Source organism: Pseudomonas sp. UBA5706 (assembly GCF_002419965.1).
Lineage (GTDB): Bacteria > Pseudomonadota > Gammaproteobacteria > Pseudomonadales > Pseudomonadaceae > Aquipseudomonas.
Genome location: NZ_DIHC01000016.1, coordinates 1 through 43,366 on the forward strand (window position 1 = coordinate 1; position 43,366 = coordinate 43,366).

General features: G+C 62.0%; 34 protein-coding genes. 24 read left to right on the forward strand and 10 right to left on the reverse strand.

Features of this window, described 5'->3' with window-relative positions; genetic code table 11:
* The first annotated feature begins 396 nt into the window (after positions 1-396).
* The 3 genes from B3I26_RS08090 to B3I26_RS08100 all read left to right on the forward strand — a co-directional run bounded on the left by B3I26_RS08090 (position 397) and on the right by B3I26_RS08100 (position 4,758).
* A complete protein-coding gene (locus tag B3I26_RS08090) occupies positions 397-2,523 on the forward strand; it encodes a TonB-dependent siderophore receptor (RefSeq protein ID WP_296257458.1) in 2,127 nt (708 codons plus the stop codon).
* 175 nt (positions 2,524-2,698) lie between these two features.
* Positions 2,699-3,748 carry a PstS family phosphate ABC transporter substrate-binding protein gene (locus B3I26_RS08095; protein ID WP_409522096.1) on the forward strand — a complete coding sequence of 350 codons (1,050 nt, stop codon included), beginning with the start codon at positions 2,699-2,701 and terminating at the stop codon, positions 3,746-3,748.
* On the forward strand, positions 3,745-4,758 hold the full coding sequence (locus B3I26_RS08100; protein ID WP_296256834.1) for a PstS family phosphate ABC transporter substrate-binding protein: 1,014 nt from the start codon (positions 3,745-3,747) through the stop codon (positions 4,756-4,758). The genes B3I26_RS08095 and B3I26_RS08100 overlap by 4 nt, the downstream gene beginning before the upstream one ends.
* Before the next feature lie 713 nt (positions 4,759-5,471).
* Here the strand turns inward: B3I26_RS08100 and qhpR are convergent.
* Positions 5,472-6,539, reverse strand: coding sequence for an AraC-like transcriptional regulator QhpR (gene qhpR, locus B3I26_RS08105; protein WP_296256836.1), 1,068 nt, complete (start codon positions 6,537-6,539; stop codon positions 5,472-5,474).
* A 491-nt stretch (positions 6,540-7,030) separates the two neighbouring features.
* Here qhpR and eat point away from each other — a divergent pair, with 491 nt between their 5' ends.
* From eat to eutC, 3 genes are read left to right on the forward strand one after another with little or no spacing between them, the layout of a single operon-like run.
* The gene (gene eat / locus B3I26_RS08110; RefSeq protein WP_296256837.1) at positions 7,031-8,383 is read left to right on the forward strand and encodes an ethanolamine permease; all 1,353 of its coding nucleotides are present in this window, start codon (positions 7,031-7,033) and stop codon (positions 8,381-8,383) included.
* 30 nt (positions 8,384-8,413) lie between these two features.
* On the forward strand, positions 8,414-9,805 hold the full coding sequence (locus B3I26_RS08115) for an ethanolamine ammonia-lyase subunit EutB (RefSeq protein ID WP_296256839.1): 1,392 nt from the start codon (positions 8,414-8,416) through the stop codon (positions 9,803-9,805).
* Positions 9,806-9,814: 9 nt separating this feature from the next.
* Positions 9,815-10,636: an ethanolamine ammonia-lyase subunit EutC gene (gene eutC, locus B3I26_RS08120; protein WP_296256841.1), complete on the forward strand. Its 822-nt coding sequence runs from the start codon at positions 9,815-9,817 to the stop codon at positions 10,634-10,636.
* A 45-nt stretch (positions 10,637-10,681) separates the two neighbouring features.
* Here the strand turns inward: eutC and B3I26_RS08125 are convergent, their stop codons facing one another.
* Positions 10,682-11,932 carry an MFS transporter gene (locus tag B3I26_RS08125; protein ID WP_296256842.1) on the reverse strand — a complete coding sequence of 417 codons (1,251 nt, stop codon included), beginning with the start codon at positions 11,930-11,932 and terminating at the stop codon, positions 10,682-10,684.
* A gap of 73 nt (positions 11,933-12,005) precedes the next feature.
* Here B3I26_RS08125 and B3I26_RS08130 point away from each other — a divergent pair, with 73 nt between their 5' ends.
* From B3I26_RS08130 to B3I26_RS08175, 10 genes are all read left to right on the forward strand, one after another.
* The gene (locus B3I26_RS08130) at positions 12,006-12,716 is read left to right on the forward strand and encodes an ArsR/SmtB family transcription factor (protein WP_296256844.1); all 711 of its coding nucleotides are present in this window, start codon (positions 12,006-12,008) and stop codon (positions 12,714-12,716) included.
* Between the two features lie 168 nt (positions 12,717-12,884).
* Positions 12,885-13,835 (forward strand): LysR family transcriptional regulator, encoded by a 951-nt coding sequence (locus tag B3I26_RS08135; RefSeq protein WP_296256845.1) that lies wholly within the window; start codon positions 12,885-12,887, stop codon positions 13,833-13,835.
* A gap of 204 nt (positions 13,836-14,039) precedes the next feature.
* Positions 14,040-15,500: an FAD-dependent oxidoreductase gene (locus tag B3I26_RS08140; RefSeq protein WP_296256847.1), complete on the forward strand. Its 1,461-nt coding sequence runs from the start codon at positions 14,040-14,042 to the stop codon at positions 15,498-15,500.
* Positions 15,497-16,471: an ABC transporter permease gene (locus B3I26_RS08145; RefSeq protein WP_296256849.1), complete on the forward strand. Its 975-nt coding sequence runs from the start codon at positions 15,497-15,499 to the stop codon at positions 16,469-16,471. The genes B3I26_RS08140 and B3I26_RS08145 overlap by 4 nt, the downstream gene beginning before the upstream one ends.
* The gene (locus B3I26_RS08150; RefSeq protein ID WP_296256851.1) at positions 16,468-17,388 is read left to right on the forward strand and encodes an ABC transporter permease; all 921 of its coding nucleotides are present in this window, start codon (positions 16,468-16,470) and stop codon (positions 17,386-17,388) included. The genes B3I26_RS08145 and B3I26_RS08150 overlap by 4 nt, the downstream gene beginning before the upstream one ends.
* Positions 17,385-18,386: an ABC transporter ATP-binding protein gene (locus B3I26_RS08155; RefSeq protein ID WP_296256853.1), complete on the forward strand. Its 1,002-nt coding sequence runs from the start codon at positions 17,385-17,387 to the stop codon at positions 18,384-18,386. Before B3I26_RS08150 ends, B3I26_RS08155 begins: the two co-directional genes overlap by 4 nt.
* Entirely contained in the window at positions 18,376-19,389 is a 1,014-nt protein-coding gene (locus B3I26_RS08160; protein WP_296256855.1) for an ABC transporter ATP-binding protein, read from the forward strand. Before B3I26_RS08155 ends, B3I26_RS08160 begins: the two co-directional genes overlap by 11 nt.
* Before the next feature lie 54 nt (positions 19,390-19,443).
* Positions 19,444-21,009, forward strand: a complete 1,566-nt coding sequence (locus tag B3I26_RS08165; protein WP_296256857.1) for an ABC transporter substrate-binding protein — start codon at positions 19,444-19,446, stop codon at positions 21,007-21,009.
* A 67-nt stretch (positions 21,010-21,076) separates the two neighbouring features.
* Positions 21,077-21,607, forward strand: a complete 531-nt coding sequence (locus tag B3I26_RS08170) for a CMD domain protein (protein ID WP_296256858.1) — start codon at positions 21,077-21,079, stop codon at positions 21,605-21,607.
* Positions 21,604-22,191: a peroxidase-related enzyme gene (locus tag B3I26_RS08175; RefSeq protein ID WP_296256860.1), complete on the forward strand. Its 588-nt coding sequence runs from the start codon at positions 21,604-21,606 to the stop codon at positions 22,189-22,191. Before B3I26_RS08170 ends, B3I26_RS08175 begins: the two co-directional genes overlap by 4 nt.
* 47 nt (positions 22,192-22,238) lie before the next feature.
* On the opposite strand, the gene B3I26_RS08180 is transcribed toward B3I26_RS08175, so the two are convergent.
* Positions 22,239-23,210 carry a DMT family transporter gene (locus B3I26_RS08180; RefSeq protein WP_296256861.1) on the reverse strand — a complete coding sequence of 324 codons (972 nt, stop codon included), beginning with the start codon at positions 23,208-23,210 and terminating at the stop codon, positions 22,239-22,241.
* Positions 23,211-23,430: 220 nt separating this feature from the next.
* Between B3I26_RS08180 and B3I26_RS08185 the strand changes: the two genes are divergently transcribed.
* Entirely contained in the window at positions 23,431-24,348 is a 918-nt protein-coding gene (locus B3I26_RS08185) for a LysR family transcriptional regulator (protein WP_296256862.1), read from the forward strand.
* Positions 24,349-24,355: 7 nt separating this feature from the next.
* On the opposite strand, the gene argC is transcribed toward B3I26_RS08185, so the two are convergent.
* Entirely contained in the window at positions 24,356-25,279 is a 924-nt protein-coding gene (gene argC / locus B3I26_RS08190) for an N-acetyl-gamma-glutamyl-phosphate reductase (RefSeq protein ID WP_296257459.1), read from the reverse strand.
* A gap of 113 nt (positions 25,280-25,392) precedes the next feature.
* On the opposite strand from argC, the gene B3I26_RS08195 reads away from it, so the two are divergent.
* Positions 25,393-26,277, forward strand: coding sequence for a LysR family transcriptional regulator (locus tag B3I26_RS08195; protein ID WP_296256864.1), 885 nt, complete (start codon positions 25,393-25,395; stop codon positions 26,275-26,277).
* Between the two features lie 116 nt (positions 26,278-26,393).
* Here B3I26_RS08195 and B3I26_RS08200 read toward each other — a convergent pair whose 3' ends face one another.
* Complete coding sequence (locus tag B3I26_RS08200) at positions 26,394-26,705, reverse strand: hypothetical protein (RefSeq protein ID WP_296256866.1); 312 nt, start codon at positions 26,703-26,705, stop codon at positions 26,394-26,396.
* A 1,031-nt stretch (positions 26,706-27,736) separates the two neighbouring features.
* Here B3I26_RS08200 and wecB point away from each other — a divergent pair.
* The 5 genes from wecB (at position 27,737) to B3I26_RS08225 (ending at position 36,367) form a co-directional block, all read left to right on the forward strand.
* The gene (wecB, locus tag B3I26_RS08205) at positions 27,737-28,969 is read left to right on the forward strand and encodes a non-hydrolyzing UDP-N-acetylglucosamine 2-epimerase (RefSeq protein WP_296256867.1); all 1,233 of its coding nucleotides are present in this window, start codon (positions 27,737-27,739) and stop codon (positions 28,967-28,969) included.
* Between the two features lie 186 nt (positions 28,970-29,155).
* A complete protein-coding gene (locus B3I26_RS08210; RefSeq protein WP_296256868.1) occupies positions 29,156-31,372 on the forward strand; it encodes a cellulose biosynthesis cyclic di-GMP-binding regulatory protein BcsB in 2,217 nt (738 codons plus the stop codon).
* Positions 31,373-31,383: 11 nt separating this feature from the next.
* Positions 31,384-33,504, forward strand: a complete 2,121-nt coding sequence (locus tag B3I26_RS08215) for a glycosyl transferase family protein (protein ID WP_296256869.1) — start codon at positions 31,384-31,386, stop codon at positions 33,502-33,504.
* Positions 33,501-35,498, forward strand: a complete 1,998-nt coding sequence (locus B3I26_RS08220) for an NfrA family protein (protein ID WP_313484268.1) — start codon at positions 33,501-33,503, stop codon at positions 35,496-35,498. The genes B3I26_RS08215 and B3I26_RS08220 overlap by 4 nt, the downstream gene beginning before the upstream one ends.
* A 113-nt stretch (positions 35,499-35,611) precedes the next feature.
* Complete coding sequence (locus B3I26_RS08225) at positions 35,612-36,367, forward strand: hypothetical protein (RefSeq protein WP_296256871.1); 756 nt, start codon at positions 35,612-35,614, stop codon at positions 36,365-36,367.
* Between the two features lie 574 nt (positions 36,368-36,941).
* On the opposite strand, the gene B3I26_RS08230 is transcribed toward B3I26_RS08225, so the two are convergent.
* Positions 36,942-38,069 (reverse strand): alkene reductase, encoded by a 1,128-nt coding sequence (locus B3I26_RS08230; protein ID WP_296256873.1) that lies wholly within the window; start codon positions 38,067-38,069, stop codon positions 36,942-36,944.
* 165 nt (positions 38,070-38,234) lie between these two features.
* On the opposite strand from B3I26_RS08230, the gene B3I26_RS08235 reads away from it, so the two are divergent.
* Entirely contained in the window at positions 38,235-39,164 is a 930-nt protein-coding gene (locus B3I26_RS08235; RefSeq protein WP_296256874.1) for a LysR family transcriptional regulator, read from the forward strand.
* Between the two features lie 104 nt (positions 39,165-39,268).
* Here B3I26_RS08235 and B3I26_RS08240 read toward each other — a convergent pair whose 3' ends face one another.
* From B3I26_RS08240 to B3I26_RS08255, 4 genes are all read right to left on the reverse strand, one after another.
* Positions 39,269-40,141, reverse strand: a complete 873-nt coding sequence (locus B3I26_RS08240) for an NAD(P)-dependent oxidoreductase (protein WP_349681489.1) — start codon at positions 40,139-40,141, stop codon at positions 39,269-39,271.
* Between the two features lie 87 nt (positions 40,142-40,228).
* Positions 40,229-41,080 (reverse strand): ABC transporter ATP-binding protein, encoded by an 852-nt coding sequence (locus B3I26_RS08245; protein WP_296256876.1) that lies wholly within the window; start codon positions 41,078-41,080, stop codon positions 40,229-40,231.
* Complete coding sequence (locus B3I26_RS08250) at positions 41,068-41,871, reverse strand: ABC transporter permease (RefSeq protein WP_296256879.1); 804 nt, start codon at positions 41,869-41,871, stop codon at positions 41,068-41,070. Before B3I26_RS08250 ends, B3I26_RS08245 begins: the two co-directional genes overlap by 13 nt.
* A 14-nt stretch (positions 41,872-41,885) precedes the next feature.
* Positions 41,886-42,872: an ABC transporter substrate-binding protein gene (locus B3I26_RS08255; protein ID WP_296256881.1), complete on the reverse strand. Its 987-nt coding sequence runs from the start codon at positions 42,870-42,872 to the stop codon at positions 41,886-41,888.
* Positions 42,873-43,366: the final 494 nt, after the last annotated feature.

The following is a 43,366-nucleotide window of genomic DNA, read 5'->3' on the forward strand; positions in this document are numbered from 1 at the left end:
AAGGCCGCCAACAGCAAGGTGGAGCAATCTCCCCCTTCGGTTTTTACCGGACACTAGTGACGGAGGGCGTGGTAACGATCAGCTAGAGACACAAGCTGCTGGGGCTGTGCGACAGCCGCAAAGGCGGTGGGTCAGACCGTACCTCCATCAATGGCCCAACGCCTTCGCTGCCGTCGTAACTCCTACAGGTTTCGCGGCGCTTGCCAGGTGCGCGGCAGCCTTGGGCTCAAATATTTTTAAAAATCATGTGAGGTAAATCCCGCTGACATCCGTGTAGTGAGAATCAGATTCGTTTCGCAACGAGCCCCTCACTACTCGACACCTCAGGTTTACCCGTTCATGACAGTTCAATCCGGTTTTCGTGTGTCTGCTTTTCCCGCTCTTCGACCCGCCGCCCTGCTGGGGATGTGCTCGGTGACGGCAGTGCTGTGTTCGCTTGGCATGAGTGCACTGGCTAGCGCCGAAGAGGTGCAACTGGACGCCGTCAATATCGATGCCGATGCCCAGGGCGAAATCAGCGAAACCGAGCACAGCCGCACCCGCTATCAGGCGCGTAAGGCTTCGGTCGCCACCCGCACCGAGACCCCGCTGGTGGAGGTGCCGCAGACCGTGAACGTGGTCACCAATCGGGTCATCGAAGATCGTCAGCCCAATAGCCTGGACGAGGCGATCAACGCGGTCAGCGGGGTCAAGCAGGGCAACACCCTGGGCGGCACCCAGGACGCGATCCAGAAGCGCGGTTTTGGCACCAACCGCGACAACTCGATCATGCGCGACGGCATGCAGTCGGTGCAGGCGCGCAACTTCACGCCCACCACCGAGCGCATAGAGGTGCTCAAGGGCCCTTCGTCGATGCTCTACGGCGTTCAGGACCCGGGCGGAGTGATCAACGTCGTCACCAAGAAGCCGCAACTGGTCGACGCCCATTCCATCTCCGCGTTCGGCACCAGCTTCGGCGGCGGTGGCGAGCAGATTGACCTGACCGGCCCGATCGGCACTAACGGCTTGGCCTATCGCCTCATCGCCGACAAGCAGAACTACGATTACTGGCGCAACTTCGGCAGCATCGACCAATCGGTGATCGCGCCGTCGCTGGCCTGGTATGGCGATGACACCACGGTTTCCGTGGCCTACGAGCACATGGAGTACTCGGTGCCGTTCGACCGTGGCACGCAGATCAACACCAAGACCGGCAAGGTGCTGGACATCCCGCGCACCCGTCGTCTGGACGAGCCGTTCAACGTCACCACCGGGCGCTCAGATTCCCTCGATCTGCGCATGGATCACCGCCTGAACGACACCTGGACCCTGCGCACCGGTTACGCCTATAGCCGCAATTATTACAACGACTACCAATCGCGTTTCATCTCGGCCAACTACACCACCGGCGCGGTGACCCGCCGTGGCGATGCCACCCGCGATGCAGTGCAGTTCGCTCACACCGCCACGGTCAACATGCTCGGTGACCTGTACTGGGGCGAGGTGCGGCATGAAGTGCTGTTCGGTGCCGACTACATGAAAAACGATCGTGAGTTGGGCGACCTGTACCGCAGCGCCAACAAGGTGGATTTCAACTACAACACGCCGGTCTATGGCGCCACGGCCCAGCCGAGTACGGTGAGTGCGGCAAACAGCGACCAGACCGATCACCTGCGCACCCACGCGTTCTTTGTGCAGGATGCGATTCACCTGAACGACCAGTGGATTTTCCAGGCGGGCCTGCGTTACGACGCGTTCGATGAATTGACGGGCAAAGGACGACCCTTCGTGGTCGGCGCCGATGTCAAGGACAGCAAAGTAGTGCCCCGCGTCGGCCTGGTTTACCTGATTCAGCCGGACTGGTCGGTGTACGGCAGCTACACCGAGTCGTTCCGCCCAAACACCTCGATTGCCTCACCGATTGGCGATTTGCCACCGGAAGAAGGCAAATCCTACGAGATCGGCACCAAGTTCCAGAATGATGCGATCACCGCCACGGTGGCGCTGTTCAACATCGACAAGAAAAACGTTCAGACCAGCGAGCCCTGCGGCACCGAGACCTGCACCCGGGTCTCCGGGGAAGTGCGCTCGCGAGGGCTGGAAGCTGACATCACCGGTCAGCTCGACGAGTTCTGGAGCATCACCGGCAGCTATGCCTACACCGACACCAAGGTGCTGCAAGACCCGATTCTCAAAGGCCAGCCGCTCGATGGCGTGTCCAAGCACACCGGCGCCGTGTACCTGACCCGCGATTTCGGCCAGGTCGGCGTGGGTGATCTGCGCGCCGGTGCCGGTGCGCGTTTCGCCAGCCGTTGGGGGGTCAACAATGGTACCGGGACCGAGTATTACCTGCCGTCCTCGAAGGTCGCCGATGCCTTTGTCTCCTACAAGATGAGGCTGGATGAGCGCGACCTGACGTTGCAACTGAACCTGAAAAACATGTTTGACGAGAAGTATTACACCTCGTCCAGCGGCCTGGGTTCGCCAGCCATAGCCATTGGTGAACCACGCCAACTGGTGGCGCGGGCGAAGCTGGAGTTTTGATGTGTGCGTTTTCAGGCGTAGGAGGCGGTGGGGTTCAGGCCGCAGGCCCTGGCTGTCGCTTGCCGAAGGTGGCATTGCCGAGCGTGCAGCCGCCGACGAGCCGGGCTGCTACAGGGTTTGCGCATGCCGCAGACCTGCCGTTCGCCACCGATTTTCACTAGGAAAAGGATTCGCTATGACTGGTCGCACCTTCACCCTTCGCGCAATGGCGTTGATAACCGGGCTGTCGCTGGGTTCGGTCGCACTCGCCGGGCCCTTCATTGACCCGGCGCTGGCGGATTACACCGCGCAACCGGCACGCCCGTTCGCTGACGCCCGTTTCGTCGACAAGGACGGCGCATTTCGCATCGCGGGCGCCGATCATGTGGACTTCATCGTCAAGCGTTTCAACGCCGCGCTGGTAGACCTGCACCCTGACTGGCGCTTTCGAATCGAGTCCAAAGGCACCACCAGCGCCGTACCGTTGCTGACCCATGGCGTCACGATGTTCGGTGCCATGGGCCGGGCGATCAACCCGCTTGAAACCAGCGCCTACAGCAAGATCGTCGGCAGCGCCCCGCTGGAAATCCGCATCGCCTACGCCAGTGACGACACCTCGCAGCATCTGGCAACGTCCTTGGCGGCCTACGTCAACCGCGCCAATCCCATCGACACCCTGAGCATCGAGCAAATCAACCGTACCCTGACCATTGGCCATCCCAAGGGCGATTTTTCCCGCTGGGGGCAGTTGGGCCTCAAGGGCGAGTGGGCCGAGCGGGCGATCCACCCCTACGGCACGCCTGAGTTCACCGGATTCGGCACCTACATGCAGAAGGATCAATTGAACGGTCTGCCGCTTGCGCCCAACTACGAAGCTTATGGCAAGACCGAGCTGATCCTCGAACGCCTGGCGGCTGACCCGGCGGGCATCGGCATTGCCGCCATCGGCCTGGAGAATGCGCGAATCAAGCAGCTCGGCATCCTCGATCCGCACACCGGCCGGATCACCACCGGCACTCCCGCGCAAGTCGCCGACGGCAGCTACCCCTATGGCCGCTATCTGTACTTCTACGTGCGTCGCGAGCCAGGCAAGACCATCGACCCGCTGGTGCGCGAATACCTGCGGTTCGTGCTATCGCGTCAGGGGCAAACGCTGATCGCCAGCCAGCCAAAGGGCTATCTGCCATTGACGGCCAAAGACGCCCGTACGGAACTGGCCAAACTCGACGAGGTGGCGCCGCAATGAAAACTTCCAGCATCAAATACGCCTTCGGTGCGCTGACCGTGTTGGCCGTCAGTCTGTCGGTCAACGCGCAAACCCTCACGCCACCGACCGACGCGCCGTACCTGACCTCAGATGGCGCCATCGCCGTCATTGGCAACGACGGCATGGGCGACCTGATGAACACGCTCAACGCGCTGTTCACTGAGCAGCACCCGGGGTTCAAGTTTGCGCTGACAGCCAAAGGTTCGTCGGTGGGCATCCCGGCCCTCACGGCCGACGCCACGGCCATCGCACCGCTGTCCCGCGAAGCGTGGCTGGGCGATGTGCATGGCTTCGAGCAGGTCAAGGGCTACGCGCCGCTGGACATCCGTATCGGTTATTCGGGTTTCGGCCCGCGCCCGCCGCACAAAACGCCGCCTGCGGCCTACGTCAATGCGGCCAACCCGTTACCCGGCCTGACCCTGCAGGATCTGGCGCGGATTGTCACCACCGGCCAGCCTGAGGGCGACCTCAATACCTGGGGGCAACTCGGCGTCGGGGCACGGTCGGCACGGCGTATTCACGTTTACGGCCTGCGCGACGATGGCGGATTTGCCACCAATCTGCGCATGGACAAGCTCGGCGGCAAGCCCTTCAGCGCCAAGTACGAAGCGCTGAACAGTCGTGAAGAAGTGATCGAGGCCGTGGCCAACGACCCTTACGGCATCGGCCTGACGGGATGGGTCGACGCCAGCAGGACCGCCCGAAACGTACGCGTGCTGCCGCTGGCGAGCAAGGCAGGCGAGCCGTTCAGATCACCGGACTACAAGACCGTGGCAGCGGGAGCTTATCCGTTGTCGGCCTTTTTGCATCTGTACATCGACAACCCGCCAGGCCGAAAACTGCCGCCGTTCCTCAAGGAGTACCTGCGCCTGGCGCTGTCCGACGAAGGCCAGAAAACGCTGCGTGAACAGCGCGACAGCGCGCAAGGCTATGTGCCGCTCAGCGCAACGGATTTGCAGGCCGAGCGCCGGAAGGTCGAGGGGTTGTAGCCCGGCCAATGGTTTGACTCTGCCGAAGGCTCCTACGCCCTTCGGGCAGAATCAAAAGCGTTGATTGCGCAGGCGACGGCATTAACGAGTGCGGCAGCGTCGTTTGATGAGTCAGCGGTCGCGCTTTTTCACTCGCCGTTTATCAAGGATTACCTGCACTGGGCGCTGTGCAGCGAAGGCCAGAAAGCGTTGCGTGAACAGCGTGACATCAAGGAAGGCCGGGTGCCGCGTAGTGCAACGGATTTGCAGGTCCAACGGCGAAACGGCGAAAGGGCGAAGGGTAGAAGGGTAGAAGGGTAAAAGGGTTACAGGCCGGCGATTGCTTTTGATTCTGCCGAAGGCGTAGGAGCCCTGCTTGCAGGCGATCTGCCGGGGACCGGCAGCAAATTCAGGCACCTCGGGCATCCCTGACACACCGCGTTCTGAGGTTCTACTGCCGGTTCCCGGCAGATCGCCTGCAAGCAAGGCTCCTACGCCCTCCGGGCAGAAGCAGATTGCGAGCAAGCAAGGCGCCCTTCGGTCAGAGGCAGATCAGAGATGCATTGGTGCGTTTTTGATTCTGGCCGCAGGCCGTAGCAGATGCCGGGTTGGCGCTCTACTTCAACGGTCTGCCGGCGGTCAGCCCGGTGGGCGCGGCACATTGGGCAGCACCGGGTCGCCGATTTTGCTGACGCTTCATGCCGAATCGTGGCCCGCGTGCCCTCCCGACCACATCAAAGGCAGCCTTTTGCGCTGCGCCACTGCTTCGGGCTGACGCCAAACCAGCGTTTGAACGCGCGGGAGAAAGCGCTGGTTTCCGAGTAGCCGAGCATCGAGGCCAGTTGGGTGATGCTCAATCTCTGTTGCTTTAAGTGGGCAAGGGCCGATTGCTGACGAATCTGGTCGACCAGTTGCGTGAAGCTCAAACCATGGTCGCGCAGCTTGCGTTGCAGGGCCCACTCGGACAGGCCCAGATGATGAGCAATCTGCTCCAGCACCGGTTCGCCCAGATGGAGGCTGGCGACGATGATCTGACGGGCGCGGTCGAGCAGGCCGGTTTCACTGTCAAGGCCGCTGCCGTTCTCACCCAACTGGCGGATCGCGTCCTTGATCAGCATCAGCAGGATCGGGTCGCTGCCGGGCATGACCTTGTCGACCACATCGCATTTGGGGATCAGCAGGGAATTGCAGCCTTGCGCGAATTGCACCTCTGCCTGGAACACGTCGTGGTGTTCGTGCCAGTCCTGCGGCTTGGCATGTTCGAAGGCAACCTGCCGCGGTGCCCAGTCGGGGCCGAGTACGTGACGTACAAGGTTTAGCGCCATGCCCATGGTCAGCTCGGCATCCTGACGGCGTTCGTTGATCGCGCCGTGGCGTACCTGATAGTCGAAGCGGTAACACTCGCCCACATCCATCAGCTCGATCAGCGTGCTGTGCTGGTGGAAGGGGAATGCGGCGCAGAAGTTGATCAGCGCGTCTTCCAGCGTCGGCGAGCACAGGCCGATATAGCCCAGTAAACCCAGGGCCTGGGGTTGAAACTGTTGACCGTAGCGCAGGCCGAAATTGTCGCAACCGGTCTGCCGCGCTGCTTCTTCCAGCACTTGGCAGTAACTTGTCAGGGGCAGGCTCAGGGTTGGGTGCAGCAACTGCTCGGGATCGATGCCGGAGCGGCCGAAGACTCGATCCAGGTCGCCGCCGTGCTGCAGGATGAAGCCGTCCAGACCGTTGGCAGCAGCCGACAATACACCGCGGTTGCTGGCGGCATTGCTGGGAACCGCGCTGGGGAGGAGGGTCTGAAGCATCGGGGTAAACGGCCTTAACGGTCTGTATGAATTTCATTCAAGCAAATGTCATACCTTTTTCCGGCGAAGACTCCTCGGTGATCGGCCGTGGCGCCACTCGCTGCTAGAACCTGTGGGCGCGAGCTTGCGCGCGAATGCTCTAGCACAGGCCCTGATGAAGTGTCAGATGGACGAACCTCTTGCTGAGCAGATTCACTCCCCCAGATGATGCGTCGTCAAAAAGGGGCCAGGGCGCGCAACGCATTTGCTACTCAATGACTCACTCGGCCAGCGCAGCATTTGATGCCGGGATGCCAAGCGGCCTCATTCATGACCCGTAATAACGCATGTTTTCCGATCCGTGCGCCAGCATCGCGCACCACGTGCCGACATGCGCAAAACTTGACCGCACAGGACAAACCACGCTTTGCACAGTCAAGCCTTAACCGCAATGCGGTGGCTATGCTCGACCTCAGGCAAATACCGTCGCTTGGCTACCGGGGTGCACACACATGACCGTTTCACAACTCAAACCGACATTGGGAACCCTGCACTTGTGGGGGCTGGCCGTGGGCCTGGTGATTTCCGGCGAGTACTTCGGCTGGAGTTATGGCTGGGGCACCGCAGGGACGCTGGGCTTTCTGGTGACCACGCTGATGGTGGCGGTGATGTACACCTGCTTCATCTTCAGCTTCACCGAACTGACCACTGCCATCCCCAACGCGGGGGGGCCGTTTGCCTATAGCCTGCGTGCTTTCGGTGTGAGGGGCGGGATGATCGCCGGTCTTGCGACGTTGATCGAATTCGTCTTCGCGCCACCGGCGATCGCCATGGCCATTGGCGCCTACCTCAACGTGCAATTCCCCTCACTTGACCCGCGCGTCGCGGCCATCGGCGCGTACATCGTGTTCATGACCCTGAACATCCTCGGCGTCAGCATTGCCGCGACATTCGAGCTGGTGGTCACGGTGCTGGCCGTCGCCGAACTGCTGGTGTTCATGGGTGTGGTGGCACCGGGCTTTAGCTTCAGCAACTTCGTGCTGGGCGGCTGGGCCGGTTCCGACACCTTCAGCCTGCCTGCGATCAGCGGCATCTTCGCGGCGATTCCGTTCGCCATCTGGTTTTTCCTCGCCATCGAAGGCGCCGCCATGGCCGCTGAAGAAGCCAAGGACCCGAAACGCACCATTCCCCGCGCTTACGTGGCGGGCATTCTGACCCTTGTGGTGCTGGCGATTGGCGTGATGATCTTCGCCGGTGGCGTTGGCGACTGGCGTGCGCTGGCCAACATCAACGACCCGTTGCCACAGGCAATGAAAGCCGTCGTGGGTAACAATTCCAATTGGATGCACATGCTGGTGTGGATCGGCCTGTTCGGGCTGGTAGCAAGTTTTCACGGCATCATCCTTGGCTACTCCCGTCAGTTCTTCGCCTTGGCGCGGGCAGGTTTCCTGCCGCCGAGCCTGGCCAAACTGTCGCGCTTCCAGACCCCGCACCGCGCGATCATTGCCGGTGGCGTCATAGGCATCGCGGCGATCCTCAGTGATGGCCTGATCAACCTGCAGGGCATGACCCTGACCGCCGCGATGATCACCATGTCGGTATTCGGGGCTATCGTGATGTACATCGTCAGCATGCTCAGTCTGTTCAAACTGCGCCGCAGCGAGCCGAACCTTGAGCGCAGCTTCCGCGCCCCGGGCTATCCGATCGTGCCGGGCATCGCTCTGGTGCTGGCGGTGGTCTGCCTGATAGCGATGGTCTGGTTCAATCTGCTGATCTGCGGCATCTTTGTTTGCCTGATGGCGGTGGGTGCGCTGTTCTGCAAGGTGGTACGCAGTCGCGGTCCGGTGGTCGCAGTCGCCGGTTAATCAACGGGATCGAGAGAAGGAAGGTTGTCCATGAGTTTCGCCCACAGCATCGGTGGCATGGTCTGGCGGTTCGACAGCCTGCGGGAGCTCATGGCCAAGGCCAGTCCCGCTCGCTCCGGCGATTTCCTGGCCGAGGTCGCCGCCAGCAGTGATGCCGAGCGCGCGGCGGCGCAAATGGCCTTGGCCAACGTGCCGCTCAAGCGTTTTCTCGACGAGGTATTGATTCCCTACGAAGAGGATGAGGTCACGCGGCTGATCGTCGATAGCCATGATCGTGCCGCCTTCAGCACGGTCAGCCATCTGACCGTCGGCGGTTTCCGTGACTGGCTTCTGGGCGACGACGCCACCGAGGCCAGCCTCAAGGCCCTGGCGCCGGGGCTGACCCCGGAAATGGCCGCCGCAGTGTCGAAAATCATGCGCGTGCAGGATCTGGTACTGGTGTCGCAGAAGATCCGCGTGGTGACGCGCTTTCGCAACACCGTGGGCCTGCGCGGACGCATGTCGACGCGCCTGCAACCCAACCACCCCACCGATGATCCCGCGGGCATTGCCGCCAGCGTCCTCGACGGTCTGCTCTACGGTAACGGCGACGCCATGATCGGTATCAACCCGGCCACCGACAGCATCAGCGCCATCAGCGAATTGCTGAAGATGCTCGACGGCGTCATCCGTCATTACGACATTCCCACCCAGGCCTGCGTGCTGACCCATGTCACCTCGTCGGTGGCGGCCATTGAAAAAGGCGTGCCGGTTGACCTGGTGTTTCAGTCCATCACCGGCACTGAGCAGGCCAACAGCAGCTTCGGCATCAGCCTGGAGGTTCTGCGCGAAGGCTATGAAGCGGGCCTGAGCCTGAATCGCGGGCCGCTGGGCCGCAACCTGATGTACTTCGAAACCGGTCAGGGCAGTGCGCTGTCGGCCAACGCCCATCACGGCGTCGATCAGCAGACCTGTGAAGCCCGCGCCTACGCCGTAGCGCGGCATTTCAATCCGTTTCTGGTCAACACCGTGGTCGGCTTCATCGGCCCGGAATACCTGTACAACGGCAAGCAGATCATCCGCGCGGGCCTGGAAGACCATTTCTGCGGCAAGCTGCTGGGCGTGCCCATGGGCTGCGACATCTGCTACACCAACCACGCCGAAGCCGATCAGGACGATATGGACGTGCTGCTGACCCTGCTCGGGGTGGCGGGAATCAATTTCATCATGGGCATTCCCGGTTCTGACGACGTGATGCTCAACTACCAGACCACTTCGTTTCACGACGCCCTGTACGCGCGCAAGACCCTTGGGCTGCGTCCGGCCCCGGAGTTCGACGCGTGGCTGACGCGCATGGACATTCTGCGTCAGGACGACGGCGGCGTGCGGTTGGGGCAGGGGGTGCCGCCGCTCTTCCGCCAGGCACTGGCGCAGTTGAAATGAGGACGGGCGATGAGTGATGACCACAGCAAAACACCGGCCCAGGTCGATGCCTGGCGCCAGTTGCGTTCGCTGACCTCGGCGCGCATCGCGTTGGGTCATGCCGGGACCAGCCTGCCGACCACTGCGCAACTGGATTTCCAGTATGCCCATGCGCAGGCCCGGGACGCGGTGCATCTGCCCTTCGATCATGCAGCGTTGAGTGAGCAACTGGCGGGCCGCCAGCGCGAAACCCTCACCCTCCACAGCTCGGCGCCTGATCGCAATACCTACCTGCAACGGCCTGATCTGGGGCGGCGTTTGTCGCAGGAATCGGTTGTGCAATTGCGCGATTACGCCCAGGCCCATGCCAACGGTTTTGATCTGGCGGTGGTGGTCGCCGACGGTTTGTCTTCACTGGCGGTGCAGCGCCATAGCCCGGCGATGCTCGAGCGCATCGATCAGTTGGCAGCGGCCGAAGGTTGGAGCGTGGCACCGGTGGTGCTGGTGGAGCAGGGCCGGGTTGCGGTGGCCGATGAAGTCGCCGAGCTGCTCAAATGCCGCATGGTGGTGATCCTCATCGGCGAACGCCCCGGCCTCAGCTCGCCGGACAGCCTGGGCCTGTACTTCACCTTCGCTCCCCGCGTGGGCTTGAACGACGCGGCCCGTAACTGCATCTCCAATGTGCGGCTCGAGGGCATGAGTTATGCGATGGCCGCGCACAAGTTGCTGTACCTGACGCGCGAGGCCTGGCGTCGACAATTGTCGGGGGTCAGCCTCAAGGATGAAGCGCATGTGCCCGTGCTGGAAGCAGGTGAAGAGGCCCGGCCCGGGAATTTCCTCATCGGCGGGTGACGAATCTGATAGCAACTGTCCACCGCGCTGCCAGACGGGTGAGCATCAGGCGCGCCGGGTCATACCCGGTGCATGGGCCGGGGCTGTGCGTCCCAGATGCAGGGCAACTATAGCCATTCCCTGAAGTCCGCCTGCTATCGCCAGTACCCCTAACTCACCGTGGCCACCCTCAACCAGCGTTTCAACGCTGCCGAAGAATGCCGGGGCGAACGCGTAGCAGCCCTGGGCAATGGCGACGATCAAGGTCACCACGCCAATGACCTGCTGGCGAGGAAACTCCGACTGGGCAATGAGCGGCGGCAACGAGGTGGCGTTGCCGATGCCCAGGCCGAACAGCATCATGCCGGGCCACAGCAACACCGGGCTTAAGCTGATCCCCATCAGTGTCAGGCAGCCCAGCAACTGGCAGCCATAGCTGACGCAGGCAGCGGTGCGGCGGTCGGTGGTCGGCGACATCAACCGGCCGGACAACAGCCTGCCGGCGATGGCGCTCGCGGTTGCCAGGCCTATCGCCAGCCCGGCCTGTGCTTCAGTGATGTGACCCACCAGCAACACGAACAACTGGCTGATCAGGCCGATCTGCGCGAACAGCCCGAGAGACATCGCCATCGACAACGTCAGAAACTGCCGATTACCTCGCAACGGTATTGCTGAACCGTGCGGCGCTTGTACCGTTTGCGGCAGTGCCCCCGATGCGCCGTCAGGATGCTGCCCAAGCTGCCCCGGCTGAACGCTGAATACCTTCCAGCACAGCGTCGCAATGATCGTGATGCTCACAATCCCCACGCCGATGGCCGACCGCTGAAAGCCGAACTGGTTGATCATCCACACCCAGGCCGATGAAAACACCACACCGCCGATGCTTGCGCCGTTATAGGCCATTGCCAGCGCGGCTGGACGCTTGCTGACGAACCATGGGGCAATAATTGCATTGACCGCTGCGGCGCCCATCGTCACCCAGCCGAACCCGCTGAGTAAGGCCGCAACGAACAACTGATAAGGCTGATCGGCAATTGACCAGCCATAGACGCCCAAAGCCAGCACGATGGCCCCGGTGACGGTGGTCCGAGGCAGACCGACACGCCGATAAAGGGCCGGCAACTTCACCACGATCACGGTGCCGGCCAGAAAATGCACCGTTACCGCAGCCGAGCACATCGCCAGGGGCCAGCCGGTCCGTTGCATCACCGCGTACAGGAAAATCGGCGGCCCATAGAAGCCGATGCCCCAGCCGAAGGCCGCCATCACGAACGTTGCAGCCACCACCTTGCGGCCAAAAAAACTCGGTTGACTCATGGGTATTTCTCTTTGAAGGGTTTGGCGGCAGTATGGCGAGCCTCTACGCGGACACTTCGGGAATGGCTGAACCATGGATGCAGACGTTGCGGATCTTTCACTGGCGGCGGTGGCCGGGGCGATTGCCGACCCTGCGCGTTCGCGCATGCTCTGCGCGCTGCTGGACGGCTGTGCCCGCACGGCCACCGAACTGGCCGCTTTGGCCGACATAGGTGCGTCGACCGCCAGCGGCCACTTCGCGCGCCTGCGCGAGCAAGGGTTGGTGCAGATGCACGTGCAAGGACGCCATCGTTACTACCGGCTGGCCAATGCCCAAGTGGCATGTGCGCTGGAAGCGTTGCTGTCGATCGGCGACCGCAGCGCGGCGCCGTTCAGGCCCAGCACCCCCTCTGCGCTGAAACACGCCCGGACCTGTTACGACCATTGCGCCGGCGAAATTGCCGTGCGCCTGCATGACGCGCTGCTGGGCGGCGGCGCCATCGAGCTCAGCGGCAAGGATTACAGGCTGACCGACCAAGGTGCAGATCTGCTGAACAGCCTGGGGATCGACGTTGACGCCGTAGCCCAGCAGCGACGGCGTCTGGCCTACCCCTGCATGGATTGGAGCGAGCGCGCGCCGCACATCGGCGGTGCGTTGGGCGCGGCGTTGCTTGAGCTGATGCTCAAGCGCGGCTGGGTCACGCGCCATCTGGATTCCAGAGCGCTCAGCGTGACTCCCAAAGGTACAACGAGCCTTGCGAAAACCTTCGCGCTGCGCCGCTCGATCACGCTCGCCGCCCAGTGAGCGCAGGCCCTGCAGGTTTCGCAGGTGTGGGGGCACCCGAATCAACGTGCAGAGTCAGCCAACCGATTGCTGCGAGCGTCAGGTCGACGACTGCGTGTAGACTTTCGCCCGACCAACGGGACCGCGCAGCGCTGCTCCCTCCGTTTCTGATTTAGGTAAGGCGTACTTATGGATCTGCGTCAGCTGGAAGCTTTTGCCGCTGTGATGTCGGCGGGCAGCGTGACTGCTGCGGGGAAAATGCTTGGCCGCTCTCAACCGTCGGTGACGCGGGTCATTCAGGAGCTTGAGCAGGAACTGGGTTTTGCGTTGTTCGAGCGCAGTGGGCCGAAGGTCACCCCGACGCACAAGGCTTTCATGATGTATGGCGAGGTCGAAAGCGCGCTGCTGGGGGTTCGCAATATCCGTCAGCGTGCGCAGCACATCGCGCAGGAGGAAAACCATCAGATCAAGCTGGTGGCGATCTCCGCGCTGGCGTTAGGCCTGTTACCCAGCGCTCTGTCGCGCCTGCCGGATAACCTGCGCCCGCAGCAGATCCAACTGCAGAGCATGTCGCCGGAGAATGTGGTGCAGGCGGTGCTCACCAAAACCATGGACCTGGGCGCGGTCAGCCTGCCACTGGAACACCGGGGCCTGGACATCCACTGGATCGGTGAAGCGCCCTGCGTCGCGGTCTTGCCCGCCGACTCGGCGCTGGCCGCCCATGCGGTGTTGTCCATGGAGCAACTGGTGGAGCAGACCCTGATCACCATGGCCAATCCCTATCGTTTCCGGCGGCGCATCGACAAGGCCTTTCACGATGCGGGCGGCACGGCGCCGCGCATGCTGGACACCAACACATCGTTGATCGCCATGCAGATGGCCAGGGTCGGGCTGGGCGTCGCGCTGGTCGATCCATTCACGGCCATGGGGGTGCCACTGGAAGGTGTCGTGGTACGGCCAATCGCCTGCAACATCCCGTTCTTCTTTGGTTTGATTTCTGCGTTCGCCAGCCCGCTGTCGGACGTAGCGCGGGCGCTGATCGAGGAGATCGCCAGCTCAGCCAGACGCTTGCTGCCGGAGATGGTGATGCATGAAGCCAGTGCCCACGACGCGCTGTTGCAGAGCATTTATGCCGAATAGCCTGGTGGTATTTCACTGCGCTAATTCCCTGTAGGAATATCAATATGCCTTTTTGCGCGTTGCGAGAATAAAAAGCGCCTTTTAGTATTCGGTTTCAGCATTCAAGGCCTTTATGAATTCAATTTTTGGAATTCTGGAACGCTTTTTGAAGTGATTAGAGTCCAGCGTTGAGCACTTCCCTCGACCGCACGCCGAGTACCCACTATGTCCGATGTAACTCCACCTGCTGGCCTCGAGGCTCTGGAGGCGCGCCTGCGCCAGGATCTGGCTTGGCTCGACTTGCCTGCCAGCCCGTGGGTCAAGCAGCGTCACAGCGAAGGCACTCCGGTGCTGGACGTGGCGATCATCGGCGGTGGCATGGCCGGTCTGGCGCTGGCGGCAGAGCTGCGTCATCTGGGGGTTGCTGCGGTGATTTTCGATCAGGCCCCTGCCGGTTTCGAAGGCCCTTGGGCGACCACCGCCCGCATGCAAACCCTGCGCTCGCCCAAACAGCTCACCGGTCCGGCCCTTGGCTTGCCTGCGCTGACCTTTCGCGCCTGGTTCGAGGCGCAGTTCGGCGCTGACGGCTGGGCTGCGCTGGACAAGATCCCTCGTCTGCAGTGGGCCGAATACTTGCGCTGGTATCGCAAAGTCCTCGCCTTGGATGTGCGCAATGAGCACCGCGTGGCCCGCGTTGCCCCGCGAGCGGACGGAATCGTGGAGCTGGACGTGCAAGCATCAGGGCAGACGCTCAATCTGCTGGCTCGGCATGTGGTTCTCGCCACGGGGCGCGACGGCCTCGGTGGCCCTTGGGTTCCGGCGGTTGCGCAGCAAGTGCCGCGTCATCTGTGGGCGCATTCGGCGCACGGTCTGCAAGACGACTGGTTCGAAGGCAAGCGGGTTGCCGTGATTGGCGGTGGGGCATCGGCAATGGACAGCGCTGCCACCGCGCTGGAGGCCGGTGCAACGCGCGTCGACCTGCTGATTCGCCGCGCCGAGCTGCCACGCATCAACAAAGGCAAGGGCGCCGGCAACCCCGGCATGACCCACGGCTACTGGCGCCTGCCCGATGCGTGGAAATGGCGCATTCGCAACTACCTCAATACCCAGCAAGTGCCGCCGCCCCGTGGCAGCACACTGCGTGTCTCGCGCTCGGGCAAAGCACGCTTTTTGCTGAATTCCCCGGTGCTGTCGTTGCAAGAAAATCCAGCCGGCGGAGTGTATCTGCAAACGCCCGGCGCACGCATCGAGGCGGACTTTGTGGTGTTCGCCACCGGCTTTCGTACCGACTTTGCGCTGCGTCCGGAGTTTGCCCCGTTCTCGTCGCAAATTCGTGTCTGGCGGGATCGTTTTCAGGCGCCTGCCGACGAAGCGGACGCCGAACTGGCTGAGCTTCCGGACCTGGGCAATGGTTTCGAATTTCAGGAGAAGACGCCCGGCGCCTGTCCGGGCCTGAACCATATCCACTGTTTCAGTTACCCGGCTGCGCTGAGCTACGGCGCGGTGTCCGGGGACATTCCGGCGATCAGCGAAGGCTCCAAACGCCTTGCTCATGCATTGGCCGGGCTGTTGTTCAACGAAGACATCGAGCAGCATTTCGAGGCGATGCGGCAATACGCCGACCCGGAACTGCTGGGCGATGAATGGGTAGCCAGCCAGCCGAGCGCCGACGAGTTGCGTACATGATCGGCTGGACAGTACGACGGCTGGTTCAATCGCTGCTGGTTATCCTGTTGATGACGCTGGTGGTGTTCATTGGCCTGAACGCCATCGGCAACCCGATGGACATTCTGGTGGGCGAGGACCTGAACCAGGCCGAACGCTTGCAGGCCATCGCTCACTTGGGGCTGGATAAACCCCTGTGGCAGCAATACCTGCTGTTTGTTCAAGGTGCGCTTCACGGCAACCTCGGCCAGAGCTTCGTCTATCACGAAGACGCCATGCGCCTGATTCTGCAGCGCCTGCCAGCGACGTTCGAGCTGGCGTTCAGCGCCCTGTTTCTGGCGGTGGTGATCGGCGTACCGCTGGGGATGTTTGCCGGGACCTACCCCGACCACCCGCTGTCGCGGCTGATGATGGCCAGCAGCATTGTGGGCTTTTCCCTGCCGGCGTTCTGGGTTGCGTTGATGATGATCATGCTGTTTTCGATCAAGCTCGGCTGGCTGCCGGCAAGCGGTCGTGGCGCTACGCGCGAACTGTTCGGTGTGCAGTGGTCCTGGCTGACCCTCGATGGATTGCAGCACCTGTTGCTGCCTGCGCTGAACCTGGCGCTGTTCAAGATCTCCCTGGTGCTGCGCCTGACCCGCGCCGGTGTGCGTGAGGTGCTGCCGCAGGAGTTCGTCAAGTTTGCCCGTGCCAAGGGCCTGTCGCCGATGCGGGTGATGTGCATGCACGTCATGCGCAACACCATGATTCCGGTGGTCACCGTGCTGGCCATGGAATTGGGCTCGACCATCGCCTATGCGGTGGTCACCGAAAGCATCTTTTCCTGGCCGGGCGCGGGCAAACTGATTCTGGACAGCATCAACACCCTGGATCGCCCGGTGGTCGTCGCTTATCTGATGGTGGTTGTGGTGATTTTCGTAGTCCTGAACCTGATCGTCGATGGCCTGTATTACCTGCTCGATCCCCGTGTACGTGTCGAGGCCAGCCGATGAATAGCGTTTCGAAAGCCGTGCCGGACGCTGTACGTCTGCAGGCTCAATCGCCCTGGCGGCGGGTCGCGGTCGAGTTCGTGAGTTCGCCCACTGCGGTGCTCGGTCTGCTGGTGCTATCGGCCATCGTGCTGGTCGCCGTACTGGCGCCGTGGATCGTGGTGCAGAACCCCTACGACCTGATGCAACTCAACGTGCTCGACGCGCGGCTCGCGCCAGGCAGCGTCAACATGGACAGCGGCTACACCTACTGGCTCGGCACTGACGGCCAGGGCCGCGATCTCGTCTCGGCGATCATGTACGGCCTGCGCATCAGCCTGTGGGTGGGTATCGGCTCGGCGCTGATCGCGGCGGTCATCGGCACGCTGCTGGGGCTGGTCTCGGCCTACGTCGGCGGCTGGCTCGATGCGCTGCTCATGCGTCTGGTGGACCTGCTGCTGTCCTTTCCGGTGATTCTCATGGCGCTGATGATCCTCGCCTGGCTGGGCAAGGGCGTGGGCAATGTCATGCTCACCCTGATCCTGCTGGAGTGGGCCTATTACGCTCGCACCGCGCGCGGCCAGGCGCTGACCGAAAGCCGCCGCGAATACGTTGATGCCGCGCGCGGGCAGGGCATCGGCCCATGGCGCATCGTGGTCGGCCACATCTTGCCCAATTGCTTGCCGCCGCTGATCGTCATCGGCGCACTGCAGATCGCCCGCGCCATTACCCTTGAGGCGACGCTGTCGTTCCTCGGGCTGGGGGTGCCGGTCACCGAACCCTCGCTGGGGCTGCTGATCGCCAACGGCTTTCAGTACATGCTCAGCAACGAATACTGGATCAGCCTGTTTCCGGGGCTGGCGCTGTTGATCACCATCGTCGCGATCAATCTGGTCGGCGACCGTCTGCGTGACGTTCTGAATCCGAGGTTGCAGCGATGAGCCTGCCTGAAGCGTCCGTTGCGACGGCGCCGACTCTTGACGTGCGCAATCTGTGCACCTCGTTCTACACCCGCGCCGGTGTGTTGCCTGCGGTGCGCGACGTGTCATTGCGCGTCCAGCCGGGACGCGTGCTGGGGCTGGTGGGCGAATCCGGGTCCGGCAAGTCGGTGACCGGCTTCTCGATTCTGGGACTGGTCGACGCGCCGGGGCGTATCAGTGGCGGGCAGGTGCTGTTCAAGGGCCGCGACCTCACCGGGCTTTCGCCTGCCCAGTTGCGCGACTTGCAGGGCAACCGCATCGCGATGATCTTTCAAGACCCGATGATGACCCTTAACCCGGTGCTGCGGGTCGACACGCAGATGATCGAAGCGGTGCGCGCCCATCGTCCGTTGAGCAAGCGCGAGGCCCGCGAGCATGCCGGACGCACCCTGGCGTTGATGGGTATTCCCAGCCCGGAAGAACGCCTGAGTGCCTATCCGCATCAGTTGTCCGGTGGCATGCGCCAACGGGTAGCCATCGCCATCGCCATGCTGCACTCGCCGGACCTGATCATTGCTGACGAGCCGACCACGGCGCTGGACGTGACTATTCAGGCGCAGATCCTCAGTGAAGTGCAGAAGCTGGTGCGCGAGCACGGCACTTCGTTGATTTGGATCACCCACGACCTGTCGGTGGTGGCGGGCCTGGCTGATGACGTGGCGGTGATGTACGCCGGACGCATCGTCGAGCAGGGCTCGGTGGCCGATGTGCTGGACCGTCCGCAGCACCCTTACACGCAAGGCTTGATCGACAGCCTGCCCAGCCGCAACCGCCGGGGCGAGCGCCTGCGGCAGATCCCCGGCATGGCGCCCGACCTGCTGTCGATGCCGATCGGTTGCGCGTTTGCGCCGCGTTGTTCGCGAGCCTCTGCACGTTGCGCCGAAGAGCCGCAGATGCGCGAGGTCGCGCCCGGCCAGACCGTTCGATGCTTTTACCCCGGAGCCGCCGATGCAATGTGAACAGATCCCGCTGATCGAGTTGGATCAGGTCAGCAAGACGTTCGGCAAGGTGCCGGCCGAGCACTCGGTGCAGCACCTGCTGCAACGCCTGCGACTGAGCAAACCCAAGCCTGTGACCCACGCGGTGGACCGGGTCGACCTGCGCATTCATCGCGGCGAGGTGGTGGGGTTGGTGGGCGAGTCGGGCTGCGGCAAGTCGACCCTCGGACGCATGGTGGCCGGGCTGTTGCCGGTTTCATCCGGCACCGCGTCAGTGGACGGCAGGCCTCTGGACACCCTCACCGCACAGGAGCGCCACGCGGTGCGTCTGAAAGTGCAAATGATCTTTCAGGACCCGTCGTCGAGCCTCAATCCACGGCTGCGGGTCGATCGCATCGTCGGCGAAGGCGCGCTGCTGCATGGCCTGACCGACAAGCGCGGCTTCGACGATTACGTCAGTGCCCAGTTGCAACGCGCCGGGCTGAGCCCACAGTTGCGCCAGCGTTATCCGCATCAATTCAGCGGCGGTCAGCGCCAGCGCATTGGCATCGCCCGCGCCCTGGCGGTGCAGCCTGAACTGCTGGTGTGCGATGAGTCGGTCGCTGCCTTGGACGTGTCGATTCAGGCGCAGATTCTCAACCTGTTCATGGACCTGCGCGACGAACTGGGCCTGACCTATCTGTTCATCAGCCACGACCTGGGCGTGGTCGAGCACCTGTGCGACCGGGTGGTGGTGATGTACCTGGGACGGGTGGTGGAAAGCGCCTCGGTCGATGATCTGTTTGCCCGCGCCAATCACCCCTATACCCAGGCGCTGCTGGCGCAGATCCCGCGTTTCGATGTTCGCAGTACCCGATATGACGCGATCAAAGGGGAAATCCCCAGTCCGCTGAACCCGCCCGCCGGGTGTCATTTTCACCCTCGCTGTCCGCACGCCACCGCGCGCTGCCGCGAAGAAGCCCCGGCGCTGAGGGAGGTTTCGCCCAACCACCTTAGTGCCTGTCATCTCAACGACTACCAATGAGCGAGCGCCTCGACGCCCGCCGTGCCCATTGCCTTTGCGTACAAGGAAATTTCCATGCAACCACGTGTTCGTTCATTGATCGCTTCGGCGCTGATTCTGGCGGCCGGCAGCGTTTCGGCGCAGACCCTGCGCATCGGTTACGCCGACCCGGTTTCCTCCCTCGATCCGCAGTTGAACAACTATGCCGGTGACCGCTCGGTGGCGCTGCACGCCTTCGAATCGCTGGTCAATCGTCACGACGACAAAACCCTGCCGGGTCTGGCCAAAAGCTGGAAAGTGCTGGATGACACCACGTGGCAGTTCGACCTGCGCGACGACGTCCAATGGCAGGACGGCACGCCGTTGACCGCCGACGATTTCGTGTTTTCCTTCGAGCGTGCGCGCAACGTACCGGGCAGCGTCGCCTCCTATGCAGGCGCCACGCGCACGGTTGAATCGGTAAAGGCCCAGGACGATCACACGCTAATCATCAAGACCCGCACGCCGAACGCCAACCTGCTGCCGGACGTGGATTCGATCTACATCGTCAGCCGCCACGCGGGTGCTACTGCCAGTAGCGCCGATTACAACTCGGGCAAGGCCATGGTTGGCACCGGGCCCTACCGCTTCGTTTCATATGTGCCGGGTGATCGCACCCTGTTCGAGCGCAACGACAGCTATTGGGGCGCGAAGCCGACCTGGGATCAGGTGGATTTCCGCTTCATCGCCAACGCCGCCAACCGCACAGCCGCGCTGCTGGCCGGTGACGTCGATGTGATCGATAAGGTCTCGCCGACTGACGTCGAGCGGCTGCGCAAGACTCCCTCGGTAAACGTCTTCGCCTACCAGGGCCTGCGCGCGCTGATCATCCAGCCGAGTTTCCGCCAAGGACCGAACGAGTTCATTCGCGACAACGCCGGCAAGCCGCTGGCCGAGAACCCGTTGCGTGACGTGCGCGTGCGCAAGGCGCTGTCGCTGGCGATCAATCGTCAGGCCATCGACGAGCGCATCATGCAGGGCACCGTGACCGAGGCCAACCAATGGATGCCGGCCAACACCTTCGGCTACAACCCGCAGGTCAAAAACATTCCGTATGACCCGAAACAGGCCAAGGAGCTTCTGGCGCAAGCAGGCTTTCCCGAGGGCTTTCAACTGACCGTCCACGTACCGGGCGATCGTTACCCGCAAGCGCCCGAGGCGATGCAGGCGGTGGCGCAGTTCTGGTCGCGAATCGGCGTCAAGGTCCAGCTCGAAGTGCTGCCGTGGGCGGTGTACGCAGGCAAGGCCAATAAGAATGAACTGGCAATCAGCGTGATCGCCTGGGGCAACGGCACCGGCGAAGCGGCCTACGCGCTGACCAACATCCTGACCACCGTCGACAGCAATAAAGGGCAGGGGGCCTCCAACTGGGGCCATTACAGCAACCCGTTGGTGGACAAGGCCCTGATCGATGCCACTGCCGAGTTCGACGAAGCCAAGCGGCGCACCATTCTTCAGGACTCGGTCAAGGTCGTCAGCGACGACGTCGGCATCATTCCGCTGTTCCACTACCAGAACATTTGGGCCGCGCGCAAAGGGTTGAAGGTCGAGCCACTGGTCAGCGACCGCACCGCCGCAACCATGGTCACCGAGCAGCCTTGAACCCGTCTCGCGCCTGCCCGGCACGTTGCCGTGGCAGGGGCGCTCTCGACACTTTGCAGGAGTCATCATGACCTCGACCACTCCCACCGCTGTCGCCACTGACCTGCTCGACAGCTTGCTACAGATACAGCCCGGCACGCCGCTGCACGCGGTTCGCCATGCGCGTGACAAAGTCGCCTCGGCGACCCAGGCCAGCCAGGAGCTGTTCTTCGCCCCGGTGCTTGAAAACAACCTGTCGCTGACCGAGCGTCTGTGGGTGGGCTACTACGCCGCCTACCTGACGCCACAGCCATTGCTGGCCGCTCATTACCTCGACCAATTGCAGGCGCAGGGCATCGACAAGGCGCTGTGTTCCGACATCGAGTCCGGCGCCGTCGACGCTTTGGCCGACACTCGGCTGGCGGCAATCCTGCGTTTTACCCGCACCCTGATTGAATCACCGGTTCACGGTGACCAGCAGGCTCTGCAGGCCTTGCAGCAGCAAGGTCTGAGCACCGAGGAAATCGTCGTGCTCGCGCAGCTGATTGCGTTTTTGTCTTATCAGGTACGTTTGGCCGCCGGGCTCGGGGCCTTGCGCGCAGCGGGAGAGGCACAATGAGCGACGTCATTCGCGATAACGGATTCACCAATCAGGTACTGGGCTGGAAAGCCTGGTTACCCACCGTCGATCTGGCAAGTGCCTCTGCCGAGCAACTGGCCGTGCTGGAGGAAAGCCACCCTCAGGCCAAGACCTCGGACTACTACCTGACCCTGGCGCACCACCCGGACATCCTGCGGCAGCGCTCGCAAGCCTTTAACGCGATCATGTACGCGCCCGGCGGCCTTTCCCGCGCCGAGCGCGAACTGGCGAGCACTGTGGTTTCGCGTATCAACCGTTGCGTCTACTGCGCATCGGTGCATGCGCAGCGCTTCGAACAACTGGCCAAGCGCAACGAGGTGATCCGCGAAATCTTCGCTGATCCCGCCACTGCCGGCACCACCGAGCGCGAGAAAGCGATCGTTCAGTTTTCCATCGAGCTGACCCTGGAGCCGGCCTCGTTGAACGCCGGTCACATTCAGGCACTGCGCGAGCATGGCCTGGACGATGGACAGGTGCTCGACCTGATTCACGCGATCTCGATTTTCGCCTGGGCCAATCGCCTGATGCTTAATCTGGGCGAACCGGTGTTCCCCCAGGCTTGACCCCAGAACGCGAATCCAAAGGGCCAAAACCGGCTGCCGCACCTGCCTCACCGGCCCGCGGGTTGTTGGCAGACGTTTGGCGTGGGGGCGAGGATGATCCGCACCGCATAAGCCGTTCCGAACAGGAGCAATGCCAGACCGACGGCCTCAGCGGCGCTCGGCCACCGGCCGTGAAAGGCCAGTCCGAGCACAGTGGCGAAGAATGACTCCAGTGCGATCAATTGCCCGGACAGCACCATCGGCAGGCGTTGCGAGGCGAAATTCCAGGCCCAGGCGCCGACCACCGACGAGCACAGCGCAATCAAGAAGGCCCAGCCGTAAAAGTGCAGCGCGTCTGGCGTTGCCATCCCCGTAGCAGGCAAGTGCAACCGATTCGTGGCCCAGGCCACGGACGTCAGCAGTGAGGCGGCAAGACCTGCACCGATCATCATCAAGCAGGTCCAGGCAGCGGTGGCCCGGCTGGGCAGATGCTCCATCGTCGCTTGATTGATGATGCTGAACGACAGCCATAACAGCACTGCACTGAGGGAAAACGCCAAGCCGGCCCCTACCTGCAAAGCCGCACCGCTCGAAGGGTTTAGCAGTGCCAGATTGATCAGCAGCAGGCCCAGGCCCAGCGCACCAATGGGCATCACCAGTTGGCTCCAGCGCAGCGAGCGGTGTTGGGCGTTGCCGAGCAACGCCTGCAAAACAGGCACGGCGCCGATAAACGCAGCGATTAGCAACGGCCCACCGTAGATCACGCCGCCTGCGATGCAACTGCTATATGCCAGGTAACCCAGCACGCCGAGCCCCATGCCGGTGAGCCATTGTCGCGGGCTCAGGCCATGCAGTTGAGTACGGTAAAACGGCAGCAGCACAGCACCGAGCACGCCGGCCATGATGAACCGCACCAGCATGAAATCGGCAACGCCGTAGCCCTGCAACACGTAAGGCGCGATGAAGTTGCAGGCCCAGCACAGCGTTGCCAGCGCGGCACAGGTCACACCTTGCAGGAGGGTCGAGCGCGATGAGGTCATGGTTGAATCCTGCGTAAAACCGGTCCAGGGAGCGATTGATACCGGTGGGGGCGCATCCTTCGCGAGAAAACCTTGGGCGAAAGAGACGTATCCAATGAACCTCAGTCTCGCGAATGAATTCGCTCCACACAAAGGCAGTCACCAGCGTATGAGTTCATCTTGCCGATCAGCAGCGTTGTGCTACAAATGATGTCTTCGTTGTTATGCATTACTGGAGATTATGAATAAGCTCGGCAAATCCCTTCCGCCGCTGGCCAGTCTGCTGCCGTTCGAGGCAGCCGCCCGGTTACTGAGCTTTTCCCGCGCGGCCGAGGAGCTTAACCTCACCCAGGCGGCGGTCAGCCGGCAGATTCGGGCGTTGGAACAAGACCTTGGCATCAGCCTGTTCGAACGCCGTAATCGGGCGGTATTTCTTACCGATGCGGGGCGTGAGTTGAGCGTCAGCCTGAGTCATGCCTTGCGCGAGGTTGCCAGCACGGCGGATCGCCTTCGAGGGGTTTTGCGCAAGAATGAAGTGGTGCTGCTGTGTCAGCCTTGTGAAGCATTCCACTGGTTGATGCCCCGGCTTTCGAGCTTTCACCAGCAGTATTCGTCAATCGACCTGAAGGTGGTGACCAGCATCAGTCCGCTGACCGAGTTTCAGGGCTATTTCGATGTCGCAATGCAGAGCAGCAATCGTGATCATGGCTTGCATCCATTGCTGTTCACGGCGCCCGACGAGGTGTTTCCGGTCGCCAGCCCGCTTTATCTGCAAGGGCGCACCTGCATTGGCCTTGATGAGTTGGCCAGCCACACCTTGCTGCATCACGACTCGCTGCCTGTTTATCAGCTGGAATGGGACACCTGGCTGGCGAGGTTCGGGCATCAGCTGCCGGCCGAGGCTGGCGGGCTGGTGTTCGACCACTACTCCTTGATGCTGCACGCAGCGGTCGAAGGCCACGGCCTGGCGATGGGTTGGCGACGCACCTCACAGCGCATGCTTGACAGTGGCGTGCTGCTGGCACCGTTCGGCCAGAGCGTTCACCTGGCCGAAGCGTTGTCAGTCTACCGCCGTCATGGTTCGGCCCCTCGGGACGAGGTGAGCCGGCTGATCGAGTGGCTGCGACGGGAGCTGGGCTCAGACCAGGCAGGCCTCTGATGCGCGATCAGCCTTCGGCGAGCATCAAATCCAGATTCTGCACCGCAGCCCCTGCAGCGCCTTTGCCGAGGTTATCGAACACCGCCGCCAGCAGAACCTGCCCGGCGTTCTCGAAGACCATCAGGCGCAGCTTGTCGGTGTCATTCAACGCCCGCGGGTCCAGGCCGGACAGCGCGCTGGATGCTTGCATCGACAAGACCTCGACCAAAGCGCTGCCCGCATAATACCGTTCCAGGCACGCGTGCAGCCTGGCACCGCTCGTACCCGGTGCCAACAGACGCAGATGCAAAGCAATGGTCAGCACGATGCCCTGCCGAAACGAACCGTAGGCCGGGATGAACACCGGCCGTTCGCTGAGGCCGCTGTATTGCTGGATCTCCGGCACATGTTTGTGCGCCAGGCCCAGGCCGTAGATTTGAAACGGCGTTGCTTGAGCCGCATCCGGGCCTTCGAACTCATCGACTCCGGCACGGCCTTTGCCCGAGTAGCCGGAGACCGCGTTGATGCTGATCGGATAATCCCGAGGTACCAGGCCCGCGTCCAGCAACGGGCGCAGCAGTCCCACCGCACCGGTGGGATAGCAGCCGGGGTTGCTGATGCGTTTCCCGTTGGCGATGGCCTGTTGCTGCTGAGCGCTGATCTGTGCAAAACCGTACACCCACTCAGGATCGGTACGATGCGCAGAGCTTGCGTCGATGACCCGCACCGCCGGGTTTTCAATGCTGGTGGCCGCCTCACGTGCTGCATCGTCCGGCAGACACAGGATCGCGATGTCGCAAGCATTGATCGCAGCCCTGCGGCTGAACGGGTGCTTGCGCTGGTGGGCGGGCAGGGTGACTAACCTCAGGTCGCTGCGGCCCTGCAACCGTTGATGGATCTGCAGGCCGGTGGTGCCTTGGTCGCCGTCGATAAAAATCACGGGAAGCGTCATGTCGGATTTGCTCTGGCAGTCATCAATGGCGAACATCTTCGGTCAGGGGGTAAGATAGGAAAAGTTGAATTTATTAACGATAAAGTTCAGTTTTTATGAAGTGAGGCGTTCACATGCGCGAAATCAGCCTGGACCGTTTACGCACTCTGGTCGCCATTGCCGACCAGGGTTCATTCGCTGAGGCGGCACGCGCGCTGAACTTGGCGCCACCTACCGTGAGCCTGCATATCGCCGATCTGGAAGAGCGTGTGGGCGCCTCGCTGCTGTCGCGAAACCGAGGGGGTGTTCAGCCGTCGCCGATCGGCGAAACCTTGATCGCACGCGCCCGACGTTTGCTCGCCGACGCCGAACTGGCGCTGGATGATGTACGGCGGCAGGTGCAGGGATTGGCGGGGCGAGTGCGCCTTGGCGCGTCGACCGGCGTAATCGCGCAGTTGCTCCCCCAGGCCCTCGAAACGCTGAGCCAGCACCACGCCGGGATTGACCTGCAGGTGGTGGTGCTGACCTCGCAGCAAACGTTGCAGAAGCTCGCCGATGGCAGCCTGGATGTCGGCGTGATCGCTCTGCCACAGGCGCCGATCAAGGGCCTGCAGATCAAGCCATGGCGACGGGACCCGGTCATGGCCTTCGTGCCAGCGCGTTGGCAATGCCCTGACCTGATCACGCCCTCGTGGCTCGCCGCACAGCCGCTGATACTCAACGACAATTCGACTCGGCTCTCGCGCCAGGTGGGCGAGTGGTTTGCCAGCGAAGGGCCGCTGCCGACGCCGCGTATTCAGCTTAACTACAACGATGCGATCAAGAGCCTGGTGGCGGCAGGTTACGGTGCGACCCTATTGCCCCACGAGGCGTCCACGCCGCTGCCGGAAAGTCGCATCGCCATGCGTGCGTTGCAACCGCCATTGTTCAGAGCGTTGGGAATTGCGCACCGTGCTGAGGGGGTCGAGCGTTCGACCGCGCACGTGCTGGATGTGCTGTGGGGGCTTGAAGCGTTGTAGCGGTAAACAGGGCTTGGCGTGCCGGCGGCAGCTGTAAACCTGCTGCCACCGACGTGCCATGGGCTACCAACACCCTGTCAATCAGCGGTGCCGATCAGCGGATCCTGCGCAACGGATTACTTTTGGGTGCACTTGCCGTCGGTCCACGCCGCTTCGTCCAGAGGCGTCAGGCCGGCCATCACGAAAGCGCTGCAAGCGAACTTACGGCCACGGGCGGTGACAGCGTCATAGGTGAGCTCAGAGCCGCCGACCGAGTTCTTTTTCTGATAGCGAACGTTGGAAACGGTAATCTCATCCGAGGAAGCCAGGCCCAGGGTTTTTGCCGTTTCAGTCTGCATCTGGGTCATGTTGACCTGGTTGGAACCGCAAGCGGTAAGCAGGACGGTGACCCCGGCGAGGGCCAACGTACATGGCATCCATTTATGCATTTTTATTCTCCGTCTTAGGTAAGGTCAGGCGTGGTGCCGGTGATTCAAAGCGTGTGACCGTTCGGAACAAACCGATCGCGCAAGACCACAACTCGCGCATCAGCGGGTAAAGCAGACCGAATACATGCGTCAATTTTTCGTTCTATTCTTACTGGCTGCACCCGGAACGGAATTCGGCTCGATGCGCCGACATTTCATCGGTCAAGGAGTTCAGGGCGATGAAGATATGACCATTTGTTTCGATCCGCAACCTATAACGGATCCAATCAGTGTGACGCATGTCACGAACTGGATACAGTTGATGGCTCTATGATACTGAAGCCGGACGGGTCGATTTGACCTGGCCTGGCCTGACCTGACTGTGTTCGCGATACAGCTTGCGGTCGGTGTTGCACGTGGGGCAGATTGCCCTGGCGCCTTGCACTGAAGTAATCGCTATCGCATTGCGCACAGGTCTTAAATTAATGCCGCCCCCTTAGTTCGCTCTTGGTAAAGTAACTAGCAAGCGTGATAGTTCTCATTATCGCGTCACAAATATGACGTCAATAACTGGTTCTTAATTGCTCGTTTTGACTAACTTTGGATCCTTTGAATAGGGAGGGCGGGAGCAGTTTTACTTTGCTAGTTACGTCTATTCAGTCTGATGATGGCGCGACAGTGGCCACGCATAAAAAGTTCAAAGCTTTACATGCGGACGTGAAACCGGGCACACTCCTATCCACTCGCAAGCCCTTATTTCATTGGCTTGTCGCGGGCAAAACTGTCCATTGACCCCGCCTCTGTGCAAAAGTTTAAAAACAGCAAAAGTTTGAAAAGTTATTATAAAAGCTTTTGCAATGTGTTTCTTATCTGCTAATAATCACCTCCGTTTCGGGCACTAAGGACTGCCTCCTTTCACAGTGAAGTGAATATCGAACTGACTTTCCGATTTTTGCCGTCCGACCATTACCAAAACTTTCGAGCGACTTGAACCTCCGTGGTGCGAGTACGCTGCTGTGCGGCGCATGCAACAATGCGCGGGAGAACTACGAATGGCTCGAACCCTTCCCCAACTCAAGGTGTTGTCGATTTTCGGCACCCGCCCGGAGGCCATCAAAATGGCTCCGCTGGTCAAGGCGCTGGCAGCCGAACCCGGCATCGATTCCCGGATCTGCATCACCGGCCAGCACCAGAGCATGCTGCAGCAAGTGCTGGACATGTTCGAACTCAAGGCTGACTACACCCTTGACGTCATGACCCCTGGCCAAACGCTCAACACGCTCACTGCAGCGCTGTACGCAGCCATTGATCCGGTGCTTGAGCACGCCCAGCCCGACAAGGTGCTGGTGCATGGCGACACCACCACGGCGATGGTCGCGGCCATGTCGGCGTTTCATCGGCGCATTCCGGTGGCGCACATCGAAGCGGGCCTGCGCACCGGCGATATTCGGCAGCCGTGGCCGGAAGAAATGAACCGCCGCTGCATCGATCTGATTTCCGATCACCTGTTTGCCCCTACCGAGCAGTCGAGGCGCAACGTGCAGGGTGAGCGCTTGCAGGGCGTCTCGTTCGTCACCGGCAACACCGTGATCGACGCGTTGAAGATGACCGCCGCGCGCATCGAGGGCAACAGTCAGCTGCGAGCCAGCCTGGATCGTCAGTTCAGCTTCATCGACCCGAGCCGCAAATTGCTGTTGGTGACCGGCCACCGCCGAGAGAACTTCGGCGACGGTTTCATCGACATCTGCAAGGCCCTGCGCACGCTGGCCAGCCGCGACGATATCCAGATTGTCTACCCGGTTCACCTCAATCCCAACGTCCTGGGGCCGGTGACCGAGCACCTGGGCGATTTGCCCAACGTGCATCTGATCCAGCCTCTGGAATACCTGTCCTTCGTACGCCTGATGCAGTTGGCCCACGTGGTGCTGACCGATTCCGGCGGTGTGCAGGAAGAGGCGCCATCCCTGGGCAAGCCGGTGCTGGTCATGCGAGATGTCACCGAGCGCCCCGAAGCGGTGGCCGCCGGCACCGTGCGCCTGGTCGGCACGAACCCCGATAACATCGTGCGCGGCGTCTGTGCCCTGTTCGACGATGAGCACCTGTGGCGCATGGCGTCGCAATCGGCCAACCCCTACGGTGACGGCCACGCCTGTGCCCGCATCGTCGACGCATTGATGGGTCGGCCGGTAGACGAATTCGTAGTAGAAACGCCTGTCCGCCGGCCGGAGCCCGCCGAGGCGCAACGCCCGTCGGTACCTCTGCGCTCGGTTTCCAGCGTGCGTTAGCCATACCGCGAATGCCCGGCCTGCCATGGCGATGGCAGCGCCTGTTGAATCCCCGTGGGAGCCCACTTGCAGTGAAGGCTCGCAATCAAGAGTGATCCGCGATAACGCCAAGGCTGGCCGCTGTCAGCCAAGCGATTCGTTCGTGGTCTCCCGCGCCTTTTTTGTTTTTGACCGAGATATGCCTGAATGAAGTCTTCCGTTACCGCCCACACGGCGGCGTTGCACGCCTTTGCCTGCGGCATGAGCCTGCTGGCCGTCGCCCCTGCTTTCGCGCTCGCCGCCGAGAGTCCGTTGAGCCAGGCGATCAGCCGCCTGAATGCTGACACCCGGCAGCAGCGGGTCATCGAATTGCGCGATCTGGGCATTGACCGCCCGATCGTCCTCAACGCCTCCGACGCACGCCGTGAACTGTATCTGCCGGTGCCTGCGGGCGTGCCGTTGACCGACGCGACGTTGAACTTCGACGCCAGCTACCTCAACGGCGAAGCCGGCCGCAACACGCTGCTGCTGTCGCTGGACGGTTATCCGGTCCGGGCCCTGGGTCTTAACGAAGGGGAGGGTGACGCCAGCGCCGTGCTGGGCGTGGACAAGGCTGCGCGTGACAGCGGTTCGGTACGACTGGGCATCAACTGGTCGTCGATCATTTCCCGCGTGCAATGCGAAGACGAACGCGCCATCGGTAACGTGCTGCGCATCGACCCACACACTCGCCTGAGCTACAGCTTCGACGCCAGTCAGCTGCAGGACGTGGGTGCAGCCTGGAACGCCTTGCCGGGCAAGCCGGTTATTCTGGTAGCACCGGGCGCGTTGTCCAGCGCCAGCTATGATGCGGCCTGGCGCCTGGGCGTGGCACTGGAGCGCATCGGCAAGCAGGCGCGCATCGTGTCCTTCCCTTCGGTCAAGGACAGCATCGAGCTGGGCGATCTGCACATTCCCGCCGAGCTTAAGCAGATCCCGGCGTTTGCCAGTCTCGATGGCAAGGGCCTGCACACCCTCGATGATGCGGCACAGATCGGCGCGCTGCTGATGCTGGGTCAAACGCCTGCGTTCAACGCCGATCTGGCGGTCAACGATCCGCAATTGCTCAAGGCCGTGAACGAGTCGCTGGATGCCTTGCAGGCCCAGGTCAAGGCACAGGACGCCTCGGCAGCCAGCGCGTTCGAGCAATGGCGCGAGCGGCATGTCAACGGTGCACTGCAGGCTTCGGGTACCGACAACGTGCGCCTGGCCATGCTCGGTGCGCATCCACTGCTGCTGATCAACCAGGATGCCGCGGGCAAGGCCATCGGTCTGTTTGGCTCGGCCTGGAACAAGCTGGCCCGCACACGCCAGCTGACCGTGGGCGAAGAGGCGAACATGCCGCTGAGCGAAGACGGTCGCGTGGCGCTGTCCCGCCTGGGTGGCAAGCCGGGCAGCATCGACGTGCTGGCCAAATCCGACTGGAGCACCAGCTTCCCGCTGGGCAGCGTGGCCTATGACGGTCGCGTCCCGGTCAGTGCCTCCGTGGATGTTTCCGCAGCGCCAGGCGCCTCGGGCACACCGCCAGTGGTCAGCCTGTTCCTCAACGATTACCTGATCGGCGCCAGCCAGCTGGATGCCAACGGTCAGAAAGAACGTATCGAAGCGCGCATTCCGCGTTACGCGCTGGCGTCGCAGAACACCCTGCGCGTGTCGTTCCAGCGTCAGCCGGTGAGCGATCTGTGTGAAGAAACCCCGCAGGCGTTCCCGGTCTCGGTGCTGCCGAGCAGCCACGTGACCCTGGAAAAAGTCGCGCTGGACCATGACTTCTCCGGCATGTCTGCACGCTTCGCGATGGGCACTGAGCTGCTGGTTCCGCAAAGCTATCTCGATCGTCCGGCCAACAGCCTGCCACAGGTGATTCGTATCGCCAGCGCCAGCGGTGTTTCGCCGCTGCGTGCCGACCTCAAGGTCAGTGACGATGCCAAGGCGGTGTTAAGCCCGGATAAGGCTTTCCTGGCATTCGAAGTGCCGATCAAGGACAGCATCGAATCAGTGCAGGTCAACGGCGAAGGTCATCTGTTGATCAACCACAAGGATCAAACGCTGATCGACCTCAAATCCCTGAATCATCTTGCTGCGCTGCAGGTGGTCGATTCCGGCACTCAACCGGGCATGATCTACCGCACCCTGGGTGGGCAGGCGCCCAACTTCGCCCGGCCGGTGCTGCTGGAGCGCGGCAACGTGACCATTCTGGGTGACAACGGCGCGCTGACCACTTTCGATGCGAAAGACCCGACCGGCAGCCAGATGATCGATGATCAGGAACCCAAAGGTCTGGATGCGTGGCGCAAACCCTCGGCGCTTTGGTTGATTCCGGCTGCCGTGATCGCCTTCCTCGTGTTGTTGCTGGCTGGCCGTCGCGCCCGTCGCAATCGCCAGTAACGGGAGCTGCGATGACCTCGCTTTATTGGCCTTATTGGCTGGCCCACTATTACAGCGCGCTGGAGGTCGCGACCATTGTGGTCGCGGCCATCATCCTGATCTCGAGTGTGGATGATCTGTTCATCGACCTGTGGTACTGGTCCCGACGCATCTACCGCAAGTTCACCGCAGAACGGCGCTATCGTCCGCTGACCGCCGAGCAGTTGATCGCCCGCGACGAACAGCCGCTGGCGATCATGGTGCCGGCGTGGCTGGAATACGATGTCATCGCGCCGATGATCGAGAACATGGTGTCGACGCTCGACTACAAGAACTACGTGGTGTTCGTCGGCGCTTACGTCAACGATCAACGCACCATCGATGAAGTCGAGCGCATGCGCCGTCGTTACAAGCAGCTGCATCGGGTGGAAGTGCCCCACGCAGGCCCGACCTGCAAGGCGGACTGTCTGAACTGGGTGATCCAGGCGATCTTTCTTTACGAGCAGACCCACGGCGTCAGCTTCGCCGGGGTGGTGTTGCACGACAGTGAAGACGTGCTGCACCCGCTGGAATTGCGCCTGTTCAACTACCTGTTGCCGCGCAAGGACATGATCCAGTTGCCGGTGGTGTCACTGGAGCGCAACTGGTACGAATGGGTTGCGGGCACGTACATGGACGAGTTTGCCGAATGGCACGGCAAGGACCTGGTGGTGCGCGAAAGCATGACCGACAGCGTGCCGTCTGCCGGCGTCGGAACCTGCTTCTCTCGGCGTGCCTTGCAAGTGCTGGCCGACGAAAACAGTAACCAGCCGTTCAACACCGACAGCCTGACCGAAGACTACGACGTCGGCGCCAGGCTGGCTGGCTATGGCATGAGCTCGATCTTCGTGCGCTTTCCGGTGCAATACCGCGTGCTGCGCAAATCCTGGTTCCGGCCGCAGTACGAGTCGACCCTGGAAATGCCACTCTGTGTGCGTGAATTCTTTCCGGACACCTTCCGTACGGCGTTCCGTCAAAAGGCTCGCTGGACGCTGGGTATTGGTCTGCAAGGCTGGGAACAAATGGGCTGGACCGGTTCGCTAGCCAACCGTTATCTGTTGTTTCGCGACCGCAAGGGCGTGATCACCTCGTTCGTCAGCATCATTGCCTACCTGATTCTTGCCCAGTTGGTAGCCCTGATCATCCTGCGCGCCAGCGGCTTGTGGAACACCAGTTTTCCTACGCCGTTCGAAGCCGGCGGCCTGGTCGGTTTTCTGCTGGCAGCCAACGGTGTCGCGTTGATTTGGCGCATGGCGCATCGCTGTTACTTCACCACCATCCTGTACGGCTGGCAGCACGGTTTGTTGTCGATCCCGCGCATGGTGGTGGGTAACTTCGTCAACTTCATGGCCGCAGCGCGGGCCTGGCGGATGTTCCTGGTCGGCAAGGTGCTCAATCGCAAGCTGGTCTGGGACAAGACCATGCACGATTTCCCGTCCACCGATCTGGTGGCCCAGGCCCCTCGCAAACTGGGCAGCGTGCTGCTGTCGTGGCAGGCGATCAACGACGAAAAATTGCAAAGCGCACTGCACGAACAACAGACCCGGCAGATGCCATTGGGGCGCATCCTGCTCAGCCATGGCTGGCTCGACGACGAAACGTTGGCCGAAGCGATTGCCTTCCAGAACGATTTGCCACGGGTGTTCGACCTTGCTGCCAAGGCGCAGCGGCAGTCCTCCCTGGCCGATGAGTTCTGCCTGCGCTGGCGCGTAGTGCCACTGGCGCTGGACATTCAGGGGCGCCCGGAAATCGCGGTGGCCAGCCCGCTACCGGAAGAAGGACTGCAACAGATCACCGAGCAGATGGGCCGCGAACCCGTTCAGTTGATTGCCCGCGAAAGCGAGATCCTCGAACAGCTGCGCCTGTTGCACGTCGTGGCCGGTCAACCTTTGCCTGTTGCCACGCCGCTGTTGGGCGACCTGTTGATCGATCAGGGGTTGCTCGATCGCCAGACCTTCAACCGGGCGATGCTGCATTACCGTCCACAGGTTCACGGTCGCATCGGCGACTACCTGGTCGACAGCGGCGTGCTGTCGCGTGAAACCATCGAACAGGCGGTCGCCCGGCAACACCGTCATGCCTTACCCGACCAGCCAACGGAGCAACCGTCATGAAGCTCCCTTTGATGTTTCACCGCAGGCTTGGATTGAATCTGGGCCTGACCCTGAGCGTGCTGCCATTGCTGTGCCACGCTCAGGGTGAGCAACGCTCGCAGGTTCTGCCGCTGCCATTAACCGGTCCAGCGTTCACTGTCGCCAATGAGGCTTACAGTGCCTATAGCCGCAAGGATTACGACCTGGCGATTGCCAAGGCGCAGGAGGTGCTGCGTCAGCGCGCCGACGCGGTGGAGTTGCGTAAACTCATCACCCTCGCCGAGCAGGACAAATACCGCCGCGACCACCCTGAGCATCACCCCAAGGCGCGTCCAAAGCCGGGCTACCTGGACGGCAGTCGCGCCTTGGCTGCCTACGCCAACGGTGATTACGACCACTCTGCAGCGTTTGCCCGCAGGGCCATCGCTCAAGCGCCGAAGAACCTGGACTACCGCATGATGCTGATCGAGGCGCTGCAACGTCAGCAGCGTCTGGAAGAGGCTGAAGCGGCGACGGAACAAGCCATTGGGGTGGTCGGTCCAGAGCCGGCGTTGACCCGCCGTCTGCAAGGCATTCACCAGCAGATGGCGGTGGCCGGGGCAGCCAAGGGGTATGAGGCGCTGGCGCGGGGCGATAACGACGCGGCGGTCAGCCATGCCCGGGACGCGGTGCAGCGTTTTCCCAATGAGATCGCCTATCGTCGCCTGCTGGTGAGCGCGCTGATCGCCCAGCAGCATTACGCCGAAGCTGGCTCGGCTGCCACCGAGGCGCTGGCATTGCAAGGCAACGACGCCACATTGCTCGCCCAGCGTGGGCAAATGCGTCAGCGCCTGGGCGACCAGCGTGGCGCGCAGCAGGACTTCGCACAGGCGCTGGCCGTGGGTAACCTGCCGCTGCGCGAGCAGGCCTCGCTGTACGCTGCCATGGACAAGCCACATGAGGCGCTGGAGCGGCTGAATCAGGCACGCGATGCCGGCGAGTTGCAGCCTGGCGATGAAGTGCAGATAGCGTATCTGTTGATTCAGTCTGGCGATGATCGAGGCGCGCTTGCGGTATTCAAGCGCGCCGATCGACAGAAGGCTCTCAAGCCCAAGGAAGCGCAGGATGCGGCGTATACCGCCATGCGCACGCCTGACGATGTGCAGGCCATTGCCTACTTTCATCGCGTCCTCGACTACCAGCAGGCCGGCGAGTTGCCGATGTCCGAGCAGCAGGTGTTCGACACTCGTCGTGCCGTCTCAGACCTGTCGCGGGTGTGGGGCTTGACCAACACCACCACTTATCGCGGCTCAAGCACCTCCAATGGCTTGAGTGGCGCCCCGAGCCGCAATAACAACAGCGTGCAAAACAGCACCGAAGTGTTCTGGCGTCCTGCGGGCTATCGTGATGCGCGCTTTGTCGAATTGTACGGCCGCGTTACCGACACGCTGTGGAATAAGAAAAGCGGCAACGATAAAGGGCTGGATGCGCTGCAGGGTGCGGTCGGGGTACGGGTCAAACCGTTTACCGATTACAACGTCATGGCGGCCTTCGAGCGCACCTTTCCTCTGGGTGATTCCAATGTGAACGGCGACTGGCTGGTCCGCTTGGGCTATGGTTCGAGCATCGGCACCGATTTACGTGTCGACGTACCGAGCTGGTGGACCTCGCAGCTTTACGCCGAAGCAGGACGCTACCTGCAGGACAAGCGCAATTACTTCAACAGCGAGTGGCAAGTCGGGCGCAGCTATCGTCTTGATCGCATCAGCCCGCGGCTGGTGGTTTTCCCGCATGTGGTAGCTGCCGTGGATTACGACTCTAAGATGCACAGCGAGGTTGATGCATTGGGGCACGAGAGCACATCGTCCGACAATGCAGGTGGTTTGGGCGTGGGTGTCGGTACGCGTTACTGGTTTCATGAAACTCGCTACAAGGCGCCGCAGTCCTACGTTGACTTTTCCGTGCAGTACAGGGAAAAGGTCTTCGGTGACGACAGCGCGCAAGGTGTCTTTGCCCGCATGACCTTTTCGTGGTGAGGCACGTATTGAACAGAGCGGCCTTTGCACGGTGGGGAATTATCCTTCTGGCAGCGTTGCTGGTGGTTACGCTAGGCGTGGCCGCCAACGCGTTGCGCCCACTTTGGCAGAACATGAAACCAAATATTGCTGGAATTGTATGGCAGCCGGACAACGCCACCGTTGGCATTCAGGGTGATTGGCAGAAGCTCGGAGTGCACGAATTGCTGGTTCAGTGGACGGCGGTGGATGGCAGCGCGTTCGTCCCTGGGGCGGGCATGCCCGAGGTACCGGTGTTGCCGGACTGGGCGCGCATCGCCAGGCAGCCTTGGGCACAGGATGTGATCGTCGGGCTGGCCGGGTTTTACAGCGAGAACCAGTCGCGGGACAACATCGAGGAGCTGGCGGTTTTGTCCGAACGCCTGGCCAAGGTGAAGACCCCGCTGAATGTCACCGGCTGGTACTTTCCGGCGGAAGTCGACCCCAGCTGGAGCCGTGCCAGCGAGCTGCCGGCGTTGCTCGCCACACTGCCCAGGCCGCTATGGATCAGCGTGTACGATGGCGCCAACATCGGCCCCGCTGCGACAGCGACGTGGCTCAAGTCCTGGCTGCCGGATGACATCGGTGTGTTCTTTCAGGACGGCGTTGGCGTCTACGCCCGTACCGCTCCCGTGGCGCGTACCTACGCCGATGCATTGCGCAAGAAGCTGGGCAACAATCGCGTAAAAATCATCGTCGAAGCCTTTCGCCCGCAAGTCGGCGGCGGATTTCGCTCGGCGACGGCCGATGAACTCAAGCCGCAGATCGCGGCCTACGCGGGGTATCCGCTTTACCTGTTCGACGGTCCGCATTACGTGACCCCGGAACTGGTAGAGGGGTTATTGAAGTAGCAGGCCGGTTTGACGCTTGGTTGGCCGATTAGCAAGTTGGTTGATTGGCCTGTATATGCTTCCGGCCGAAGGCCGTAGGAGCCGGCTTGCCAGCGATCTGCCGGGTACCGGCAGCAAATCCATTCACCGCGTAATTACCTGAAACACCGCATAGACAGGGTTTACTGCCGCTTCGCGCCAGATCGCCGGCAAGCCAGGCTCCTACGCCCTCCGGGCAGAAGCGGAGTGCCGCGAAGTCGGAGCTTTGCGGGTAGGAACGGAGGGCGGCGAAGTCAGGGCTTTGTGGGCAAAGGCGGAGTGCCGCGGATTCGCGGCGGTGCGGTAGAAACGGAGTGCCGCGAAGTCAGGGCTTTGCGGGCAAAGGCGGAGTGCCGCGGATTCATGGTTTTGCGCATAGAAACGGAGTTCGACGGAATCATGGCTTTTGATTCTGGCCGAAGGCCGTAGGAGCCGGCTTGCCAGCGATCTGGCGCGAAGCGGCAGCAAAACCGAACACCGCGATGCTGCCGAAGCAACGCGGTTCAACGGTTTTTCAACTATTGGGCGGCAGGGCCGCGAGCACCGCCGTTCGGTATCACGCCGGTTCGTAGGGTGTGTAATCCACATACCCTTTGCCATCGCCACCGTAGTAGGTGTCGCGGTCCGGCGTGGTCAGCGGCCAGCCGTTTTTCAGGCGTGCGACCAGGTCCGGGTTGGCAATAAAGGGCTGGCCGAAGGCCGCGAGATCGATCAGGCCTGCATCCACCAGGTCCTGGGCGCGTTCCAGGGTCATGTCTCCAGCGAGTATCAGCGCTGTCTCGCCCAGTTCGGCCTTGCAGTGTTTGAGCAGCGAGCGCAACGCTTCTTCTTGCGCGTCCGAGCCTTCGGCGGCGAGGAAGAAGTGGGTCTGGTCCATGACGTGCACATACGCGATGCCCCGTTGGCTCATGCCCGCACAGAGCGCCGAATAGGTCTGGTCGATTTCGGGGTAGATCGGCATGTCGAACAACTGCCCATAAGGGGAAATGCGAATGCCCACCTTGCTGGCGCCGATTCTGGCGGTTACCGCGTCTACCACCTCGAAGACGAAGCGCAAGCGGTGTTCCAGGTTTTGCGCCGAGTAGCGGTCTGTGCGGTCGTTAACCATTGGGTTGAGAAATTGCTCGATCAGATAGCCATTGGCGCCATGAATCTCCACGCCATCGAAGCCCGCCGCGATTGCATTTTCCGCTGCTTGCGCGAAATCGTTCACCACCCGGCCGACCTCTTCAGTGCTCAGCCGACGCGGGATCGAGGTGGGCACGAAGCCGGGCTCTCCGCTTTCGTCGTAACCGAAGGCGATGGCGCCCTGAGCCGGTTGATCGGTGGCGCTAACCGGCGCCTTGCCGTCAATCTGGATCGAGGTGTGAGACACCCGACCCACATGCCACAGCTGCGCGAACATTCTGCCGCCTACGCTGCGCACCGAGTCGGTCACCAGCTTCCAGCCTTTGATCTGTTCGGGGGTAAAGATCCCCGGATTGAACAGATAGCCCTGGCCTTCGCGGGAGATCGGCGTGCCTTCGGAGACGATCAACCCAGCCGTGCCACGTTGGGTGTAGTGCAGGGCGATCTGTTCCGTGGCGATGTCGTCCGGCGCCCGTGAGCGGGTCATCGGCGCCATGACGAAGCGGTTGTTCAGCGGCAGGCCTTTGAGCGCGTAGCGTTCGAATAGATTGATCATGGAAAAGTCTCGTGTGCGGAGAGCAGCTCCCGTTGCGCTCGATTGCGGCAGCGGTAGCGCCCTCGTGAAAAGATGCTGCGATGGTAGAAGCTTGCCGAAAAAGCCACAATGCAGCGCCTTAGCAAAAGACTATTGCGATTTCAGCACTCCGACCGAGGCAACTCGATGCACCTCAAGGCCCACAGATTCTTTGCCATGGTGGCGGTGACCGGCAGTTTTTCCGCGACCGCCCGACACTTTCAGGTTCCGCCGTCGTCGGTGTCACGCTTCGTCGCGGCGCTGGAGCGCGAGGTCGGGCAGCAGTTGCTGTACCGCAACACCCGGGCGGTGAAGCTGACCGAGGCGGGCGAACGTTATTACCTGCAGATCCGTGAAGTGCTGGAGCTGCTGGACGCCGCGGACGAGGAGGTCACCGGCAAGGGTGCGGAGATCCGCGGGTTGGTGCGAATCAACGCGCCGGTCGCGTTGGGCCATCTGCACATCGTCAACCTGCTGAACGGGCTGTATGACAAATACCCGCAGCTGACGGTCGAACTGACGGTCACCGATACCTACATCGATCCGGTCCAAGAGGGTGCCGATATCACGTTTCGGGTCGGGCATATGGAGGATTCAGGGCTGATCGGCCGCAGGCTTTGCGATCAGCAGCACGTGCTGTGTGCCAGCCCCGCGTACCTAGAGAAGCACGGCACACCGCACACGCCGGAGGATCTGCGCAAGCATGGCTGCCTGGTTTACAAAGGCTCGGGCGGGGCACAGCGCTGGCATTTTCGCCACCGGCAGACCGGCACCCTGGAAATCATTGACGTCAACGGCCCACTGCGCAGCAATAACGCCCAGGTGCTGGTGGAGGCGACGCTGGCGGGCAGAGGGGTTGTGTTGTTCCCATCGTGGCTATTCAGCAAGACCAGCTTCACCCACAACAAACTGGTCAGGCTAATGCCGCAGTGGAGCGGTTCGGTGGAGCAGGCGCAGAGCCAGATTTACCTGCTTTCACCGGAGAATCGCCTTCGCTCGCAGAAGACCAGGGCGGTGTGGGACTACTTCATTGAGGCGATTGGTTCGCCGCCGTATTGGGATGACCTGCAGGGGTGACGCGCCGTACCCCTTAGCCGTACGGCTTGCCAGCGATAGGGTCCTGCAAATCGCCACCGTCTGCGAACGCTGATCAGGGCCCTTACGGTCGGTCAGGCCTTTTATCAGCGTGGATTACGCCGCTCTTCAACCTCGGCCAGCACCGCCAGATCCATCTCACCCTGGCCATGGTCGACCGCGTCCTGCAGGTTGGCACGCACGCGTTCGGCGGTAGGCATTTCAATCGACACCTGGCTGGCCGCCGCAAGCACTAGCTCGACATCCTTAAGACCCAGCACTGCCTTGAACGCTGCCGGTTCGTAACGACGCTCGCCGATCAGGCCACCGTAGCCCGCATAGACAGGACCGGGGAAAATGCTGTTCGACATCAGCTCCACCAGGTCCTTGGACGCCAAGCCGTGACGGGTTACCAGCACCGCCGCTTCGCTGACGGCCTGTACCGCCGAGACGATGAGAAAGTTGGCCGCCAGTTTCATTGCATTGGCCGCCGAGGCCTTGTCGCCCAGCGGCCAGGTCTTGCGACCGATCAGATCGAACAGCGGCTGCACGCTGGCAAGCGCCTGCTCGGGTCCTGCGGCCAGAACGTTGAGCTGAGCCGCCGCCGCGACGTTCGGCCTGCCCAGCACCGGCGCGGCAATGTAATCCACGCCTTGTGCCTTGTGCAGTTCGGCCAGCTCATCGGCCAGGACCACCGAAATGGTTGCCATGTTGACATGGATCAGTGGTCCCTTGAGCTGCTTTAGCAGGCCGCAATCCAGCAGGACGGCACGCAGCGCCTTGTCGTCGGCGAGCATGCTGAATACCACGTCGGCGGCGAACGCCTGTGCTGGCTCGCTGACGGCTGTGGCGCCCAGTTCGACCAATGGTTCGGTGGCCTTGGGCGAGCGATTCCAGACCCGCAGTTCGTGCCCGCCTTTCAACAGATTGGCCGCGATGGCCTGCCCCATGTTGCCAAGGCCCAGGAAACCAATTTTCATCCGATGTATCTCCGGTAAGCAGCATTAATGACGGCGATTTGCGCAGTAACCGCACTCTAGCACCCTCATCGGCGCGTACCGACCCCTTCAGTCGGTGTGGCCGTCCGGTCCGTCGTGCAACTGATGAAAGATCGTGCGTTTCATGCGGATGAATTCCGGGTCCATGACCATGTCCAGGTTGCGCGGGCGGCCAATGGGCACGTCGAGTACTTCCTTGATCCGGCCGGGGCGTGCGCCCATGACGAAGATGCGATCCCCCAGCAGGATCGCTTCGTCGATGTCGTGGGTCACGAACAGTACGGTCTTCTTGCTGTGCTCCCAGACCTTGAGCAGCAATTGCTGCATCTGCAAACGGGTCTGGCTGTCGAGTGCGCCGAAGGGCTCGTCCATCAGCAGGATCTGCGGGTCGTTGGCCAGCGCCCGCGCGATCGCCACGCGCTGCATCATGCCGCCGGAGAGCTGCTTGGAGTAGTTGTCGGCAAAGCGCCGCAAGCCGACTTCGTTGAGGTAGAACTCGACGATTTCCTTGCGCTCGGCAGTGGGCATGCCACGGCGCTTGAGGCCGAATTCGATGTTCTTTCGCACCGTCAGCCACGGAAACAATGTATAGCCCTGAAACACCATACCGCGATCGGCACCAGGCCCGTCGACCTGCTGCCCGCCGACGTAAATGTCGCCCGAGGTTGGCTCGGCCAGGCCGGCGGTGAGGTACAGCAAGCTGGACTTGCCGCAACCCGAGGGGCCGACCAGCACCGCGAACTGCTGGTCAGGCACCTCGAACGAGACCTTTTCCAGCGCTGTGAACGTACCGCCCGAAGGCGTTTTGTATTGCAGGGTGACATTGTCGACGCGCAGACGCGGTGTGGCGCTTTTAGCAGCGGGCGCCATGGCAGGCGTGGTTCGCAGCGGGATCGGGGAGCTTGCGTTTACTGAGCCCATGCGGCCACCTTCAAGCGGAGGAATCTGAAAAGTTGATCGGTGATCAGACCCAGCAGGCCGATGACCGCGATCGCCAGGAAAATCACATCGACCTGGAAGCCGCGCATGGCCTTGAGGCTCAGGTAACCCAGGCCGCTGGACGCGGCAACCAGTTCGGCCACCACCAGGTAGGTCCAGGCCCAGCCCATGGTCACGCGCAAGGTGTCGAGCACCCCGGGCAACGAGGCGGGCGCGATGACGTGCAACACGGCGTCGCGGCGTGTGGAACCCAAGGTGTACGAAGCGTTGATCAGGTCTTTGGAAATGCCTTTGGAGACGTCGGCGATCATCACCAGTTGCTGGAAGAACACACCGAAAATGATGATCGAAACCCGCTGCTCCAGCCCAATGCCGATCCACAGGATGAACAGCGGTACGAACGAGGTCACCGGCAGGTAGCGGATGAAGTTGACCAGTGGCTCGAGGAAGGCCTGTACCACGCGGAAGCTGCCCATTAGCAAGCCGATCGGCACCGCGACCACGGAAGAGATCACAAAGCCGACCATCACCACTTCCACACTGGCCCACACGTGCGGGCCGAGGGTGCCGTCACGGGCCAGGCGCATGGCGGCGTCGAACACCGCCCCCGGTGTCGGCACAAACATCGCTGGCACCACGCCGCCGTAGGAGAGCAAGGCCCACAGGCCGATCAATAATACCCACGCCAGACCGCTGGCCCCCCAGATCACCTGCACCGGCAGGCTGGTCTTGGGCGTGAAGCAGCGGTTCAGCCACGAATTGCGCTTGGACATGGCGTGCTCCTGACTTATTTCGGGCTGATGAAACGGTTGTCGATCAGGTCGCTGTAGCTCACGTTGTACGGTTTGCCCTGCAACTCGCTGGCGGTTTCGTTAGCCAGCTTGATCACCGCCTCGGCGTCGCCCGTACTGCCGTTGCTGCCCAGTAGTTTTTCGCTCATGGCCTGGTCATAGAAACGTACGCCCTTGGCGGCGGCTTCCAGCTCGGCAGGGTCGGCGAGATAGCCACCGACGCCCTTGGCCATGATCGCGTAGGCCTCCTTTGGATGTTCCTTGGTGTACTGCACCGCCTTGTACAGACCGGCGACCAGTGCCTTGACGTCAGCCGGTTGCTTGTCGACCACATCACAGCTCAGGGCCACCACATCGACGATCACGCCGGGTGTCGTGCTGCTGTCGATCAGGACTTTGCCTTGCTGCTTGTTGCGCACCGTGGTCAGGTGCGGCTCCCAGGTCACCGCAGCCGGAACGCGGCCCGCTATGAATGCGGTGGCCGCATCGTCGGCGGTCATGTTCTGGATGGTCAGGTCGCTCATCTGCATGCCGGCGTTTTTCAGCAGGTAGTTGAGCCAGAACTGCGAAACCGAACCTTCGTTGACCGCCACGGACTTGCCCTTGAGGTCTTGCAGGCTATTGACGTCCTTGCCCACCAGCACGCCGTCGCCGCCATGACTTTCATCCAGCGCCGCGACGGCCTTGAAGCAGAATTGCGGGCGGTATTTGAGGATTTCATCGAGGGTCGATGCCGATCCCGAAAGCTTGCCCGACGCCTGGGCGGCCATGTACATCGAGGCCTCTTCGATGGTCGTCAGTTCGATATTCAGGCCCTGCTCCTTGAAATAACCCAGGTCTCTAGCCAGGTACAGGGTGCCGTAGCCCACCCAGGTGGTGTGTCCGATGGACAGGGTGCCCGCCTGGGCGCCGCTGGCCATGCCGGCAGCAATTGCAGTCAGGGCCAGCGGACGCACGCAGCGCGATACGAAAGACTTGATCATGGGGCACTCCCGAATGGTGGTTTTTTAATTCGAATCGTTCTCGGGGCAGTGGGGCTAGATGCCAAAACAAACCGCTTATGGCCTCTGACGGACCTTTTGCCTCTGTGGGCGAAGGTGATGTTGGCCGATGTCGAGGGATAGGAAAATGAGTAAATATGTGGTCGCTGATGAAGAAAAAACTGGGGTAGGAATTGAGGGGGGACGCGTGTTCGAAGATGGGGCGCAAGCAACAAAAACGCTGCTTTGCGGTGCAGGAAGCGGCGTTGGTAGGAGCTCGTTTCGATCTGCTTCGGGTGTATGGTTTGACGCTGAATTTTCGTGCACGGGGCGGATGGGCTTTTGATTCTGGCCGCAGGCCGTAGGAGCCGGCTTGCCAGCGATCTGCTGGGGACCGGCAGCAAAACCATTCACCGCGTAGTGACCTGAAACACCGCATCGACAGGGTTTACTGCCGCTTCGCGCCAGATCGCCGGCAAGCCAGGCTCCTACGCCCT

Bases quoted from the DNA above. Each gene is read 5' to 3' on its own strand.
- eutC (WP_296256841.1), top strand. From the start codon at position 9,815: ATGAGTGATGACCACAGCAAAACACCGGCCCAGGTCGATGCCTGGCGC.
- B3I26_RS08250 (WP_296256879.1), bottom strand. From the start codon at position 41,871: ATGTCCAAGCGCAATTCGTGGCTGAACCGCTGCTTCACGCCCAAGACC.
- B3I26_RS08125 (WP_296256842.1), bottom strand. From the start codon at position 11,932: ATGAGTCAACCGAGTTTTTTTGGCCGCAAGGTGGTGGCTGCAACGTTC.
- B3I26_RS08140 (WP_296256847.1), top strand. From the start codon at position 14,040: ATGTCCGATGTAACTCCACCTGCTGGCCTCGAGGCTCTGGAGGCGCGC.
- B3I26_RS08235 (WP_296256874.1), top strand. From the start codon at position 38,235: ATGCACCTCAAGGCCCACAGATTCTTTGCCATGGTGGCGGTGACCGGC.
- B3I26_RS08255 (WP_296256881.1), bottom strand. From the start codon at position 42,872: ATGATCAAGTCTTTCGTATCGCGCTGCGTGCGTCCGCTGGCCCTGACT.
- B3I26_RS08210 (WP_296256868.1), top strand. From the start codon at position 29,156: ATGAAGTCTTCCGTTACCGCCCACACGGCGGCGTTGCACGCCTTTGCC.
- B3I26_RS08225 (WP_296256871.1), top strand. From the start codon at position 35,612: ATGAAACCAAATATTGCTGGAATTGTATGGCAGCCGGACAACGCCACC.
- B3I26_RS08165 (WP_296256857.1), top strand. From the start codon at position 19,444: ATGCAACCACGTGTTCGTTCATTGATCGCTTCGGCGCTGATTCTGGCG.
- B3I26_RS08135 (WP_296256845.1), top strand. From the start codon at position 12,885: ATGGATCTGCGTCAGCTGGAAGCTTTTGCCGCTGTGATGTCGGCGGGC.
- B3I26_RS08185 (WP_296256862.1), top strand. From the start codon at position 23,431: ATGAATAAGCTCGGCAAATCCCTTCCGCCGCTGGCCAGTCTGCTGCCG.
- B3I26_RS08160 (WP_296256855.1), top strand. From the start codon at position 18,376: ATGCAATGTGAACAGATCCCGCTGATCGAGTTGGATCAGGTCAGCAAG.
- B3I26_RS08145 (WP_296256849.1), top strand. From the start codon at position 15,497: ATGATCGGCTGGACAGTACGACGGCTGGTTCAATCGCTGCTGGTTATC.
- B3I26_RS08115 (WP_296256839.1), top strand. From the start codon at position 8,414: ATGAGTTTCGCCCACAGCATCGGTGGCATGGTCTGGCGGTTCGACAGC.
- B3I26_RS08240 (WP_349681489.1), bottom strand. From the start codon at position 40,141: ATGAAAATTGGTTTCCTGGGCCTTGGCAACATGGGGCAGGCCATCGCG.
- B3I26_RS08170 (WP_296256858.1), top strand. From the start codon at position 21,077: ATGACCTCGACCACTCCCACCGCTGTCGCCACTGACCTGCTCGACAGC.
- B3I26_RS08200 (WP_296256866.1), bottom strand. From the start codon at position 26,705: ATGCATAAATGGATGCCATGTACGTTGGCCCTCGCCGGGGTCACCGTC.
- B3I26_RS08100 (WP_296256834.1), top strand. From the start codon at position 3,745: ATGAAAACTTCCAGCATCAAATACGCCTTCGGTGCGCTGACCGTGTTG.
- qhpR (WP_296256836.1), bottom strand. From the start codon at position 6,539: ATGCTTCAGACCCTCCTCCCCAGCGCGGTTCCCAGCAATGCCGCCAGC.
- B3I26_RS08230 (WP_296256873.1), bottom strand. From the start codon at position 38,069: ATGATCAATCTATTCGAACGCTACGCGCTCAAAGGCCTGCCGCTGAAC.
- B3I26_RS08130 (WP_296256844.1), top strand. From the start codon at position 12,006: ATGGATGCAGACGTTGCGGATCTTTCACTGGCGGCGGTGGCCGGGGCG.
- eat (WP_296256837.1), top strand. From the start codon at position 7,031: ATGACCGTTTCACAACTCAAACCGACATTGGGAACCCTGCACTTGTGG.
- wecB (WP_296256867.1), top strand. From the start codon at position 27,737: ATGGCTCGAACCCTTCCCCAACTCAAGGTGTTGTCGATTTTCGGCACC.
- B3I26_RS08195 (WP_296256864.1), top strand. From the start codon at position 25,393: ATGCGCGAAATCAGCCTGGACCGTTTACGCACTCTGGTCGCCATTGCC.
- argC (WP_296257459.1), bottom strand. From the start codon at position 25,279: ATGACGCTTCCCGTGATTTTTATCGACGGCGACCAAGGCACCACCGGC.
- B3I26_RS08245 (WP_296256876.1), bottom strand. From the start codon at position 41,080: ATGGGCTCAGTAAACGCAAGCTCCCCGATCCCGCTGCGAACCACGCCT.
- B3I26_RS08220 (WP_313484268.1), top strand. From the start codon at position 33,501: ATGAAGCTCCCTTTGATGTTTCACCGCAGGCTTGGATTGAATCTGGGC.
- B3I26_RS08175 (WP_296256860.1), top strand. From the start codon at position 21,604: ATGAGCGACGTCATTCGCGATAACGGATTCACCAATCAGGTACTGGGC.
- B3I26_RS08215 (WP_296256869.1), top strand. From the start codon at position 31,384: ATGACCTCGCTTTATTGGCCTTATTGGCTGGCCCACTATTACAGCGCG.
- B3I26_RS08180 (WP_296256861.1), bottom strand. From the start codon at position 23,210: ATGACCTCATCGCGCTCGACCCTCCTGCAAGGTGTGACCTGTGCCGCG.
- B3I26_RS08150 (WP_296256851.1), top strand. From the start codon at position 16,468: ATGAATAGCGTTTCGAAAGCCGTGCCGGACGCTGTACGTCTGCAGGCT.
- B3I26_RS08095 (WP_409522096.1), top strand. From the start codon at position 2,699: ATGACTGGTCGCACCTTCACCCTTCGCGCAATGGCGTTGATAACCGGG.
- B3I26_RS08155 (WP_296256853.1), top strand. From the start codon at position 17,385: ATGAGCCTGCCTGAAGCGTCCGTTGCGACGGCGCCGACTCTTGACGTG.